The sequence below is a fragment of the Streptomyces sp. NBC_00425 genome (assembly GCF_036030735.1).
GTDB lineage: Bacteria > Actinomycetota > Actinomycetes > Streptomycetales > Streptomycetaceae > Streptomyces.
The window spans coordinates 7,765,087-7,822,757 of record NZ_CP107928.1 but is presented as its reverse complement, the minus strand read 5'-3'; the positions used below and the strand labels follow the sequence as shown (position 1 = coordinate 7,822,757).

Genomic DNA, 57,671 nt, shown 5'->3' with positions numbered 1-57,671 from the left:
GCAGTTGACCATCACCGTCTCGTACCCGGCGTCGGACAGCGCGAAGGAGGCGTGGACGCAGGAGTAGTCGAACTCGATGCCCTGGCCGATGCGGTTCGGGCCGGAGCCCAGGATGATCACCGCGGGCTTCTCGCGGGGCGCGACCTCGTTCTCCTCGTCGTAGGAGGAGTAGAAGTACGGCGTCTTCGCGGCGAACTCGGCGGCGCAGGTGTCCACCGTCTTGTAGACGGGGCGGACGCCCAGTGCGTGCCGGACCTCGCGCACGACGTCCTCGCGCAGTCCGCGGATCTCGGCGATCTGCTGGTCGGAGAAGCCGTGCCGCTTGGCCTCGGCGAGCAGGCCGGCGTCCAGGCGGTCGGCCGCGGCCAGCTCGTCGGCGATCTCCTTGATGAGGAAGAGCTGGTCGACGAACCAGGGGTCGATCTTCGTGAACTCGAAGACCTCCTCGGGCGTCGCGCCCGCGCGGATGGCCTGCATGACGGTGTTGATCCGGCCGTCGGTGGGCCGGACGGACTCCCGCAGCAGCTCGTCCTTGTCGCCGGGCTCTCCGACGAACGTGAACTGGCTGCCCTTCTTCTCCAGCGAGCGCAGCGCCTTCTGGAAGGCCTCGGTGAAGTTGCGGCCGATGGCCATGGCCTCGCCGACCGACTTCATGGTGGTCGTGAGGGTGGAGTCGGCGGACGGGAACTTCTCGAAGGCGAAACGCGGGGCCTTGACGACCACGTAGTCGAGCGTCGGCTCGAAGGAGGCCGGGGTCTCCTGCGTGATGTCGTTGGGGATCTCGTCGAGGGTGTAGCCGACGGCGAGCTTGGCCGCGATCTTGGCGATCGGGAACCCGGTCGCCTTCGAGGCCAGGGCCGACGAGCGCGACACGCGCGGGTTCATCTCGATGACGATGACGCGCCCGTCCTCGGGGTTCACCGCGAACTGGATGTTGCAGCCGCCGGTGTCCACGCCGACCTCGCGGATGATCGCGATGCCGACGTCGCGCAGGACCTGGTACTCGCGGTCGGTCAACGTCATCGCGGGAGCCACGGTGATCGAGTCGCCGGTGTGCACGCCCATGGGGTCGAAGTTCTCGATGGAGCAGACGACCACGACGTTGTCGTGCTTGTCGCGCATCAGCTCCAGCTCGTACTCCTTCCAGCCGAGGATGGACTCCTCCAGGAGCACCTCGGTGGTCGGCGAGAGGGTGAGGCCCTGACCGGCGATGCGGCGCAGCTCCTCCTCGTCGTGGGCGAAGCCGGAGCCGGCGCCGCCCATGGTGAAGGAGGGGCGGACGACGACGGGGTAGCCGCCGAGCGTCTCGACGCCGGCGATGACGTCGTCCATGGAATGGCAGATCACGGACCGGGCGGACTCGCCGTGTCCGATCTTCGCGCGGACGGCTTCGACGACGCCCTTGAAGAGGTCGCGGTCCTCGCCCTTGTTGATCGCCTCGACGTTGGCGCCGATCAGCTCGACACCGTACTTCTCCAGCACACCCTGATCGTGCATGGAGATCGCGGTGTTCAGGGCGGTCTGGCCGCCGAGCGTCGGCAGCAGGGCGTCGGGCCGCTCCTTGGCGATGATCTTCTCGACGAACTCCGGGGTGATCGGCTCGACGTAGGTGGCGTCGGCGATCTCCGGGTCGGTCATGATCGTCGCCGGGTTGGAGTTGACCAGGATCACCCTGAGGCCCTCGGCGCGCAGGATGCGGCACGCCTGGGTGCCGGAGTAGTCGAACTCGGCGGCCTGGCCGATGACGATCGGGCCGGAGCCGATGACCAGGACGGACTGGATATCGGTGCGCTTAGGCACGCTGGCCCTCCATCAGGGATACGAAGCGGTCGAACAGGTAGGCGGCGTCGTGCGGGCCCGCTGCCGCTTCGGGGTGGTACTGGACGGAGAAGGCCGGCTGGTCGAGCAGCTGCAGCCCCTCCACGACGTCGTCGTTGAGGCAGATGTGCGAGACCTCGGCGCGCCCGAACTTCGTCTCGCTGACCTTGTCGAGCGGCGCGTCCACGGCGAAGCCGTGGTTGTGCGCGGTGACCTCGACCTTGCCGGTCGTGCGGTCCTGGACCGGCTGGTTGATGCCGCGGTGGCCGTACTTCAGCTTGTAGGTGCCGAACCCGAGGGCGCGGCCGAGGATCTGGTTGCCGAAGCAGATGCCGAACAGCGGCGTCCTGCGCTCGAGCACCTCGGTCATCAGCGCGACGGGCCCGTCGGCGGTGGCCGGGTCGCCCGGGCCGTTGGAGAAGAACACGCCGTCGGGGTTCACGGCGTACACCTCGTCCGCCGAGGCCGTCGCGGGCAGCACGTGCACCTCGATGCCGCGTTCGGCCATGCGGTGCGGGGTCATGCCCTTGATGCCCAGGTCGATGGCGGCCACGGTGAACCGCTTCTCGCCGACCGCGGGCACCACGTAGGCCTCCTTGGTGGCGACCTCCTCGTAGAGGCTGGCGCCCTTCATGTGCGGCTGGGCCTGCACGCGCGCGAGGAGTTCGGCGTCCGGGGCGATCGACTCGCCGGAGAAGACGCCGGCCCGCATCGAGCCTCCCTCGCGCAGGTGGCGGGTGAGGGCGCGGGTGTCGATGCCGGAGATCCCGACGATCCCCTGGGCGACGAGCTCGTCGTCCAGCGAGCGGCGGGCGCGCCAGTTGGAGGGGACGCGCGCGGGGTCGCGTACGACGTAGCCGGAGACCCAGATGCGGCCGGACTCGTCGTCCTCGTCGTTCCAGCCGGTGTTGCCGATCTGCGGGGCGGTCGCCACGACGATCTGGCGGTCGTAGGACGGGTCGGTCAGGGTCTCCTGGTAGCCGGTCATGCCGGTGGAGAACACCGCTTCGCCGAAGGTCTCCCCCACGGCCCCGTAGGCGCGACCGCGGAAGATGCGGCCGTCCTCCAGGACGAGTACGGCGGGAGCCTTGGCGGCTCCCCTGGTGGAGGTCGTCATCGTGCGCCTTCCGTCGTGTCGTTCTTGATCATGGAGTTGATGGCGTCGACCCATGCGCCGTGCTCGGCCGCGTGGTCCGAGCGGAAGCCGGAGTCGATCAGCCTGTCGCCGTGCGCCCACGTCACCACGAGCAGTCCGCCCTCGGTGAGGACCTTGCCGGCGATGCCCTTGCCGAGCAGGGCCTCGCGCAGCGCTTCGGCCGGGATGAAGAAGTCGCTCGCGCCCGGGCGTACGACGTCGACTCCCGCGTCCGTCAGGGTGAGCTCGACCCGGCTGCGGGCGCCGAGGCCGTGCGCCACGATGCGGTCGAGCCACTGCCCGGCGGTGGTGGAGCCGTGGTAGCGGCCGCTCATGCCCAGTCTCACCGGACCGGGCTCGTCCGGCGCGGTGGGCAGCTCGGGCAGGTCGCTCTGGAGCGTGCCGCGCCACTTCCAGCCCTCGCGCATCAGCCAGTACACGAGCGCGACGAACAGTGCGAGGCCGACCACCCAGCCGGCCCGGGCGGCCCAGTCGGTCACTTGGGCCGATTCCTTCTCGGCCGCGAGCAGTAGTGCAGATGTCACGTGAGCTTCCCGTCGACGAGCGTGGCCTTGCCCCGGAGCCACGTGTGCGTGACACGGCCCGGCAGCTCACGACCCTCGTACGGGGTGTTCCGGCTGCGCGAGGCGAAGCCCGCGGGGTCCACGGACCCACGGTATTCCGTGTCGACGAGCGTGAGGTTGGCGGGCTCACCTGCCGAGACGGGGCGGCCGTGCCCCTTGGCCTGCCCGATGAGGGCGGGCCTGAAGGACATCCGGCTCGCGACTCCGGCCCAGTCCAGCAGGCCCGTCTCCACCATCGTCTCCTGGACCACCGACAACGCGGTCTCCAGGCCGACCATGCCCATGGCGGCCGCGGCCCACTCGCAGTCCTTGTCCTCGTGCGGGTGCGGGGCGTGGTCGGTGGCGACGATGTCGATGGTGCCGTCGGCGAGCGCCTCCCGCAGGGCCAGCACGTCCTTCTCGGTGCGCAGCGGCGGGTTCACCTTGTACACGGGGTTGTACGAGCGGACCAGTTCGTCCGTGAGGAGCAGATGGTGCGGGGTGACCTCGGCGGTGACGTCGATGCCGCGGGACTTGGCCCAGCGGACGATCTCGACCGAGCCGGCGGTGGAGAGGTGGCAGATGTGGACGCGGGAGCCCACGTGCTCGGCGAGCAGGACGTCCCGGGCGATGATCGACTCCTCGGCCACCGCGGGCCAGCCGCCCAGCCCCAGCTCGGCGGAGACGACGCCCTCGTTCATCTGGGCGCCCTCGGTCAGCCGCGGCTCCTGGGCGTGCTGGGCGACCACCCCGCCGAAGGCCTTCACGTACTCCAGGGCCCGGCGCATGATCACGGCGTCGTCGACGCACTTGCCGTCGTCGGAGAAGACGGTGACGCCGGCGGCCGACTCGTGCATGGCGCCGAGCTCGGCGAGCTTGCGGCCTTCCAGGCCGACGGTGACGGCGCCGATGGGCTGCACGTCGCAGTAGCCGTGCTCCTGCCCGAGCCGGTAGACCTGCTCGACCACGCCGGCGGTGTCGGCGACGGGAAAGGTGTTGGCCATGGCGAAGACGGCCGTGTAGCCGCCGGAAGCGGCCGCGCGCGTGCCGGTCAGCACCGTCTCGGAGTCCTCGCGGCCCGGCTCGCGCAGATGGGTGTGCAGGTCGACCAGGCCCGGCAGCAGCACCTTGCCCGCGGCCTCGACGACCTCGGCGCCCTCGGCGGACAGGCCCGCGCCGACGGCCTCGATGACCGCTCCGTCGATCAGGACGTCCTGCGGCTCGCCGCCGAGCACCTTCGCACCACGGATCAGGATCTTGCTCATGGTTCTTACTTCTCCTCGGTGGTGGTGCGGGCGTGGCTGACGGCGGGTTCGTTGCCGCCCAGGAGCAGGTAGAGGACGGCCATCCGGATGGACACGCCGTTGGCGACCTGTTCGACGACGGTGCAGCGCTCGGAGTCGGCGACCTCGGCGGTGATCTCCATGCCGCGGACCATCGGGCCGGGGTGCATCACGATCGCGTGCTCGGGCATCCGCGCCATCCGGTCGCCGTCGAGGCCGTAGCGCCGCGAGTACTCGCGCTCTGTCGGGAAGAACGCGGCGTTCATCCGCTCGCGCTGCACGCGCAGCATCATCACCGCGTCGGACTTGGGCAGCGTGCTGTCGAGGTCGTACGACACCTCGCACGGCCAGGTCTCGATGCCGACCGGCACCAGGGTGGGCGGGGCGACCAGGGTGACCTCGGCGCCGAGCGTGTGCAGCAGGTCGACGTTGGAGCGGGCCACCCGGCTGTGCAGCACGTCGCCGACGATCGTGATGCGCTTGCCGGCGAGGTCCTGGCCGATCCCGGCGTCCCGGCCGACCAGTCGGCGGCGCATGGTGAACGCGTCCAGGAGGGCCTGGGTGGGGTGCTGGTGGGTGCCGTCGCCGGCGTTGACGACGACCGCGTCGATCCAGCCGGAGGTGGCCAGGCGGTACGGCGCCCCGGAGGCACCGTGCCGGATCACGACCGCGTCGACGCCCATGGCCTCCAGCGTCTGCGCGGTGTCCTTCAGGGACTCACCCTTGGACACCGACGACCCCTTGGCGGAGAAGTTGATGACGTCCGCGGAGAGGCGCTTCTCGGCGGCCTCGAAGGAGATTCGCGTGCGCGTGGAGTCCTCGAAGAAGAGGTTGACGATCGTGCGGCCGCGCAGGGTCGGCAGTTTCTTGATGGGCCGGTCGGCGACCCGGGCCATCTCCTCCGCGGTGTCGAGGATCAGGACGGCGTCGTCGCGGGTGAGGTCGGCGGCCGAGATGAGATGACGCTGCATCTGTCAGGCTCCGTAAGGCAGTTCAGGTATGGGGAGAACACGGGCGTGCAGGGGCACGGCTGCGCGACGCACGACGACGGGGCCGCACGCGCGCGTGCTACTGCTGGGCGGTCTGCTTCACACCGAGCAGCACGGTGTCGCGACCGTCCTCCTCGGCGAGCTGGACCTTGACCGTCTCCCGCAACGACGTGGGGAGGTTCTTGCCGACGTAGTCGGCGCGGATGGGCAGTTCCCGGTGGCCGCGGTCGACGAGGACCGCGAGCTGGACCGCGCGCGGGCGTCCGAGGTCGTTCAGGGCGTCGAGGGCGGCGCGGATGGTGCGACCGGAGAAGAGCACGTCGTCGACGAGGACGACCAGTCTGCCGTCCAGGCCGTCACCGGGGATCTCGGTGCGGGCCAGCGCACGCGGCGGGTGCATGCGCAGGTCGTCGCGGTACATGGTGATGTCGAGGGAGCCGACCGGAACCTTGCGGTCGGTGATCTGCTCGAGCTTGTCGGCGAGCCGCCGGGCGAGGAAGACGCCGCGGGTCGGGATGCCGAGCAGCACCACGTCGTCGGCGCCCTTGGCGCGTTCGACGATCTCGTGGGCGATGCGCGTCAGCACGCGCGCGATGTCGGGGCCTTCGAGTACGGGCCGGGCATCGGTTTGCCGGGGATCCTGCTGGGTGTCCTGCTTGTCCATAAGAAACGGACCTCCTTCTCCGCCTCACGGGACGGACCTTAAAGGACGTCGGATTTGCGCCATCCACGGTACCAGGCCCGAGGGGCGCCCCTGATCACCCCCTTGGCCCAATCGGCCATCGATACCACGGAAGAGTCGGTGTGGACCATTCGGCTTGACGCAGAAGAATCACGCTGCGTAACCTCACAGTGAGTTACCAGCACGCGGCTCGTGCCGCGTCGACCCATTGCCGGGAGCTATATGTCCAGCGAATACGCCAAGCAGCTCGGGGCCAAGCTCCGGGCCATCCGCACCCAGCAGGGCCTTTCCCTCCACGGTGTCGAGGAGAAGTCCCAGGGACGCTGGAAGGCGGTCGTGGTCGGTTCGTACGAGCGCGGCGACCGTGCCGTGACCGTGCAGCGTCTTGCCGAGCTGGCGGACTTCTACGGCGTTCCCGTGCAGGAACTGCTGCCGGGCACCACGCCGGGCGGGGCGGCCGAGCCCCCGCCGAAGCTGGTCCTGGACCTGGAGCGACTGGCCCACGTGCCGGTCGAGAAGGCCGGCCCGCTGCAGCGGTACGCGGCCACGATCCAGTCCCAGCGCGGCGACTACAACGGCAAGGTGTTGTCGATCCGCCAGGACGACCTGCGCACCCTCGCCGTCATCTACGACCAGTCGCCGTCGGTCCTGACCGAGCAGCTGATCAACTGGGGCGTGCTGGACGCGGACGCGCGGCGCGCGGTCGCCCACGAGGAGGCCTGAGGCCCCAGCGGGCCCGCAGAGCTCTGCAGAAACGTGCCGCCGGGGTGGCCGGAACCTGATGGTTGCGGCCACCCCGGCTTGGTCCGTACCACGCCGGAGGGCCCACAGCCTGCGCTGTGGGCCCTCCGGCGTGTTCGCGCCCCCGAGGGGGCGCGGGAGCTGCGCGACGAGCCACAGGCGGCCCGCAGGCCCCGTGGGACCCGCGGTTCGCCGGCTCTCCCGTCGACCTACTCGCCGGTTCGGCGCAGCGACGGCTTGAGCTCCTTGAGTCTGCCCAGCAGACCGTTGACGAACGAGGGCGACTCGTCCGTGGAGAACTCCTTCGCCAGCTGCACCATCTCGTCGAGGACGACCGCGTCCGGCGTCCCGTCGGCCCAGATGAGCTCGTAGGCGCCGAGACGCAGCAGGTTGCGGTCGACGACCGGCATCCGGTCGAGCGTCCAGCCGACCGCGTACTGGGCGATCAGCTCGTCGATGCGCCGCGCGTGCTCCGCGTAGCCCTCGACCAGCTGCATGGTGAACTCGCTGACCGGCGGCTGCCGGGTGTCGGCCCGGGAGAGCCGGATCCAGTCCGCGAGAACCGTCAGGACGTCGACTCCGCGCTGGTCGCCCTCGAAGAGGATCTGGAAGGCGCGCTTGCGGGCCGTGTTGCGGGCAGCCACGGTTAGCTGTTCACCCGGCCGAGGTAGTCGCTGGTGCGGGTGTCGACCTTGATCTTCTCACCGGTGGTGATGAAGAGCGGGACCTGGATCTGGTGACCGGTCTCCAGGGTGGCGGGCTTGGTGCCGCCGGTGGAGCGGTCGCCCTGCAGACCCGGCTCGGTCTCCTGCACCACGAGCTCGACGGCGGCCGGCAGCTCCACGAAGAGCACCTCGCCCTCGTGCTGCGCGACGGTGGCCGTGAAGCCCTCGATCAGGAAGTTGGCCGCGTCTCCGACGGCCTTGCGGTCGACCATGAGCTGGTCGTAGGTCTCCATGTCCATGAAGACGAAGTACTCGCCGTCCATGTACGAGAACTGCATGTCGCGCTTGTCGACAGTGGCGGTCTCGACCTTGACGCCGGCGTTGAACGTCTTGTCGACGACCTTGCCGGAAAGCACGTTCTTGAGCTTGGTGCGCACGAATGCGGGGCCCTTGCCGGGCTTGACGTGCTGGAACTCGACGACGGACCAGAGCTGCCCGCCTTCCAGCTTGAGCACCAGGCCGTTCTTGAGGTCGTTCGTGGAAGCCACGGTTGCGGAATCTCCTGGACTGACGACGACCCCGGGGCACGCACTCCTACAGCGCGAGCAGCTCCTTGGTCGTGATGGTGAGTAGCTCGGGTCCGCCGTCCGCCTCGGGGCGCACGACGAGCGTGTCATCGATCCGGACGCCGCCCCGGCCCGGGAGGTGTACCCCGGGTTCGACGGTGACCGGCACGCAAGCGTCCAGTTTACCCATGGCCGCGGGGGTCAACTGCGGGTCCTCTTCGATTTCCAGTCCGACACCGTGCCCGGTGAGCACCGGAAGGCCTTCGGTGTACCCCGCGGAGTCCAGGATCTGGCGTGCCGCCCGGTCCACGTCGCGGCAGGCGACGCCGGGCGCCAGGGCCTCCCGTCCGGCCCGCTGAGCGGCGAAGACGAGGTCGTACAGCTCGATCTGCCAGTCTGCGGGAGACGTGCCGATCACGAACGTGCGGCCGATCTCGCAGCGGTAGCCGCGGTAGGCCGCGCCCAGACAGACGGAGAGGAAGTCGCCCTCCTCGACGCGCCGGTCGGTGGGCCGGTGGCCGCGGCGCCCGGAGTTCGGCCCGGTGGCGACGGAGGTGGTGAAAGCCGGGCCGTCGGCGCCGTGGTCGACGAGTCGCCGCTCCAGTTCCAGGGCGAGGTGCCGCTCGGTGCGCCCGACCAGGATCGACTCCAGCAGCTCCCCCAGCGCCTGGTCGGCGATCTCGGCGCCGATCCGCAGACAGGAGATCTCCTCCTCGTCCTTCACCACTCTGAGCTGTTCGACCGCGCAGCCCAGGTCGGCGAGGCGCAGTCGGGGCGCCACGGAGCGCAGCTCGCGGTGGCGGACCATCGTCAGGTGATGCTCCTCGAGCGCCAGGGAGTCACCGCCCTGGGCCGTGAGCAGGTCGGCGGCGGCGACCGCCGGATCCCCTCCGGCGTGGGGCAGGCTGTGGACCCGCAGGGACTCGTCCGGCCGGCCCTCGCCCGGGCGGTCGTCGGGCGGCCCGGAGCAGACGAGGAGATCCTCGCTCCGGCCGAGCAGCAGGACGGCGCCCTGCGGGGCGGCGCCCGCGAGATACCTCACGTTGGCCGGGCGGGAGACGAGCGCAGCCGCGCTTCCGGCCGCGTTGCAGCGCTCGCGCAGGCGGGTTCGGCGGGACGCGTAGACCTCTGACATGAGTCGAGCCTAGGAGCGTCGGCCGGATCACGCCGGTTGGAGAGGCGTTCGGGGGACGGGCCGGCCCCTCAGCTGTCCTCGGCCCGGTCCGCTACCACTTCGGGGGGCTGGCGATCGCCCGCGCCAGGACGTCGTCCAGGACCCTCGCGGTGGTGGGGACGTCCAGCTGGGAGTTGTCGATGATCGGCAGGCCGGAGCCGTACCAGCCGGCCATGCGGCCGTGGATCCGGGCCACCTCCTCGTCGCTGAGGCGGCGGTTGCCGGCGCGCTCGGCGTTGCGCTCCAGGACGACCTCCAGTCCCGGCAGCAGCACGACGGGCAGCAGGCCGGGGCCCACGTGTCGTTTCCAGCCTCCGAGGCCGACGGCCGGGCGGTCGGGGAAGATCGCGTCGTCCAGGATGCACGAGATGCCGTTGGCCAGGAAGTTGCGCGCGGCGAAGCCGCAGGTGCGGCGGGCCAGGCGGTACTGGGCCTCGGAGTGGTCGTTCCACCCGGACTGCGGGTCGGCGAAGCCCGAGCGGACCCATTCGCGCACGTCGTCGAGGCTGACGTGCGCGGTCGGCACCCTGCGGTGATCGGCCCAGAACTTGGCGACGCTGGTCTTGCCGGCCCCGGCCGGCCCGATCAGCAGCACCGCGAGCGTGGTCGCCGCCGGGTCGGGGACGATCGGGGCGGGCGGCGCGCTGGGCATGGGGACCGGACCGCCCGGGGGCAGCGGCACATGCCCGGTGACGTCGGGGCCCGGCGGGGCCGGAGCGTGCTGCGGGGCCGGGGCGTGCTGCGGAGCGGGCGGGTGCGGCACGGGCGGCACCGGCGGGTGCGGGGCCGGCGGGACCGGGCCCGAGGGCGCCCCGAGACGGCCCGGCTGCGGTGGGGGTGCGCTGCCCGGCTGGTGCGGGCCCGGGTGATGTGCGGCCGGCGGCCAGCCGACGGCCGGACCGTGCCCCGGCTGGTGGGGCGGCGGCAGCGGAGAACCCACTGCGTGCTGCATCCGGTGCCACTCCGTCTCGTACAGGCGATGGGCGCTGGTCGTGGGGCCGCGGCCCCCTTCGGAACTGAACGGTACCGCCCCCGGTCGTCGTTCGGTGAACGGCCGGGGGCGGTCGGAAGTGCCCGATGCGGCAGGCGGATTCCGGCGGCGCGGGACCGGGGGTGCGGGACCGGGGGTGCGGGGCCGCGCTTCCCGTCGGGCTACTCGCCCACCTCGCCGTACGCGGCGAGCAGCACCGCCGGGTCGGGACCCTCGAGGACGGTGGGCCTGGCCAGTCCGTCCAGGACGATGAACCGCAGCAGGTCGCCGCGGGACTTCTTGTCGACCTTCATGGTCTCCAGCAGCTTGGGCCACTGGTCGTGGCGGTAGTGCAGCGGCAGGCCCACCGACTCCAGCACGGTGCGGTGGCGGTCGGCCGTCGCGTCGTCCAGCCGGCCGGCGAGGCGGCCCAGTTCCGCGGCGAAGTGCATGCCGACGGAGACCGCCGCGCCGTGCCGCCACTTGTAGCGCTCGTTCTTCTCGATGGCGTGCGCGAGGGTGTGGCCGTAGTTGAGGATCTCCCGCAGGCCCGACTCCTTCAGATCCGAGGACACCACGTCCGCCTTGACCCTGATGGAGCGTTCGATGAGCTCCGCGGTGTGCGGGCCCGCCGGGGTGCGCGCCGCCTCGGGGTCGGACTCGATCAGCTCGAGGATCACCGGGTCGGCGATGAACCCGGCCTTGATGATCTCGGCGAGCCCGGAGACGTAGTCGTTCACCGGGAGGGAGTCGAGCGCCGCCAGGTCGCACAGCACGCCGGCCGGCGGGTGGAACGAACCGACGAGGTTCTTCCCCTCGGCGGTGTTGATGCCGGTCTTGCCGCCGACGGCCGCGTCGACCATGGCGAGCACGGTCGTCGGGACGGCGATCCAGCGCACCCCCCGCAGCCAGGTCGCGGCGACGAACCCGGCGAGGTCGGTGGTGGAGCCGCCGCCGACGCCCACCACGACGTCCGAGCGGGTGAAGCCGGACTGACCGAGCGCCTTCCAGCAGTAGGCGGCGACCTCCGCGGTCTTGGCCTCCTCCGCGTTCGGCACCTGGATCGCGACGGCCTCGTACCCCTGCCCGGCGAGATCGGCGCGGAGCGCGTCGCCGGTCTCGGCCAGCGCCTCGGGGTGGATCACCGCGACCCGCTTGACCCGGTCGCCGATCAGCCCGGCGAGCTCACCCAGCAGGGCGCGGCCGATCAGGACCTCGTACGGGTCGGTGCCCGCACTGCCGCCGACCTGGATCCGGGTCACTGACTCGCTGCTCATGCTTCCTTCAACTCCAAAGCGTCCAGGGCGATCTGACCGACCTCTTCGGGCGTACGACCGTCCGTCGTGACCACCACCGTGGCCACGCTCTCGTAGAGAGGACGGCGGGCGTCCATCAGCTCGCGCCACTGCTTGCGCGGGTTCACCGCGAGCAGCGGACGGGCCACGCCCAGCCCGGTGCGCCTGACGGCCTCCTCGACGTCCATGGCCAGGTAGACCACGCGCCGCCCGGCCAGCAGGCCGCGGGTGTCGGCGTCCAGGATCGCGCCGCCGCCGAGTGCCAGGACGCCGTCGTGCTCGCCGAGCGCGCGCCGCACGGCGAGCTTCTCGATCGCGCGGAACGCGTCCTCACCCTCGTCGACGAAGATCTCCGCGATGCTGCGGCCCTGCTCGGCGACGATGTCGTCGTCGGTGTCCCGGTAGCCGACACCGACCCGTTCGGCGAGCAGCTGCCCGACGGTGGACTTGCCGACGCCCATCGGGCCGACCAGGACGACCAGCGGCCCGCTCATCGGATGTGCAGGTTGTCGAGGTACGACCGCACGTTGCGGCGGGTCTCGGTGACGCTGTCACCGCCGAACTTCTCCGCCACCGCGTCCGCCAGCACCAGCGCGACCATCGCCTCGGCGACGATCCCGGCGGCCGGGACCGCGCACACGTCGGATCGCTGGTGGTGCGCCTGCGTCGCCTCGCCCGTGGCGACGTCCACCGTCTGCAGGGCCCGCGGCACGGTCGCGATCGGCTTCATCGCCGCGCGCACGCGCAGCAGCTCGCCGGTGGTCAGCCCGCCCTCGGTGCCGCCGGAGCGGCCGGAGGCGCGCCTGATCCCGTCGCCGGTGGCGAGGATCTCGTCGTGGGCCTTCGAACCGGGCACGCGCGCGAGGTCGAAGCCGTCACCGACCTCGACGCCCTTGATCGCCTGAATGCCCATCAGCGCGGCGGCCAGCCGGGCGTCCAGCCGGCGGTCCCAGTGCACGTGCGAGCCGAGGCCGACCGGGACGTCGTACGCCAGCACCTCGACGACCCCGCCGAGGGTGTCGCCGTCCTTGTGGGCCTGGTCGATCTCCGCGACCATCGCCTTCGAGGCGTCCGCGTCCAGGCAGCGCACCGGGTCCGCGTCCAGCTTCTCGACGTCGGCGGGGGTCGGGTACACACCGTAGGGCGCCTTCGCGGCGGCCAGCTCGACGACGTGGGAGACGATCTCGATGCCGGCCGTCTCCTTGAGGTACGACCGGGCCACCGCGCCGAGCGCGACCCGGGCGGCCGTCTCCCGGGCGGAGGCGCGCTCGAGGATCGGCCGGGCCTCGTCGAAGCCGTACTTCTGCATCCCGGCGAGGTCGGCGTGGCCGGGGCGCGGCCGGGTGAGCGGGGCGTTGCGGGCCAGGCCGGCGAGGATCTCGGGGTCGACCGGGTCTGCGGCCATCACCTGCTCCCACTTCGGCCACTCCGTGTTGCCCACCATGACGGCCACCGGGGAGCCCATGGTCAGGCCGTGCCGGACACCGCCGAGGAAGGTGACCTCGTCGCGCTCGAACTTCATACGCGCACCGCGCCCATAGCCGAGCCGCCGCCGCGCGAGGTGGTCGGCGACCATCTCCGTGGTGATCGGCACGCCGGCGGGAAGGCCCTCCAGCGTCGCGACAAGTGCGGGACCGTGGGACTCCCCCGCGGTCAGCCAACGCAGCCTGCTCAACGATGCTCCTCAGTGCTCGCGCCCTGGTACTGCTCTGCGCACGCGCTTACGTCGCGTACGTCGTCGGCGTGACCGGGTGCGCGGCCCTGGCCCGCCGCCTTCGATCCTCCCACGTCCCGGGACCGGACCCGGCCGTCGGTCCACCAACCGGACGGCACGGCGTCACGGGGGCGAAGAGCGCTCCGGACGGGACAGGGGCGACGTGGGCGCGCGGCTCGCCGCGGGAGCGTCACCGGCCCGGACCGCGTGGAGGGGCCGAGCGCCGGTCAGGGCGACTGCCGCCGGGCGCTCAGCGCGTGTTCTCCGGCCGTGCGCATGGCCTCCACGGGGGCCGGGGCCCGGCCGGTCATCTGCTCCACCTGGAGCACCGCCTGGTGCACCAGCAGGTCGAGGCCGCTGACGACGGCGCCGCCGAACATGGACCAGCGGGCGGCCAGCTCGGTCGGCCACGGGTCGTAGAGCACGTCGAAGAGGGTGGCCGGGCGTTCGGGCACCGAGGCCGCCAGCGCGTCGGTGGCCCCGGCCGGGGTGGTCGCGACGACCAGCGGGAAGCGCAGGGCGTCGGCGGCGTCCGCCCAGTCGGCGATCCGCACGTCGACGTCGAGCCGTGCGCCCCACTGCCGCATCTCGGCGGCCCGGGCCTCGCTGCGGACGTAGGCGACGATCTCGCCGGCGCAGACCCGGGACAGAGCGGCCAGCGCCGAGGACGCGGTGGCTCCCGCGCCGAGGATCGCGGCCGACTCGACCTGTTCGACGCCGCGCTCGCGCAGCGCCGCGACCATGCCGGGGATGTCGGTGTTGTCGCCGACCCGGCGGCCGTCCTCGGTGAGGACGAGGGTGTTGACCGCCTCGACGGAGGCCGCCGTCTCGGTGATCTCGTCGAGCAGCGGGATGACCGCGCGCTTCAGCGGCATGGTCAGCGAGAGTCCGGCCCACTCCGCGCCGAGTGCGTCGACGAAGGCGGGCAGCGCCTCCTCGTCCACCTCGAAGCGGTCGTACGTCCAGCCGGTGAGCTCCAGCGCCTCGTACGCGGCGCGGTGCAGCGCCGGGGAGAGGGAGTGGGCGATGGGGCTGCCGAGGACGGCGGCCCTGCGGGCGTCGGTTGCTTCTGCTGCTGCCATGGAAACCAGTCCTTGAGCCTTCACGGCGCACCGCCCGGGGCAGGTGGCGCGGAGCGGCCGACCACCCGCCCGACGCCCGCCGTTGTCCTGTCGTCGAACTCTGCGCACACCCGGACGGACGTCAGTTCTTTCCCTTGCTCGCATTCCACGCGTTGACCAGCTTCTCGTGCTCGGCGAGCGTCTTGGTGAACTTGCTGCTCTTGCCGTCCGTCGAGAGGAAGTAGTACCAGCCGTCGTGCGTCGGGTTGAGCGCGCCCTTCAGCGCGTCGTCGCCGGGATTGTCGATGGGCCCCGGCGGCAGGCCCTTCTCGTGATAGGTGTTGTACGGGTTGTCGTAATTCCGCAGTTCGGCGATGGACAGGTCGATCTTGCTCTGGTTCTTCACGTAGTTGTACGTGGAGTCGAACTCCAACGAGCCGTACGTCTGGGGGTTTCCGGGCTTGAGGCGGTTGTAGACCACCTCGGCCATCTTGCGGAAGTCGTCGTGGCTCGTGCCCTCCGCCTGCACCAGGCTCGCCACGGTCAGCAGTTGCCACGGACCGTCGAGGCCCAGGGCGGAGGCCTTCTTGTCCAGGTCGAACTCCTGGTACTTCTCCGCGGCCCGAGCGACCATCTTCTTCAGGACGGCATCGGGCTTCTGGCCCTTGGAGACGGCGTAGCTGGACGGGTAGAGGAATCCTTCCAGCGGGTCCTTCAGATCGGGCCGGTTGAGCGCCCAGGCGGGCAGGCCGAGCGTCTTGTACGACTTCTTGGCGACCCCCGCGGTGGTTCCCGCCGCCACTTCGAGACGCTTGTCGATCATGGTGTAGACCTTGGAGTTGCGCAGCCCCTCGGCGATGACGAGGTTGCTACGGCTCTTCGGGCTGAGCAGCAGCTCGACCGCACTCGCCGCAGACATACGTTTCTGCAACGTGTAGACGCCGTCCTGAATCGTTTTACCCTTGGGATTTCCTTGCTGCGCCGAGACGAATGCGTCGACGCTCTCGACGACGCCGGCCGCCTTCAGAATGCGGCCGATGTCATATCCGCCCGCGCCTTTGGGAATCTCGACGGTCACCGCCGTGCCGGAGCCGTCGCCCGCGAAGTCCGGGGCCGCGCCGTAACGATTCTGGTAGAACTGGTAGCCGAAGTAGCCCACTCCGCCGAGACCGCCGGTGAACACCAGGACGACGATCAGGCACGCGGTGCCGTTACGGCTCTTCTTGCCTTCGGCCCCTTTGGAACCCTTGCCGCCCTTGGCGCCTTTCCCGCCGCGTCCCCGCCGCTCGCCGCGCCCCTCCGGCTCGTCGCCGTCGTCCTCGTCCTCGCCCTCGTCGTCCTGGCCCCCGCCACCCGCGAAGAACGCGTGCTCGCCCTGGTCGGGACCGGGATCCCAGTCGGTCTTCTGCCCCGGCTCCGGTTCCGGCGCGGCCGCCGCCTCCGGTTCGGGCTCCGGCGCCGACTGCCGCCGGTTGGGCGGCTCCGGCGGCGGATACGCGTCCGGGGTGCCGTAGAAGTCGGGCTGCTGGGCGCCGTAGGCCGCGGCCTGCTGACCGTAGGGGTCGCCGGGATCGGCCGCGTACGGGACGTGGGCATGGGTGCCCGTGCCGTCCCAGCCGCCCTCCTGGTACCCCTGGTGGTAGGGCTGCTGGTTCTGCTGGGCGTACTGCTGCTGCTCCTGGCCCATGTACTGCTGCTGGTCGTAGCCCTGGTACTGCGGGTCGTACTGCTGCGCGTGCCCCTGGCCCCAGTCGCCGTACCCCTGCTGCTGCGGCTGCTGCTGACCCTGTGGCTGCTGACCCTGCGGGTAGTGGTGTTGCTGCTGCTGGCCGCCGTAGGCAGGCTGATGACCCGGGTGGGCCTGCTGCCCTTCCCATCCGCCGTCCCCGTACAACGGGTCCTCCGGATGCCACGGTTCGGAGCCGGGGCCCCGGCCATACTCAGTCATCGATCCCCTAGAGCCGCGAGGCGGTGGACACGAAGCCTTCGCGAGCCCGTCACCGTTCCGCCTCTCTCTGTGCGGCGACTGTTCGAACAGCCCCGCATCGCGCGGAACGTTACCGTATCGCGATCAGATGACCACTTCGACGCCCTCGCCCGGTGCTTTACCTGACACCCGTTCGGATTCCAGCGCCTGCTGAAGGATGATCACAGCGGCTGCCTGGTCGATGACCGATCTGCCCTTCTTCGACTTCACCCCCGATGCCCGCAGTCCCTGACTTGCCGTCACGGTCGTCATCCGCTCGTCCACCAGACGTACGGATACGGGGGCGATTTTGTTCGCCAGTTCCTGTGCGAAACCGCGCACCTTCGCCGCGGCCGGGCCCTCGCCCCCCTTGAGGGAGCGAGGAAGACCCACCACGACCTCGATCGGCTCGTATTCCTCGATCAGCTGTCCGAGCCGCCGGTAGGCCGCCGGCACGTCCCGGCCGGGGACCGTCTCCACCGGGGTGGCGAGGATCCCGTCGGGGTCGCACGAGGCGACCCCGATCCGGGCGTCCCCGACGTCGATCGCGAGTCGACGGCCCTTGCGCATGGGACTGCTCACTTGGCCGTTTCCGCCACGAGCCGCTCGACGGCGTCGACGGCGTCGCCGACCGCGGCCGGGTTCTGGCCGCCGCCCTGGGCCACGTCGGGCTTGCCGCCACCGCCGCCGCCGAGGGTCTTGGCGGCCGTGCGGACCAGTTCGCCGGCCTTGAGTCCGCGCTCGCGGGCGGCCTCGTTGGTGGCGATGACCGTCAGCGGCTTGCCGTTGTTGACCGTGAACAGGGCGACCACCGCGGCCCGTCCACCCTGGATGCGGCCGCGCACGTCGAGGACCAGCCTGCGAAGGTCGTCCGGCGTGGTGCCGTCCGGGACCTGGCCGGTGACCACGGCGACCCCGCGGACGTCCTTGGCGGACTCCACGAGACCGGCGGCGGCCTGGAGGACCTTCTCGGCGCGGAACTTCTCGATCTCCTTCTCGGCATCCTTCAGCTTGCCGAGCATGGCGGAGACCTTCTCCGGGAGCTCCTCCGGACGGCCCTTGATCAGCTCCTGGAGCTGGGCGACGACCGTGTGCTCACGGGCCAGGAAGTTGTAGGCGTCGACGCCGACCAGGGCCTCGATGCGGCGCACGCCCGAGCCGATCGACGACTCGCCGAGCAGCTTCACCAGGCCGAGCTGGGCGGTGTTGTGCACGTGCGTGCCGCCGCACAGCTCCTTGGAGAAGTCGCCGATGGTGACGACCCGGACACGCTCGCCGTACTTCTCGCCGAACTCGGCGATGGCGCCCTGCTTCTTGGCCTCGTCGATGCCCATGACCTCGGCCTGGACGTCCAGGTCGCGGGCGAGCACCTCGTTGATCTTCTGCTCGACGTCGGTCATCACGGCCGTCGGAACGGCGGCCGGGGAGCCGAAGTCGAAGCGGAAGCGGCCGGGCTGGTTCTCGGAGCCGGCCTGGGCGGCCGTCGGGCCGAGGGCGTCGCGCAGCGCCTGGTGGGTGAGGTGGGTGGCCGAGTGGGCGCGGGCGATGGCCGTACGGCGGCGGCCGTCGATCGAGGCGTGGGCCTTGGCTCCGACCGTCACCTCGCCGAACTGGACGACGCCCTTGTGCACGTACACGCCGGGGACGGGCTTCTGGGTGTCGCGGATCTCGACGACGGCGCCGGTGTCGACCTTGATCCGGCCGGTGTCGCCGATCTGGCCGCCGCCCTCGGCGTAGAACGGGGTGCGGTCGAGGACGATCTCGACCTCGTCGCCCTCGGTGGCGGCCGGGGAGGAGGCGCCGTCGACGAGGATGCCGACGATCGTGGACTCGCCCTCGGTGTCGGAGTACCCGATGAAGTCGGTCTCGCCGGCCCTGTCGGCGATCTCGCGGTAGGCGCCCGTGCCGGCGTGGCCGGTCTTCTTGGCCTGGGCGTCGGCCTTGGCCTTGTCCCGCTGTTCCTTCATCAGACGGCGGAAGCCGTCCTCGTCCACGGACAGCCCCTGCTCGGCGGCCATCTCCAGGGTGAGGTCGATCGGGAAGCCCCAGGTGTCGTGGAGCAGGAAGGCCTTGTCGCCGGCGAGGACCCGGCCGCCGGCGGCCTTGGCCTCGGTGATGGCCGTGTCGAGGATGTTGGTGCCGGCCCTGAGCGTCTTGACGAAGGCGTTCTCCTCGGCGAGGGCGACCTTCTCGATGCGCTCGCGGTCGGTGACCAGCTCCGGGTACTGCTGGCCCATCATCTCGATGACCGTGTCGATGAGGTCCTTGACGACGAGGCCGGTGGCGCCGAGGAGGCGCATGTTGCGGATGGCGCGGCGCATGATGCGGCGCAGCACATAGCCGCGGCCCTCGTTGCCCGGAGTGACGCCGTCACCGATGAGCATCACGGAGGTGCGCATGTGGTCGGTGACCACGCGCAGCGAGACGTCCGAGTCGTGGGCCTCGCCGTACGCGACGCCGGTCAGCTCGGTGGCCTTCTTGATGACGGCCATGGAGGTGTCGATCTCGTACATGTTCTGCACGCCCTGCAGAATCATGGCGAGGCGCTCCAGGCCGAGGCCCGTGTCGATGTTCTTGCTGGGCAGCTCGCCGAGGATCTCGAAGTTGTCCTTGCCGATGCCCTCCCCGCGCTCGTACTGCATGAAGACGAGGTTCCAGATCTCCACGTACCGCTCGTCGTTGACGGCGGGGCCGCCCTCGACGCCGAACTCGGGGCCGCGGTCGTAGTTGATCTCGGAACACGGTCCGCACGGGCCGGGGACGCCCATGGACCAGTAGTTGTCCTTCATGCCGAGGCGCTGGATGCGCTCCTTGGGCACGCCGACGACCTCGTGCCAGATGCGCTCGGCCTCGTCGTCGTCCTGGTAGACCGTGATCCAGAGCTTCTCCGGCTCCAGGCCGTAACCGCCCTTGTCCTGGGGGCTGGTGAGCAGCTCCCAGGCGTACTTGACGGCGCCTTCCTTGAAGTAGTCGCCGAAGGAGAAGTTGCCGCACATCTGGAAGAACGTGCCGTGCCGGGTGGTCTTGCCGACCTCTTCGATGTCGGGCGTGCGCACGCACTTCTGCACGCTGGTGGCGCGCGACCACGGCGGCTTCACCTCGCCGAGGAAGTACGGCTTGAACGGGACCATGCCGGCGGGGACCAGGAGCAGAGTCGGGTCGTCCGCGATGAGCGACGCCGAAGGGACGACGGTGTGCCCGCGCTCCTCGTAGAAGCTCAGCCAGCGGCGGCGGATCTCGGCCGACTCCATCAGTGGTCCTCATTCCGGTCGTTCGAGTACGTCGTGTTCTCGATGTACTTCGGGTTGTCGCGGTCGTGCTGTCGGGTGCGGTGCTGCGGGTGGGTGCGGTTCTCGATGGCGGGGTACCGCCTGGGGGCGGGCAGTGCGGGGTCCTCGCGGATCCCCAGCGCCTCCCCCAGCTCGGCCTCCCGCCGGGCCATGTTGTCGCGGACGTCGAGCGCGAAGCCCACCGCGCGGTCCTTGAGGCGTGCTCCCGTCTCGAGGGCCTTGTCGGCCGCGGTCGCGGCGAGGCTCTCGGGGGTCAGCTGCCTGAGCTTGCGGTTGACCTTGGTGGTGGCCCAGACACCGGCGGCGACGCCCGTGCTGAACCAGAAGGTACGGCGGAACATCGCTGGTCTCAGTCCCTCTTTCCACGGGGCTTGCGCTTCTCCCGCCGGGAGACCGTGCGGCCCACGATGACGGTCCGCCGGGGCTCCCTCGCGGGCGCGTCTTCCTTACGGCCGCCGAGGGCCCGGCGGACGCCGTAGCCGAACGCGGCGACCTTCACCAGGGGCCCGCCGAAGGTGGAGGCGACCGTGGTGGAGAGCGCCGACGCGTTCGACGTGACCTCCTGGACATCGCTGGCGATGGCGTCGACCCGGTCGATCTGGGTCTGCGCGGAGCGCACGGCGGCGGAGGCGTCGGCCAGCAGCGGGACGGCCTGTTCGGTCACGTCCGCGACCAGCCGGGTGGTCGCCCTGAGCGTCTGGGCCAGCCTCGCCAGCGCGACGGCGAGGAAGGAGACCAGGATCGCCCAGAACACGGCCACCAGAATGCCGGCCACCTCTCCACCGGACACTGCGCACCCGCTCCCTCGGCCGACGAACACCTATCTCTGGAGGCGAGCCTATCGCGCCGCCACCGGCGTTCCGTACCGGATTAGGGGCGTGCAAAAGCCCGTCGCCCCGCCCGCTCCGAAGGGCGGGGGGACGACGGGCCGGAGTGCGGAGGTGCTACGACCGCCGCGGGCCGATCCGGGCGGGGATCAGCGGGCGTAGTACTCGACGACGAGCTGCTCGTCGCAGATCACCGGGATCTCCTTGCGGTTCGGCTCACGGTCCAGGCGGAACGCCAGGGCCTTGAGGTTCACCTGGAGGTAGCGCGGGGTCTCGCCGTCGGGGGCGAAGCCGCCCTCGCGGGCGATGGAGAAGAGGGTCTTCTCACGGCTGCGCTCGCGGACCATCACGACGTCGTCGGGACGGACACGGAACGAGGGCTTGTCGGTCTTCTGACCGTTGACCTCGATGTGGCCGTGCACGACCATCTGACGGGCCTGGTAGATCGTGCGGGCGATGCCCGAACGCAGGACCAGCGCGTCGAGACGGCGCTCGAGCTCGATGATCAGGGCCTCACCGGTCTTGCCCTGGACCTTGGAGGCACGCTCGTAGGCGCGGACGAGCTGACGCTCGGACACGTCGTACTGCGCGCGCAGACGCTGCTTCTCGAGCAGACGGACCTTGTAGTCCGAGTTCTGCTTGCGGCCGCGGCCGTGCTCGCCCGGCGGGTAGGGGCGGGCCTCGAAGTACTTGACGGCCTTCGGGGTCAGCGCGATGCCGAGGGCACGCGACTTCTTCACCTTGGGGCGGGACTGGTTCGCCACTGTCTCTCGTTTCCTGGTTTCGGCTTGTCAGGGTTGAGGGAGGTCGCAATCCGCAGCCGGGGAAACCCGCCGGGTCCGCTCGGGACCTGTCGGGCAGCCGCTCCCCTGGTCTGGGCACATACGTGCAGCACGCGAGTTGCCCACCGACCGATCCCGGATTCCGGGTGGTGATGGGCTGCCCGCGACACCTTCGACGGTGCGCGACGCTCCTGGAGCCGGTCCGAGGGACCGGTGCTCCGGCTGACTGTCCCGTTCTGACTGCACGGGACGCAGCACTCCGAGGGATTCTACAGGGTGCTCAGGACCCGTTCCGACCGAGGTGCGTTCTGGTCCACTCGACCGCGTCCGCGTAGCGGGCCTCGGCGCCGTGCCGGGTGGGGGTGTAGTACTCCCGGCCGTGGATCGCGTCCGGCGCGTACTGCTGGGCGGCGATGCCCTCGGGCAGGTCGTGCGGGTACACGTACCCCTGGGCGTGCCCGAGTTTGGCGGCCCCCTTGTAGTGGCCGTCCCGCAGATGCGGGGGGACGGGCCCGGCCAGCCCCTTGCGGACGTCGTCCAGGGCGGCGCCGATCGCGGTGGTCGCGGCGTTGGACTTGGGCGCCAGGGCGAGGGCGATGGTGGCGTGGCTGAGGGTGAGGGCGGCCTCGGGGAAGCCGATCATGGCGACGGCCTGGGCGGCGGCGACCGCGATCGGCAGTGCGTTCGGGTCGGCGAGGCCGACGTCCTCGCTGGCGGAGATCATCAGGCGGCGGGCGATGAAGCGGGGGTCCTCGCCCGCCTCGATCATGCGGGCCAGGTAGTGCAGGGCCGCGTCGACGTCCGAGCCGCGGATGGACTTGATGAGGGCGCTGGCGACGTCGTAGTGCTGGTCGCCGTCGCGGTCGTACTTCACGGCCGCGCGGTCGACCGTCTGCTCCAGTGTCCGAAGGCTGATCTCGGTCTCGTCCTGGTCGAGCGCGGCGCCGGCGGCGGCCTCCAGGGCCGTGAGGGCGCGCCGGGCGTCGCCGCCGGCGATGCGCAGGAGATGGGCCTCGGCGTCCGCGGGGAGGGTGACGGCGTCCTTGAGGCCGCGGTCGTCGGACAGGGCGCGCCCGACCAGGTCGCGGAGGTCGCCGTCGGTGAGGGGCTCGAGGGTCAGCAGGAGGGAGCGGGAGAGCAGGGGCGAGATGACCGAGAAGTAGGGGTTCTCGGTGGTCGCCGCGATCAGCGTCACCCAGCGGTTCTCGACGGCCGGCAGGAGGGAGTCCTGCTGGGCCTTGCTGAAGCGGTGGATCTCGTCGAGGAAGAGGACGGTCTCCTTGCCGTAGCCGCCGATGGCGCGGCGGGCGCCGTCGATGACGGCACGGACCTCCTTGACGCCGGCGGTGATGGCGGACAGCTCGACGAACCGCTTGTTGGTGGCCTTGGAGACCACGTACGCGAGGGTCGTCTTCCCCGTGCCCGGCGGTCCCCAGAGGATCACGGAGGAGGGGCCGGCCGGGCCTTTCGCGCCCTCGCCGACCAGGCGGCGCAGGGGCGAGCCGGGCTTCAGCAGATGCTGCTGGCCCACCACCTCGTCGAGGGTGCGCGGACGCATCCGGACCGCCAGGGGGCTCCCGGCGGGGTCCTTCTCCTGGCGGTCTTCCGCTGCGGCGGTGAACAGGTCGGGCTCCACACCTCGGAGCCTACGTCAGGGGTACGACAGTCCCCTCCGGCCGCCCGTGCGGGGCCGCGGTCAGGCCCAGAGGTCGGCGCCCCAGCGGGTCAGGATCAGCATCGCGATGATGCCGGCGTGGGTGACCGGCAGGACCCAGGTGAACTCGCCGAAGAACCGCTTCAGCCCTGCGGGGGCGGGGAGGAAGCCGTTGCGCACGTTGAACGAGGTGACGTACCAGAACATGGTGATCGTCGCGACCCAGGCCAGCGAGCACCACAGGCACAAGGCGTTGATCTTGTACAGCGACTGGTACTGCAGCCAGGTGCAGAAGGCCACGCCGAAGAGCGTGCCGAAGTTGAAGGTCAGCCAGTACCAGCGCGGGAAGCGGGCCCGGGCCAGCAGGCTCATGCCGACGCAGATCACCATGCCGTAGGCGACGAGGCCGAGCATCGGGTTGGGGAAGCCGAAGACGGACGCCTGCTTGCTCTCCATGATGCTGCCGCAGGAGATGACCGGGTTGATGCTGCAGCCGGGCGTGAAGGTCGTGCCCGCGACCTTGGCCTCGAGGATCTTGAACTTGTCGATCGTGATGACCCACGCGGCGAGCAGACCGGCCGCGCCGGTGATCAGCAGCAGGATCGCGAACCCACGGCCGGCGCCCACCGTCCGTGGCTCGACCGCCGCCGCGTGCTCGGGCTCGGACTCCGTGGAGGCGTCTTTCACTGTCGTCTTGCTCATCACGCCGATCCGTCACTTGAGAGTTGGACCATCTTCGGGCAGGGGCCATTGTGCCGCACAAGGCCGACCGTCCACCGTTCGGTGGACATAAGGAACTACGTGCGGCCGCCCCCGGGCGTTCGGTTCCGGCCGACGCTCGAAGCATGACAACACACCCCGAACCCTCACGGCAGACGCACCCGGCCGGCGTGCGGCCGGGCCGCGGAGCGCCGGTGGCGGACCCGGAGGTGAGCACACGCGCGGGACGCTCACGCGTCGCCCTCACCCGGAAGAGGAACCGCGGCCCGTGGAGTTGACGGCGGATGCGGGCGGGGACGCCGGGCGACAGCCCCGGCGTCCCCGTGAACCGCTATCCGAGCCTCGACTCCAGTTCGGCCACGATCTCGTTGACGCCTACCGCCGTCTGCTCGCCGGACTCCATGTCCTTGAGCTGGACGACGCCCTCGGCGAGGTCGCGTTCGCCGGCGACGACGGTGTAGCGCGCCCCGCTGCGGTTGGCGCTCTTCATGGCGCCCTTGAGGCCCTTGCCGCCATAGGCGAAGTCGGCCGCGACGCCGAGCTTGCGCAGTTCGGTGACCTTGGCGAAGAGCACCCGGCGGGCCTCCTCGCCGAGCGGCACCGCGTACACGGAGGTCGAGGCGGGCAGCCTGAGCTCCACACCCTCCGCCTCCAGCGCAAGGACCGTGCGGTCGACGCCCAGCGCCCAGCCCACCGAGGGCAGCGCGGGGCCGCCGATCATCTCCGAGAGGCCGTCGTAACGGCCTCCGCCGCCCACCGCGGACTGCGAGCCCAGTCCGTCGTGGACGAACTCGAAGGTCGTGCGCGTGTAGTAGTCCAGACCGCGGACCAGCTTGGGGTCGTCCTCGAAGGCGACGCCCGCCGCGGTGATCAGCTCGCGCACCTCCTCGTGGTACGCCTTGCAGGCGTCGCAGAGGTAGTCGCGCAGCAGCGGCGCCTCCCCGAGCTGCTTCTGGACCGACTCGCGCTTGTCGTCGAGCACCCGGAGCGGGTTGATCTCCGCGCGGCGCAGCGTGTCCTCGTCGAGGTCGAGGCCGCGCAGGAAGTTCTGGAGCGCCTCCCGGTAGACCGGGCGGCACTCCTTGTCGCCGAGGCTGTTGAGGAGAATGCGGAAGTTGCGCAGCCCCAGGGAGCGGTACGCCTGGTCCGCCAGGATGATCAGCTCGGCGTCCAGCGCCGGGTCCTCCGCGCCGATCGCCTCGGCGCCCACCTGGGAGAAGTGGCGGTAACGGCCCTTCTGAGGACGCTCGTACCGGTAGTACGACCCGGAGTACCAGAGCTTGACCGGCAGGTTGCCCACCTTGTGCAGGTTGGCCTCCAGAGCGGCGCGCAGCACGGACGCGGTGCCCTCGGGACGCAGGGCCAGCCTGTCGCCGCCCTTGGTCTCGAAGGCGTACATCTCCTTGGTGACGATGTCGGTCGACTCACCGACACCGCGCGCGAACAGTTCGACGTTCTCGAAGCCGGGCGTCTCGACGTATCCGTAACCGGAGTTGCGCAGCGGGGCGGCGATGGCCTCGCGGACGGCCAGGTACTGGGCGCTGTCCGGCGGGATCAGGTCGTACGTGCCCTTGGGGGCCTGAAAGGTGCTCACGGAAGTCTCTCGTCACATTCCTCGTCGGGGAGGGGTGGGCGAACCCGCTCCCTGGCCGCCGGCCGCCACCTGCCGCAGATACGGGTTGGCGGCGCGCTCCTGGCCGATGGTCGTCTGGGGGCCGTGGCCGGACAGCACCACGGTCGAGTCGTCGAGCGGCAGGCACACGCGGGCCAGCGAGTCGAGCATCTCGGCCATGTCGCCGCCGGGCAGGTCGGTGCGTCCGATGGAGCCGGCGAACAGCAGGTCCCCGGAGAAGAACACCGACGGGACGTCGGTCGTCTCCGGCATCCGGAAGGTCACCGACCCCCTGGTATGGCCCGGCGCGTGCGCGACGGAGAACTGCAGTCCGGCCAGGTCCAACCCGGCGCCGTCGGTGAGCTCGCGGACGTCGTCCGGCTCCCCCACGGTGAGCTCGCCCATCAGCGGCATCCCGATGGACCGGCCCAGCGCCTTCTCGGGGTCGCTCATCATGTAGCGGTCCTCGGGGTGGATCCAGGCCGGCACGTCGTGCGCGCCGCACACCGGGACGACCGAGGCCACATGGTCGATGTGACCATGGGTGAGGACGACGGCCACGGGCTTCAGCCGATGCTTTCTGATCGCTTCCTCGACGCCGGGGGCCGCCTGGTGGCCCGGGTCGATGATCACGCACTCCTCGCCTGCAGCCGGGGCGACGAGATAACAGTTCGTCCCCCAGGCTCCGGCGGGGAACCCGGCAATGAGCACGATCGTCCTTCGTTTGTGTCGATACGCGTGGGCATCTGGGCCGCTGCGCCAGTGGTCAGAGCCTACCGGCGCTGCCGTTTCCTCAGCGAACCCATATACGGTACGGGACACACGCAGGCGGTCGGCTCACAAGACGCACGCGTCCCAGTCGACGTACGAGACGCATGAGGAGAGAACCCGGTGGTCACCCAGGAACAGCGGAAGCGTCAGCTCGCCCGGGAGAAGTTCTTGCGGCAGCAGCAGCGGCGCACGAGCGCCCGACGCAAGGCCCGTATGCGCAACTCGGTGATCGCGTCGGTGCTCGGCGTGATCGTCATCGGCAGCCTGGCGCTGTACACGACGGGTGTCCTGAAGGACGACGGCAAGGACAAGGCGAACGCGAGTTCGGACACGACGCCGTCCGCCGCGCCCAGCGCCAGTGCCGCCAAGGACCCGTGCGAGAAGCCCGCCGCCGGTGCGGTCAAGACGCAGACCTGGAAGAAGGAGCCGGCGGTCACGATCGACTCGTCGGCCAAGTACACGATGACGCTCGCGACGACCTGCGGTGACATCGGCATAGCGCTCAAGGCGAAGGCCGCGCCGCACACGGTGAACTCGTTCGGCTTCCTCGCCGGCAAGGGCTACTTCGACCACACCAAGTGCCACCGCCTCACCACCAACGGGATCTACGTGCTGCAGTGCGGCGACCCGACGGGCAGCGGCAGCGGCGGTCCCGGCTACACGATTCCCGACGAGAACCTGAAGGACGCCTCCCTGAAGGCGAACGTCTACCCGGCGGGCACGGTCGCGATGGCCAACACGGGGCAGGCGCACACCGGCGGCAGCCAGTTCTTCCTCGTCTACCAGGACAGTCAGCTGCCGCCCAGCTACACGCCGTTCGGCACCGTGTCGCCCGAAGGCATGAAGGTTCTGAAGAAGATCGCCGCCGCGGGCGAGAACACCGGCGCGGGCGACGGCGCCCCGAACGCGACGGTCGTGATCAACAAGGCGACGGTCACGAAGTCCTGACGACGAACCGGTGGCCAGGGCGGTCAACTGCCCAATTTCGGTCGTGCGGGATGCGGACAGGCGGCCTGCCGGTCGCCTATGTTGGCCGTGACGAAACTGTGGACGATGCCCAGGGGCCCTGAGGCCCCTCGGAGGCATCATGTGGAGGAGGCGCTGTGAGCAGCGACCCGTGGGGCCGCGTCGACGAGACGGGGACCGTGTACGTGCGTACCGCCGACGGCGAGCAGGTGGTCGGTTCGTGGCAGGCAGGCTCCCCCGAGGAGGCGCTGGCCTACTTCGAGCGCAAGTACGAGGGCCTGGTTGTCGAGATCGGCCTCCTCGAGAAGCGAGTGCAGACCACCGACCTCTCGGCGAAGGACGCTCAGGTCGCGATCGACCACATCCGCGAGCAGGTGGACGCGCACCACGCCGTCGGTGATCTGCAGGCGCTGCGGGAGCGGCTGGACAAGCTGGTGTCGACCGTCGAGTCGCGGCGCGAGGAGCGCAGGCAGCAGCGGGCGAAGCAGTCCGACCAGGCCCGGCACGCCAAGGAGGACCTGGTCACCGAGGCGGAGCAGCTCGCGCAGTCCGACCAGTGGCGGGCCGCCGGTGAGCGGCTGCGCGCGCTGGTGGACACGTGGAAGGGGCTGCCCCGGCTCGACCGCAAGTCGGACGACGAACTGTGGCACCGCTTCTCGCACGCGCGCTCGGCGTTCTCCAAGCGCCGCAAGGCGCACTTCGCGCAGCTGGACGCACAGCGCGAGGAGGCCCGCCGGATCAAGGAGCGGCTGGTCTCCGAGGCCGAGGGCCTGTCCGGTTCGACGGACTGGGGTCCGACCGCCGCGCGCTACCGCGAGCTGATGGCGGACTGGAAGGCCGCCGGCCGTGCCCAGCGTGAGCACGAGGACGATCTGTGGAACCGCTTCCGCGGCGCCCAGGACGTCTTCTTCGCCGCCCGCAGCTCGGTCTTCGCCGAGCGGGACGCGGAGCAGACGGAGAACCTGAAGCTCAAGGAGGAGCTGGCCGAGGAGGCCGAGAAGCTGCTCCCGATCGGCGAGCTGAAGGCGGCGCGGGCCGCGTTCCGTTCGATCAACGAGCGCTGGGAGGCCATCGGCCACGTCCCGCGGGACGCCCGCCCGAAGGTCGAGGGCCGGATGCACGCCGTGGAGCGGGCGATCCAGGAGTCCGAGGAGGCGGAGTGGCGCCGGACGAACCCGGAGGCACGCGCGCGTGCCGCGGGTCTCACCGGTCAGCTCCAGGGCGCCGTGGACAAGCTGAAGACGCAGATCGAGCAGGCCCGCGCCCAGGGCAACTCGGCGAAGGCCGACAAGCTGGAGCGGGAGCTGGAGGGCCGTCAGGCGCTGCTGGACCAGGCTCTGAAGGGTCTGCACGAGTTCGGCGGCTGAGGCGGGCCGGCGCCCTCCGAGGGCCGGCCGCAGGCAGCGAAGCGGCCCCCGTACCTGGTGTACGGGGGCCGCTTCCGCGTTCTCGCCGCCGTTCTACGGCCGGCGCGCCGACGTCACCCGGTACACGTCGTAGACGCCCTCGACGCCTCGTACGGCCTTCAGGACGTGCCCGAGATGCTTGGGGTCGCCCATCTCGAAGGTGAAGCGGGAGGTGGCCACCCGGTCGCGGGACGTCTGGACGGCCGCGGAGAGGATGTTGACGTGCTGGTCGGACAGGACGCGCGTGACGTCCGAGAGGAGCCGGGAGCGGTCGAGCGCCTCGACCTGGATCGCGACGAGGAAGACCGAGGACTGCGTGGGCGCCCACTCGACCTCGAGGATCCGTTCGGGCTCCCGTGACAGTGACTCCACGTTGACGCAGTCGCTGCGGTGAACCGATACGCCGCTGCCCCGCGTGACGAAGCCGATGATGGGATCGCCGGGCACGGGCGTACAGCAGCGGGCCAGCTTGACCCACACGTCGTCGACGCCCTTGACAACGACACCGGGATCCTGGTTGCTGCGCCGCTTGCGGCCGCGGCTCCGGGACGGCGGGACCGTCTCGTCGATCTCCTCGGAGGCGGCCTCCTCGCCGCCGAGCGCCTGGACGAGCTTCTGCACGATGTTCTGCGCGGAGACATGGCCCTCGCCGATCGCCGCGTACAGCGCGGAGATGTCCGAGTACCGCATCTCGTGCGCGAGCGTCACCAGCGAGTCGCCGGTCAGGATGCGCTGGATCGGCAGGTTCTGCTTGCGCATGGCGCGGACGATGGCGTCCTTGCCCTGCTCGATCGCCTCGTCGCGGCGCTCCTTGGAGAACCAGGCGCGGATCTTGTTGCGGGCGCGCGGTGACTTGACGAAGTTGAGCCAGTCCCTGGACGGCCCCGCCCCGGCCGCCTTGGAGGTGAAGACCTCCACCAGGTCGCCGTTGTCCAGGGTCGACTCCAGCGGCACGAGACGCCCGTTGACCCGGGCTCCTATCGTGCGGTGGCCCACCTCGGTGTGCACCGCGTACGAGAAGTCCACCGGTGTCGCACCGGCCGGGAGCGCTATCACGTCGCCCTTCGGCGTGAAGACGAAGACCTCGTTGCGCGACAGGTCGAAGCGCAGGGACTCCAGGAACTCGCCCGGGTCCTCGGTCTCCTTCTGCCAGTCGAGGAGCTGGCGCAGCCAGGCCATGTCGTTGAGGTGGTCGTCCTTGCCGGTGGTCCTCGGCTGGTCCGAGCGCACCTTCGAGGCGCCGGCGACGGCCTCCTGCTTGTACTTCCAGTGCGCGGCGATGCCGTACTCGGCGCGGCGGTGCATGTCGAACGTACGGATCTGGAGTTCGACCGGCTTGCCGTTCGGGCCGATGACCGTCGTGTGCAGCGACTGGTACATGTTGAACTTGGGCATCGCGATGTAGTCCTTGAACCGGCCGGGGACCGGGTTCCATCGCGCGTGCACGGTGCCGAGCGCCGCGTAGCAGTCGCGGACGGTGTCCACGAGGACGCGGATGCCCACCAGGTCGTAGATCTCCGCGAAGTCGCGGCCGCGGACGATCATCTTCTGGTAGACGCTGTAGTAGTGCTTCGGGCGGCCGGTGACGGTCGCCTTGATGCGGGCGGCCCGCAGGTCGGCCTGCACCTCGTCGGTCACTATGGCCAGGTACTCGTCGCGCTTGGGGGCCCGCTCGGCGACCAGGCGGACGATCTCGTCGTACATCTTGGGGTAGAGGATCGCGAAGGCGAGGTCCTCCAGCTCCCACTTGATGGTGTTCATGCCCAGGCGGTGGGCGAGGGGCGCGTAGATCTCGAGGGTCTCGCGCGCCTTCTTCTCCTGCTTCTCCCGCTTGAGGTAGCGCATGGTCCGCATGTTGTGCAGGCGGTCCGCGAGCTTGATGACCAGCACCCGGGGGTCCTTGGCCATGGCGACGACCATCTTGCGCACGGTCTCGGCCTGCGCGGCCTCGCCGAACTTCACCTTGTCCAGCTTGGTGACGCCGTCGACGAGCAGGGCGACCTGGTCGCCGAAGTCGCGGCGCAGGTCCTCCAGGCCGTACTCGGTGTCCTCGACGGTGTCGTGCAGGAGGCCCGCCATGAGGGTGGCCGGATCCATGCCCAGCTCGGCCAGGATCGTGGTCACCGCGAGGGGGTGGGTGATGTACGGGTCGCCGCTCTTGCGCTTCTGGCCGCGGTGCCAGCGCTCGGCGACCTGGTAGGACTTCTCGATCTGGCGCAGGGTGGCCGTCTCGATCTTCGGGTCGTTGCTGCGCACTATCCGCAGCAGCGGCTCCAGGACCGGGTTGTACGGGTTCTGGCGCTGGACGCCGAGCCGGGCGAGACGGGCGCGGACGCGGTTGGAGGAGCCGGAGCGGGCGGCCTGCTGCGGGGCGGGCGCCTGACGGCCGGCGGGCGCCGCTGTCGTGCCTTCGGGCGGAGCCGGCTTGGGACGGGGCTGCTCGGCCGGCCCGTCGGCGGGCGCGGAACGGTCGTGCTCGGCCGGGCCGCGGCTGTCGTCCGGCGCCTGCGACGCGGGGGTGGCCGCGGGCGCCGAGGCGGACTCGGGCTTGGCGGCTGTCAGGTGCTGGGCCTCGTCTGGCAAGAGGGCTCCTCGTGCGCGATCCGGGTCCCCGGTCAGGCTCCGGAGCACCCATCGTAGCGATCCTGCGCTCCAGGATCGCCTCCAGGCCGGTGTGAGGGCCGTGTACCGGTGAAACGCGAGGGGCGGGCGCCGGATTCCTCCGGGGCCCGCCCGTTCGTGCACGGCGGTGCGCACACCGCGTTCAGATGGTGAGCAGCGCCTCCACGGGCGCCCCGCGCAGGGCCGCCTCCAGACGGGGGCGACCGGCGAGGAAGCCCAGTTCCATCAGGACCGCGACCCCGGCCACATCGGCTCCGGCACGGTGGATCAGCTGGATCGACGCCTCCGCGGTACCGCCGGTGGCGAGCACGTCGTCGACGATGAGCACACGGTCGCCCGCGGTCAGGTCCTCCGCGTGCACCTCGATCTCGGCCGAGCCGTACTCCAGGTCGTAGGCCTGGCTGAGGGTCGCTCCGGGGAGCTTGCCCGCCTTGCGCACGGGGATGAAGCCGAGGCCGGCGCGGACGGCGACCGGAGCGCCCAGGATGAATCCACGGGCTTCCAGGCCGACGACCTTGGTGGCGCCGGTGCGCTCGGCGATCTGCGCGAACGCGTCGGTGAGCGCGGTGAACGCCGCCGGGTCCGCCAGGAGCGGGGTGATGTCCTTGAACATCACGCCCGGCTCCGGGTAGTCGGCCACGTCCCGGATGCGGCTGAGGAGCAGCTCCTCCACGCCGGTCACCGTCGCTTCCCCGACGGACGGCCCCGGCCACGGCCACGGGACGCGGGCTGGTTGCGCGGGCCGACGACCGCCGGCGTCGCGTCCTCCTCGTCGTAACCGTCCGCGGTGCCCGGCACGTCGCGCTCGTCCTCGGCCGGGGACTGGGCCCGCTTGGCGAGGACGCGCTTCTTCAGCGCCTTGTACTGCGGCTCGAGTTCCTTGAGGTCGGCGACGAGCGGCGTGGCGATGAAGATCGAGGAGTAGGCGCCCGCCGCGAGACCGACGAACAGCGACAGCGAGATGTCGTTGAGCGTGCCCGCGCCGAGGAAGCCGCCGCCGATGAACAGCAGGCCCGCCACCGGCAGCAGTGCGACGACCGTGGTGTTGATGGAGCGGACCAGGGTGCCGTTGATCGAGCGGTTGGCGACCTCGCTGTAGGTGAAGCGGGTCTGCTTCGTGAGGTCCTTCGTCTGCTCCTTGAGGGAGTCGAAGACGACGACCGTGTCGTACAGCGAGTAACCGAGGATGGTCAGCAGACCGATCACCGTGCCGGGCGTGACCTCGAAGCCGACGAGGGCGTAGATGCCGACCGTGATGGTGATGTCGTGGATCAGGGCGACGAGGGCGGCGATGGCCATCCGCCACTCGAAGGCGATCGCCAGATAGATCACCACCAGGACCATGAAGATCGCCAGGCCCTGCCAGGCCTTGCCGGCGATCTGGTCGCCCCAGCTGGGACCGACGAGGTCGGCGGCGATGGTCTCCGGGTTGACCTTGAAGTCCTCGGCGAGCTTGTTCTTGATCGCGTCGGACTGCTGGATGTCCATGCCGGCGATCTGGATGCGCACCGTGCCGTTGTCGAGCTTCTGTACGACCGCGTCGTGGCCTGAAGCGGCCTTCGCCGCCTCCTCTGCCTGGGCGACGGAGATACTGCCGCCCTTCGCCGTCGTGAAGACGGCGCCGCCCTGGAAGTCGATGCCCATGTTCAGGCCGCGCACCGCCAGGCCGAGGACGGCCGTGATGGTGATCAGGATCGAGATGCCGTACCAGAGCTTGCGGTGCCCGATGAAGTCGTAGCTGATCTCGCCACGGTGCAGCCGGGCGCCGAGGTTACCGAGTTTGGACATCGCTCAGGCCTCCTTCGTCTCGACGGGACCGGCGACAGGACCGCCGGGACGGCGGGTGCGGCGCAGCGGGGGCTGGGCACCCAGGCTCTTCGGGTCGAGGCCGGACCACTTGTGGCCGTTCGCGAAGAACTTCCGCCGAGCGATGAGCGTCATCAGCGGCTTGGTGAAGAAGAAGACCACGACCACGTCGAGGACGGTGGTCAGGCCGAGGGTGAACGCGAAGCCCTGGACCTTGCCGACCGTGACGATGAACAGCACGGCGGCGGCGAGGAACGACACGAAGTCGGAGACCAGAATGGTGCGCCGGGCCCGCGGCCAGGCCCGTTCGACGGCGGGTCGCAGGGTGCGGCCCTCGCGGATCTCGTCCCGGACCCGTTCGAAGTACACGATGAACGAGTCCGCTGTGATGCCGATGGCGACGATGGCTCCGCAGACGGCCGGCAGGTTCAGCGCGAAGCCGATGGCCGGGCCGAGCAGTGCCATGAGCACGTAGGTGAGGGCCGCCGAGACCAGCAGCGAGGCGAGCGCGACCAGCGCCAGACCGCGGTAGTACGCCACCAGGTAGATGACGACCAGGGCGAGGCCGATGGCGCCCGCGAGCAGACCGGCGTGCAGCTGGTCGGTGCCGAGGGCAGCCGTCACAGTGTTTGTGCTCATCTCCTTGAAGGTGAGCGGGAGCGCGCCGTACGACAGCATGTTGGCGAGGCCCTGGGCCTCCTCCTGCTTGAAGCTGCCGGAGATCTGGGCCTGGCCGCCGGTGATCGCGCTCTGCACGAACGGGCTGGAGACGACCTCGCCGTCGAGCACGATGCCGAACTCGTTCTGCGGCTGCTGGTTCTGCGCGAGCTTGCCCGTGATGTCGGCGAACTTCTTGCCGCCCGACTTGGTGAAGGTCATGTTGACCTGCCAGCCGGCGGCGCCCTGCGTGTCGAAGACAGCTGCGGCCTTCTTGACGTCGGTGCCGTCGACCGCGGCCGGGCCGAGCAGGTACTTGTACCAGACGTTGTCGACCTGACCGCAGGCGACGGTCGTGTCCCCGGGCTTGACGCCGGCGCTGGCTGCGGCGCGGGTCTTCTTGTTCGTGCAGTCCAGGGCCGCGTACTTGGCCTGGAGTGCGGTGACCTCGGGGGAGGCGGTGCCGCCACCGGAGGCCGACGGGCTGGGGGACGCCTTCGCCTTGGCGCCGGCCGCAGCCGACGGGGTGGCGTCGGCCTTGAGCGCATCGGTGACGGCGCGGCCCTGCGCGGTGGCGGAGGCCGAGGGGGACGACGAGGAGGTCGCCTTCTCACCCTTGGCGGAGGCGCTCGCCGAGGGGCTGGGAGACGCGCTCGACGAGCCGCTCGGGGACGCGCTCGGCGAGGGGGCCGCGGAACCGGTGGCCTCCTGGGCCAGGACCGGACGGAAGTACAGCTTGGCGGTGGTGCCGACCTGCTTGCGCGCTTCCGCGGAGTTGGTGCCCTTGGGGATGTTCACGATGATGTTGCGGTCGCCCTGGGTCTGCACCTCCGCCTCGGAGACGCCCAGCCCGTTGACACGGCGGTTCATGATGTCGACCGCGGTGTCCATGTTGGCCTTGTTGATCGCGGATCCCTGGTCGGCCTTCGCCTCCAGCATGATGCTGGTACCGCCGGCGAGGTCGATGCCGAGACGCGGGGTGGTGTGACCGGAGGCGAACATGCCTCCGGTGAGCCCCACGATGGCGATCAGGATCAGGGCCAGCGTGCGCCCTGGCTTGCTCTGGGCACTCGCACTCCGGCCCTTCTTGGGTGCTGCCACCTTCTCGTACTCCCTCTCGGGCCGCCTTGCGCCGGGTCAGCGCGGCGGCGGCCATGACATGGTGTGGGATCCCCTGGCGAGATGCCCGCGCCCCGGCGCCGACAGGTGTGCACCCTGAGCGCCGGGGTCGTGGCTACTTCTTCGCGTCGGAGTCGCCCTCGGTCTTCTTCGGCTCCTCGCCGGCCTCGGCCTGCTCGGCCTCGGCGGCCTTCTCCCGGACCTCGTCGGTCTCGTCCTTCTTGCCGAGGTCGACAACCTTGTCGTCGGAGGCGGCAGCTTCGTCGACGGAGTCGTCGGTCTCGGCGAGGGAGGAGGCGTCGTCCGGGACGACGTCGGAGTCGGACTTCAGGTCGTGCTCGATGCCGTGCACGATGCGGTTGTACTCGTCGTCGGTCAGGACGGCGCCGATCGCGTTCTTCGCGAAGAGGAGTTCCACGCCCGGTCCCGCATCGAGGAGAAGCGTGTCGTCGTTGACCTCCTTGACCGTCGCGTACATGCCCCCGATGGTGCGGACACCACTTCCGGGCTGCAGTTCGTTACGCATGGCGGCCGCTTGCTGCTGCTTCTTCTTGGCCGACCGGGTCATCAGGAACATGGCCCCGATGAGCACGATGAACGGGAGGAGGGTCAAAGGACTCACGGGTCGGAAACTTCCTTCAAACGACCGCGGCGGTTGAGCGGCCTCATGGATGGGGGTTGTGTGCTGCCGACTGGGGCGGCATCGGCGGAGTCTAAGCGAGTCCGCGCGCATGGAACAACGCTCAGCATGGCACCTGGGTTCCTGACCCGGCCAATGTCCTCGCCGAAGCCCCCGGCGTCACGTCCCGAACAGGTCCTGTTGCCCGCTTCCCTGACCGGGGGCCCTGGGCGGGGTGAGGCCGAGGTGCGTCCAGGCGGCCGGGGTCGCCACCCGGCCGCGCGGTGTGCGGGCGAGCAGCCCCTCCCGGACGAGGAAGGGTTCGGCCACCTCCTCCACGGTCTCACGCTCCTCCCCCACGGCGACGGCGAGCGTGGACAGACCGACCGGGCCGCCGCCGAACAGTTTCAGCAGGGCTTCCAGGACCCCCCGGTCCAGGCGGTCCAGCCCCCGCTCGTCCACCTCGTAGACCTTCAGAGCCGCCGCGGCGATCTCGCGGGTGACGCTCCCGTCGGCCTTGACCTGCGCGTAGTCGCGGACGCGGCGCAGCAGACGGTTGGCGATACGGGGCGTGCCGCGGGAGCGGCCGGCGATCTCGGCCGCCCCCTCCGCGTCGATCTCGACGTCGAGGAGGTCGGCCGAGCGGTGGATGACGCGGCGCAGCTCGGCGGGCTCGTAGAACTCCATGTGCGCGGTGAATCCGAAGCGGTCGCGCAGTGGGGGCGGCAGCAGGCCCGCGCGCGTGGTGGCGCCGACGAGGGTGAAGGGAGGCAGTTCGAGGGGGATGGCCGTGGCGCCGGGGCCCTTGCCGACGATGACGTCGACGCGGAAGTCCTCCATCGCCATGTACAGCATCTCCTCGGCGGGCCGGGACATGCGGTGGATCTCGTCGAGGAAGAGGACCTCGCCCTCCTGGAGCGAGGAGAGGATCGCGGCGAGATCGCCGGCGTGCTGGATGGCGGGGCCGGAGGTGATGCGGATCGGGGCGCCCATCTCCGCGGCGATGATCATCGAGAGGGTGGTCTTGCCGAGACCGGGGGCTCCGGAGAGCAGCACGTGGTCGGCGGTCGCGCCACGCGCGCGGGCGGCGCGCAGGACGAGGTCGAGCTGCTCGCGCACCTTCTCCTGACCGATGAACTCACCGAGGTCCTTGGGACGCAGGGCGGCCTCGACGGCCTGGTCCTCCCGGTCGGCGACCGAGCCCACCAGCCGCTCCTCGGCGGTGGTCTCCTCGGTCGTGTCGTCCCAGTTCACTGACGTTCTCCTAGCGGGCGCGGTTCAGGGTCTGCAGGGCGGCCTTCAGCAGCCGGCCCACCTGGGGCGCGCCGTCGGCGGCCTCGGCCTGCGGGGTCACGGCGGCGACCGCCTCGTCGGCCTCGCGGGTGGCGTAGCCGAGGCCGATCAGGGCGGCGTGCAGCTGGTCGCGCCAGCCGCTGGTGACCGGTGCGCCGACCGCGGGAGCGCCGATCGGCTCGCCGAGCCGGTCCTTGAGCTCCAGCAGCAGCTTCTGCGCGCCCCTCTTGCCGATGCCGGGGACGGCGATCAGCGCCTTCTCGTCTCCGGTGGCCACCGCGCGGCGCAGGGCGTCCGGGGCGTGGACCGCCAGCATGGCCTGGGCGAGCCGGGGGCCGACTCCGCTGGCGGTCTGCAGCAGCTCGAAGACCTGGCGTTCGTCGTCGTCCACGAAGCCGTACAGGGTCAGGGAGTCCTCCCGTACGACGAGGGAGGTGGCGAGCTTGGCCGGCTTTCCGAGCCGGAGCGTGGACAGCGTGTTCGGCGAGCACTGGACGGCCATGCCCACACCGCCCACCTCGACCACCGCTGTGTCCGGGGCGAGTGCGGCGACGGTGCCGCTGACGAAGGCGATCATGCCGTACGGCCTTTCGATGTGATCGTTGCGGTCTTGGGGTGCGTGGGCGTCCTGCCGGTGTGCCGGGCGACCGCCTGCTGGAGCCGGTTCTGCGCGGGGGCGCGCCAGATGTGGCAGATGGCGAGGGCGAGGGCGTCGGCGGCGTCGGCCGGCTTCGGGGGTGCGTCGAGTCGCAGCAGACGGGTGACCATCGCCCCGACCTGGGCCTTGTCCGCACGGCCGCTGCCGGTGACGGCGGCCTTGACCTCGCTGGGGGTGTGCAGGGCGACGGGGATGCCGCGGCGTGCCGCGCACAGCATCGCGACGGCGCTGGCCTGGGCGGTGCCCATCACCGTGCGCACGTTGTGCTGGCTGAACACCCGTTCCACGGCGACGCATTCGGGCCGGTGTTCGTCCAGCCACGCTTCGATGCCCTGCTCGACGGCGACGAGGCGTTGCCCCAACTCGGCGTCGGCGGGCGTCCGTACGACTCCGACGCCGAGCATGGTGAGGGGCCGGCCCGCGACCCCCTCGACGACGCCGACACCGCACCGTGTCAGTCCGGGGTCCACCCCTAGTACCCGCACGCCCGCCCTCCCTTCGCTCTCCCGGCCCGGCCGGGGCGCCCCCGGTTCGTGCAGGCTATCGGGTGCCACCGACAACGGCCGCCGGCACACGCCCCGGCACGCGCCCCCGCAACGCGACGGGCCGACGGGGGTGTCCCGTCGGCCCGTTCGAAGACGCAGTCGGAGCGTCGGCTCAGGCGTCGACCTTCTCCATGACCTCGTCGCTGACGTCGAAGTTGGCGAAGACGTTCTGCACGTCGTCGCTGTCCTCGAGCGCGTCGATCAGCTTGAAGATCTTCCGCGCGCCGTCCTCGTCGAGCTCGACCTGCATGGTCGGGACGAAGTTGGCCTCGGCGGAGTCGTAGTCGATGCCGGCCTCCTGGAGCGCGGTGCGCACCGCGACCAGGTCGGTGGCCTCGGAGAGGACCTCGAAGGTCTCACCGAGGTCGTTGACCTCCTCGGCGCCCGCGTCGAGCACGGCGCCGAGGACGTCGTCCTCGGCCAGCTCGCCCTTGGGGACGATGACGACGCCCTTACGGTTGAACAGGTACGACACCGAGCCCGGGTCGGCCATGGAGCCGCCGTTGCGGGTCATGGCGACGCGGACGTCGGAGGCGGCGCGGTTGCGGTTGTCGGTGAGGCACTCGATGAGGACCGCGACGCCGTTCGGGCCATAGCCCTCGTACATGATCGTCTCGTAGTCGGCGCCGCCGGCCTCGAGACCGGCGCCGCGCTTCACCGCGGAGTCGATGTTCTTGTTCGGGACCGAGCTCTTCTTGGCCTTCTGGATGGCGTCGAACAGCGTCGGGTTGCCGGACACGTCCGCGCCACCGGTACGGGCCGCGACCTCGATGTTCTTGATCATCTTCGCGAAGAGCTTGCCGCGCTTGGCGTCGATCACGGCCTTCTTGTGCTTCGTCGTAGCCCATTTAGAGTGGCCGGACATCTGCCTGTCTCCTTCGCGTAACCCAACCTGGACGAACTCCCCGGGCCTGCGGAGCCTGAGGGGACCCCCAGATCCTACAAGGACGCCGCCACCCGGTTCGCGCGCACCATGTCGACGAACAGGGCGTGCACACGGTGGTCGCCGGTCAGTTCCGGGTGGAACGAGGTGGCGAGCGCGTTGCCCTGGCGGACCGCGACGATGTGCCCGCCGTGCTCGGCGAGCACCTCGACGCGGGCGCCCACGGACTCGACCCAGGGGGCACGGATGAAGACCCCCTCCACGGGAGGGCCGGCCACGCCCACGACGTCCACCGTGGCCTCGAATGACTCGTTCTGACGTCCGAAGGCGTTGCGGCGCACGATCATGTCGATGCCGCCGACGGTCTCCTGGCCCGAGCGCGGGTCGAGGATCTTGTCGGCGAGCATGATCATGCCCGCGCAGGTGCCGTAGACGGGCATGCCGGACCGCACGCGCGCGCGAAGGGGCTCCATCACGCCGAACAGGACGGCCAGCTTGGAGATGGTCGTGGACTCGCCGCCCGGTATGACGAGGCCGTCGACCTCGGCGAGTTCCTCGGGGCGCCGCACCGGCCTGGCCACGGCGTCGGCCGCGGCCAGGGCGACGAGGTGCTCCCGTACGTCGCCCTGGAGGGCCAGGACGCCTATGACAGGGGCTGTGTCGGTCATGAGGTGTTACCAGCCGCGGTTGGCGTAGCGCTCGGCCTCGGGGAGGGTGTCGCAGTTGATGCCGACCATGGCCTCGCCCAGGTTGCGGGACGCGTCCGCGATGATCTTCGGGTCGTCGTAGAAGGTGGTGGCCTTCACGATGGCGGCGGCACGCTTGGCCGGGTCGCCGGACTTGAAGATGCCGGAGCCGACGAAGACGCCCTCGGCGCCGAGCTGGCGCATCAGCGCGGCGTCGGCCGGAGTCGCGACGCCGCCCGCGGAGAACAGCACGACCGGGAGCTTGCCGAGCTCGGCGACCTCCTTGACCAGCTCGTAGGGGGCGCGCAGGTCCTTGGCGGCGGCGTACAGCTCGTTGTTGTCGTAGCCGCGCAGACGGGCGATCTCGTTCTTGATCTGGCGCAGGTGACGCACGGCCTCGACGACGTTGCCGGTGCCGGCCTCGCCCTTGGAGCGGATCATCGCGGCGCCCTCGGCGATGCGGCGCAGGGCCTCGCCCAGGTTGGTCGCGCCGCAGACGAACGGGGTCGTGAACGCGAACTTGTCGCTGTGGTTGACCTCGTCGGCCGGGGTGAGGACCTCGGACTCGTCGATGTAGTCGACGCCGAGCGACTGCAGGACCTGGGCCTCGACGAAGTGGCCGATCCGGGACTTGGCCATGACCGGGATGGACACGGCCTCGATGATGCCCTCGATCATGTCGGGGTCGGACATCCGGGCGACGCCGCCGTCCTTGCGGATGTCGGCCGGGACCCGCTCCAGCGCCATGACGGCGACGGCGCCCGCGTCCTCGGCGATCTTCGCCTGCTCCGGCGTGACGACGTCCATGATCACGCCGCCCTTGAGCTGCTCGGCCATGCCGCGCTTCACGCGCGCGGTGCCGGTCTCGGGGGTCTGGTTTTCGGAGATCGTGCTGGACACGGGGTGACCTCACTAGTCGAAAAGAGGATTCTTCGGCACTGAGGAAACGCGAATGGACCAGTCCACAGCAAGGGCCAATGGACAGCCGGTGGATCCTTTTCCCGGACGGGACCGCCGAGGCCCCCCGACGCGCACCGACGCGCCGCCCGGGAGGGCTCGGCCGGTCCCCGGTCAGGCGGCCCGGTCGGCCAGGGCGGACGGGGGTTCGTCGTCCATCTCGAAGGCCATCGGGAAGGGCGCGTGGCCGGCCAGGCGGAACCAGCGGACCTTGCGGTGCTCGCGCAGTCTGCGGACGGCGCCCACCGCGTCGTTGTGGAACCGCCGGGCCATCGGGACCCGGCGGACGGCCTCGGTGAGCTCGCGGGCCGCCTCCTCCCCGCCGGGCGCCTCGCGCACGGCCTCGAGCTGCTGGACGTCCGCGAAGACGGCCCGCAGGGCCTGGCTGAGCTCGCTCTCGGCGACCTCGCGCTGCTCCTCCTCGGCCTGCCTGGCGGCGTGCGCGGCCTCGTACAGGACGATCGAGGCGGCGGGGTCGAGAACCTTGGAGGTGGCCAGTTCCTGGGCCACCGACGCACGGCGCAGCAGCTGCGCGTCGAGCGCGGCGCGGGCTGCGTCGATGCGGGCGTGCAGCCGGTCGAGCCGTCCCGCCGTCCAGCTCAGGTAGAGGCCGATCGCGACGAGGACGACCAGGATCCAGATCAGGGTTGCGGTCACGGGCGGCAAGGCTACCCGTGACCTCCTCGGCGGTGCGGCGGGTCAGTCCCGGGCCAGGCCGAGCCGGGCCCGCAGGCCCGTCGATCCCCGTTCGTCGTCGGCGGCGACCGCCGCCGCTCCCGCCGTCACCGTCTCGTAGACCGACAGGATGTCCGCGCCGACGGTCGACCAGTCGAAGCGCCGCACATGCGCGCTGCCCCGCTCGCTCAGCTGTGCTCTGCGTTCCGGGTCGCCCAGGAGCCGCACCGCCGCGGCGGCCAGCGCGTCCGCGTCCTCGTTGGCGAACAGCTCGCCCGCCGCTCCCTGGTCGAGGACCTGGGCGAAGGCGTCTAGGTCGGAGGCGAGCACGGGAGCTCCCGCCGACATGGCCTCGACGAGGATGATGCCGAAACTCTCGCCGCCGGTGTTGGGCGCGATGTAGAGGTCGACGCTGCGCAGGAAGCGCGCCTTGTCCTCGTCGCTGACCATGCCGAGGAACTCCACGCGCGCGTGCAGCTCCTGCGGCAGGCTCTCCACCGCCTCCTTCTCGTCGCCGCGGCCGGCGACCAGCAGCCGTGCGTCCGGGCGCTCGGCGAAGATCTTCGGCAGGGCCCGCATCAGCACGGGCAGGCCCTTGCGCGGCTCGTCGATGCGTCCGACGAAGCCGAGGGTGGCGCCCTGCCACTCGGGGTTGGGCTCGGCCTTGGCGAAGAAGTCGACGTCGACGCCGTTCGGGATGACGACCGCGTCGCCGCCGAGGTGCTCCACCAGCGTCCGCCGGGCGTACTCGCTGACGGCGATCCGCGCGCTGATCTTCTCCAGGGCGGCCTGGAGGATGGAGTACGCGGCGATCATGGCCCGCGAGCGCGGATTGGACGTGTGGAAGGTCGCCACGATCGGCCCCGAGGCCGCCCAGCAGGTCAGCAGGCCGAGCGAGGGGGAGGTCGGTTCGTGGATGTGGACGACGTCGAACGCGCCGTCGTGCAGCCAGCGTCGTACGCGCGCGGCGGACAGGAACCCGAAGTTGAGCCGGGCGACGGAGCCGTTGTACGGCACGGGGACCGCACGGCCGGCCGAGACGACGTACGGCGGCAGCGGGGTGTCGTCGTCGGCCGGGGCGAGGACGGACACCTCGTGGCCGAGCCGGACGAAGTACTCGGCGAGGTCGCGGATGTGGAACTGCACACCGCCCGGGACGTCCCAGGAGTACGGGCACACGATGCCGATTCTCACGCGGGCGCCCCGTCCGACGGGCCGGGTCGCGACGGGCGGGGTTCCAGGTCCGCGAGCCACAGTCTCTGCAGCATGTGCCAGTCCTCCGGGTGGTCGGCGATGCCGGTGGCGAAGGCGTCCGCCAGCGCCTGTGTCATGACAGACGTCTTGTCGGCCCGGGTGCCTGTCCCGGGCACCTCGATCGGCGGATGAACCCTGCCCTGCATGACGGGCGAGTCGTCGTACCAGAGCGTGACGGGCAGCAGCAGCGCGCCGGTCTGCTGGGCGAGCAGGGCGGGTCCGGCGGGCATCCGGGCGGTGTCCCCGAAGAAGTCGACCTCGACGCCGGAGGCGGACAGGTCGCGCTCGGCGACCAGGCAGACCAGCCCGCCGTCGCGCAGCCGCCGGGCCAGGGTGCCGAAGGCGGAGCCGCCGGTGTGCGGCAGCACCTCCATGCCGAGTCCCTCGCGGTAGGCGACGAACCGGTCGTACAGCGTCTCGGGCTCGAGGCGTTCGGCGACGGTGGTGAACGGCGTGCGCAGCTTCGTGGTGACCCAGGCGCCGGCCAGGTCCCAGTTGCCCATGTGGGGCAGCGCGAGGATGACGCCCCGGTCCGAGGCGATGCCGTCCGTCAGATGGTGCAGGTCCTCGGGGTCGAAGCCGTCCGCGACGCGCTCGGCGCTCCAGGCCGGCAGCCGGAAGGACTCCATCCAGTACCGCAGGTAGGAGCGCATCCCCGCGCGTGAGAGCTCGGCCAGGCGCTCCGGGCTCGCGTCCGGGACCACGCGCGCGTAGTTGCTCTCCAGCCGCAGCACGCCCTTCCCGCGCCGCTTCCACGCGAGGTCGGCGACGGTGCGGCCGAGGCCTACGGCGACGGGCTCGGGGAGCTTCCTGACTGCGCTCCAGCCCAGGCCGTACAGCGCGTCCGTCAGACGCTCCCGGGCGCTCACTTCGCGGCCTCGCTCCCCCGGGCCTCGCTGCCCTGCGCCTCGTCCGCCCGCTCCGCGACGTCCGTGGCGTCGGCTGCGGCGTCGGCCGCGGCCGCCTGCTCCGCCTCGGCGGACTCCCGGCGGACCGTGACGACGCGCTGGATCAGCGTGACGAGGCTGCCGACGGCGACGATCCACAGCGCGATCGGCAGCAGCACCTGGATGCCGGGCACGCCGAACGCGTGCAGACCCGCGAGTCCCGCCGCGACCAGCGAGATCACCAGGCGCTCGGCACGCTCCACCAGCCCGTTGACGGCGACCGGCAGGCCGATCGACTCGCCGCGGGCCTTCGTGTACGACACCACCTGACCGCTGGCCAGACAGAAGATCGAGACGGCGCACAGGGCGTTGTCGGCGCCGTGGCCCGCGTACCAGAGCGCGAAGCCGCCGAAGATCGCGCCGTCGGCGACCCGGTCGAGCGTGGAGTCCAGGAAGGCCCCCCAGCGGCTGCTGCGGCCGAGCTGACGGGCCATGTTGCCGTCGACGAGGTCGGAGAACACGAAGAGCGTGATCACGATCGTGCCCCAGAAGAACTCGCCCCGGGGGTAGAAGACCAGCGCGCCCGCGATCACGCCGGCGGTGCCGAGGAGCGTGACCGTGTCGGGGCTCACGCCCCGGCGGATGAGAAACGCGGCGAACGGTGTGAGGACACGCGTGAAGAATGCACGCGCGTACTTGTTCAGCATGGCCTTCCCGAGGGTCGGTGTGGCCGTGCGGCCCCTGCTGGCCGTCGGCTGGCCCATCGTAGTCACGCGCGTGTGCGTGCGACGGGCGGGCACCCGGCCCCCGCCCCCGTGTCACGGCCGTACGGCGTCCGGGGCACGGCCGGGTCACGTCCGTCGTATGGACGCGCCGTGACGGGAGTGGAAAGCTCGAAGGACCGCGGGCGTCGCCGGAGCCGCCATCGCACGCGGGGCCGTGGTGCCCGCGCCCCCAGTGACCTCACCGTGCACGGGAGGCAAGGAAAATGGGCGACAAGGCGAATGCACACCCCGGAGCCGCCGGCAGGGCTACGGCGGCCGACCAACCCGCGTCCGTACGGAATGTGGTGCTGGTCGGCCACTGCGGATCGGGCAAGACGACGTTGGTGGAAGCTCTCGCGCTGACCGCGGGAGCGGTGAACCGGGCGGGCCGCGTGGAGGACGGCGGCACCGTCTCCGACTACGACGAGATCGAGCACCGGCAGCAGCGCTCGGTGCAGCTCTCGCTGGTGCCCGTCACGTTCGACGGCATCAAGGTCAATCTCCTCGACACCCCCGGATACGCCGACTTCGTCGGGGAGCTCAGGGCCGGTCTGCGCGCCGCGGACGCGGCCCTCTTCGTCGTCTCGGCGGCGGACGGCGTGGACGGGTCGACCCGCATGGTCTGGGAGGAGTGCGCGGCCGTCGGCATGCCCCGCGCGATCGTCGTCACGCACCTGGAGGCGGCCCGCGCGGACTTCGAGGAGATGACGCGGATCTGCGCGGAGGCCTTCGGCGCGGACGACCCGGACGCGGTCCTGCCGCTGTACCTGCCGCTGCGCGGGCCCGAGGGGCCCGACGGGCACGCGCCGGTGACCGGGCTGACCGGTCTGCTGTCCCGGACGCTGTTCGACTACTCCTCCGGCGAGCGCAGGGAGTCCCAGCCGGACGAGGAGCGGCTGCCGGCCATCGAGGAGGCCCGCAACCGGCTGATCGAGGGGATCATCGCCGAGAGCGAGGACGAGACCCTCATGGACCGGTATCTCGGCGGCGAGCAGATCGACGTCAAGACACTGATCGACGACCTGGAGCGGGCCGTCGCGCGCGGCGCCTTCTTCCCCGTCCTGGCGGCCGCCCCCGCAGCCGAGGGCGCCCGGCAGGGCCTCGGCACGGTCGAGCTCCTGGAACTGGTCACCAGGGGCTTCCCCACCCCTCTGGAACGCGAGGCGCCGCGCGTGACGACGGTCGACGGCCGGCCACGGGAGCTGAAGCCGTGCGATCCGGACGGTCCGCTGGTCGCCGAGGTCGTGAAGACCTCCTCCGACCCCTACGTCGGCCGGGTCTCGCTGGTCCGCGTGTTCTCCGGGACCCTGCACCCCGACGAGACCGTCCACGTCTCCGGGCACGGCCTCGCCGACCGCGGTCACGAGGACCACGACGTCGACGAGCGCATCGGCGCCCTGTCCGCGCCGTTCGGCAAACAGCAGCGGACCCTGACCCACTGCATCGCCGGCGACCTCGCGTGCGTGGCGAAACTCGGCCGCGCGGAAACCGGCGACACCCTCTCCGCGAAGGACGACCCGCTCCTCATGGAGCCCTGGCAGATGCCGGACCCGCTGCTCCCGCTGGCCATCCGGGCCCACAGCAAGGCCGACGAGGACAAGCTGTCGCAGGGCCTGGGCCGACTGGTCGCCGAGGACCCCACGATGCGCCTGGAGCACAACCAGCACACCCACCAGGTGGTGCTGTGGTGTCTGGGCGAGGCGCACTCGGACGTCGCGCTGGAGCGGCTGCGCTCCCGTTACGGCGTCCAGGTCGACGTCGTCGCGCACCGGGTCTCCCTCAGGGAGACGTTCGCGGCGAAGTCCGCCGGGCGCGGACGGCATGTGAAACAGTCCGGCGGGCACGGCCAGTACGCCGTCTGCGAGATCGCGGTGGAGCCGCTGCCGGGCGGCTCGGGCATCGAGTTCGTGGACCGGGTCGTCGGCGGTTCCGTGCCGAGGCAGTTCATCCCCTCCGTCGAGAAGGGCGTCCGGGCGCAGGCGGCCAAGGGGGTGGCGGCCGGACATCCGCTGGTGGACGTGCGGATCACGCTGCTGGACGGCAAGGCGCACTCGGTGGACTCCTCCGACGCCGCGTTCCAGACGGCCGGCGCGCTGGCGCTGCGGGAGGCGGCGGCCGACGCGAGGATCCATCTGCTGGAGCCGGTGGCCGAGGTGTCCGTGCTGGTGGGCGACGAGTACGTGGGCACCGTGATGAGCGATCTGTCGGGGCGGCGCGGACGCGTGCTGGGCACCGAGCAGACCAGCGGAAGCCGCACGCTCGTGCGGGCCGAGGTGCCGGAGATCGAGATCGGCCGGTACGCGATCGATCTGCGCTCCCTCTCACACGGCACGGCCCGCTTCCACCGCGCGTACGCCCGGCACGAGCCGATGCCGCCTCAGGTCGCCGAGAAGGTGCGCCAACAGGCGGAGGCAGGCTGACGGTTGGTGCCGCACCGGTCCCAAGTGGCCGGTGCGGCACCACGCGGAGGACTTTCTTCCGGTTCGGCGGGCGGCTTCGGTCGTCCGCCGACGCATGTCGGCGCCTGCCGATACGCTGATGACCTGATCAACAGGTGTGCGGAGCACGGAAGTCGGGAAAGCCGCAGAAGCGAGAGCAGCGGCGATCGGGGGCGGGAATGACCGTTGGCAGCGGTTACGCGGACATGTTCGGGCCGCAGGTGCCGCAACAGGGCGACGGAGGGCAGACACCGACGTTCGGCCTGGCGTCGGCGGCCTACCGGGACAACCCGGTGGAGGACATCAAGAGCGCCGACAACGAGTGGCACCAGACGGCGGTGAACGCCGGCCGCAGCTGGGCCCGGATCTTCCGGCCCAACCTCGGCGAGGCGTTCTCGCAGGCGGTGATCGACCGCATGCTGGGCGTCGGCCGCAAGCCGCTCATCCAGTCGTTCGGCAGCGACCCGCAGGCGGTCGTCGAGCACTGCCTCGCCGCCAACCGCATCCGCCGGGAACGCGACCAGAAGCTGACCGGCGTCATGGTGCTGTGCGGCCTGCTGTTCCTGCCCGGCCTGCTGGTGTGGCTGCTGGTCTTCCAGCTTCGGGCGAGCATGGGAAAGCTGGACGACAAGCGGGTCTCCGGCCTCGGCACCGGCCTGCTGGTCGCCATGGGCGCGCTCGCCGTGCTGTTCCTGGTCAAGATGCCGTTCAGCGGCGTCGTGGGGTGGTACGCGCGCGGGTGCGTCGTGGCGCCCGTGGTCGGCTGGTTCCTGGCCAAGCGGATCTGCGAGGGCACCGCGGTCGACCTCCGGCAACGCTGGGACAGTCTGCTGTCCGGCGGAAGCGTCGGTGCCAAGGTCCCCGAGGCCGTGCCGACCAGCCCGAACCAGACGGCGGCGGAGCAGCTGCGCCAGTCCCTGGCCCGGCTCAGCGCGGAGCAGCAGTCCAACTCGGTCTTCTACGCGGGCCCCAAGGGCATACTCGGCATGGGCACGCGCTGGGGGGCCTGGCACCTCGCCGAGGAACTGGTGCCGAGCGACCCGAACAAGGGCGTCCACGAGTTCCGCAGCTGGACCGTCGTACGCGCCATCCACGACCAGCTTTCGGTGCTCAACCGGCAGAGCCTGAAGACCGGCGGTTTCCCGCCGCCCACGGTCCGGCACTGGGTCGTCACCCCGGTCGGCGAGAACGCCAAGGCGGTGGCGCGGCCGGAGGGCACCGACGTCGAGGCGTACCAGGTCAAGCCGCGGGCCATAGAGGACATCTGCAACAACCAGCAGTTCGGCGGCGGCGACCGGCACTACCTGGGCGTCCAGTGGCCGCTGTGGGACGGCCAGTTGATCATCACGATGCTGATCACGGTGACGGTGCTGCACGAGACGCTGCGGATCGAGGTCACCGGGCACGCACTGGGCCCGGTGAACGGTCTGTTCACCACCAAGCCCGAGGCCCCGACCAAGGAGGTCGCCAAGAGCGTCCGGTTCTGGGAGACCCGGACGATCAAGCTGCCGTTGGTCACCGCCGACGAGGTGGTGCGGGTGGCCGCACGCGCCACGATCAGCTGGTACCCGCCGCTGCTGAAGTGGCTCGGCGGCTCGATAGGCCTGCCCGAGCCCTTCGGCCTGCGGCACGCCTGGGCGGACCAGCCCTGGCGCCATCGCTTCATGGCGGACGACGCCCTGCGGGCGGCCACGCCGGTGCTGCGCGTGGTGCACTCGGCCGCGCTCAAGGTGCTCAAGGAGCACGACGTGAACATCGACAAGTTCACGTCGCGGTCGTCGATCCTGAGCGGTGCGGTCCAGGACGTGGCGCCGAGGAAGGCGGACAGCTACGACGCGTAGGCCTGCGGCGGTCGGCCGGATTCGGGCGGGCGGTGGGCTGGGCGCCCCCGGAGGCGCCCCCGGACCCCCGCTGTCGGCCCTGAAGCGGCCTCGTCCTCAAACGCCGGACGGGCTGACACAGTCACCTGTGTCAGGCCGTCGGCCAGGCCTCCGCCAGCATCTTCCTCGTGTCCGCCAGCAGCTGCGGCAGTACGCGCGTGTGCCCGACCACCGGCATGAAGTTCGTGTCGCCGCCCCAGCGGGGCACGATGTGCTGGTGCAGGTGGGCCGCGATCCCGGCGCCCGCGACGGCGCCCTGGTTCATGCCGATGTTGAAGCCCTGCGCGCCGGACGCGAGGCGCAGGGCCGTCATCGCCTGCTTGGTCAGCTCACCCAGCTCGACGGTCTCCGGACCGGTCAGATCGGTGTAGTCGGCCACATGACGGTAGGGCACGGTCATCAGGTGGCCGCCGTTGTACGGGTACAGGTTCAGCACCGCGTACACGTGCTCACCGCGCCGGACGACCAGCCCGTCCTCGTCGGACTTCGCCGGGATCGCGCAGAACGGACAGCCGTCGCCGGCACCGGGGCCGGTCGGCTTGTTCTCGCCCTGGATGTAGGCCATCCGGTGGGGCGTCCACAGGCGCTGGAACGCGTCCTGCGTCCCCACTCCGATCTGCTGCTCGGGCTCACTCGTCATGCAAGGCAGCATATGGCTTCGCCCGTTCGCGGCGTGTCGCCGGGGTTCGCGGGCGAGCGGTGCGAGCCAAGCTGGGCCGATGGACGAAGACCGCCGCCTCGCCCGCTGGGAACAGCGCACCGAGGTGCCCCTCGCACTGGCCTCCCTGGCCTTCCTCGTCGGGTACGCCGTCCACGTCCTCGCCCAGGCCGTCGCGGACGGCTGGCGGGACCTCTGCTTCGCGGTGATGCTGACGGCGTGGGCGATGTTCGCCGCGGACTACGGGGTGCGCTGGAGACTCAGCGGACAGCGCCTGCGCTTCGTCCGCTCCCACTGGCTGGACGGGCTGGTCGTCGTGCTCCCCCTCCTGCGGCCGCTGCGGATCGTCAAGCTCTACGAGGCCGTGCAGCGCCGGCACGGGCAGCCCCGGTTCTCGCTGCACGCACGCGTGATCGCCTATGCCGGGCTGTCCACGGGACTGCTCGGCCTCGCCGGCGCGCTCGCCGTGTACAGCCAGGAACGCGGAGCGCCGGGCGCGAACATGAAGACCTTCGGCGACGCCCTCTGGTGGACCTGCGAGACGCTCACCACCGTGGGCTACGGCGACATCACCCCCGTCACCTCGTGGGGACGGCTGATCGCGGTCGGGATGATGGCGTGCGGGCTGGCCCTGCTGGGCGCGGTCACCGGGTCGTTCTCGTCCTGGCTGATCCAGGTGTTCTCCCGGGAGGACGACAGGGCGAGCGGCCAGAGCCCGCCGGGACCCCGCAACGGCGACGGGCCCCCGGGGTGAACTCCCCGGGGGCCCGCGCACCACGACATCAGACCTGCGTACGCTCCTCGACGACCTTCGCGATCTTCGCGATGGCCTCGTCGAACGGGATGCCGTTCTCCTGGGAGCCGTCGCGGTAGCGGAAGGACACCGAACCGCCCGCCATGTCCTCGTCGCCCGCGATGACCATGAAGGGCACCTTCTGCTTCTGGGCGTTGCGGATCTTCTTCTGCATCCGGTCGGAGGAGGAGTCGACGTCGACCCGCAGCCCCTGCTTCCTGGCCGCCGCGGCGAACCTCTCCAGGTAGTCGACGTGCGTGTCGCCGATCGGGATGCCGATCGCCTGCACCGGGGCCAGCCACGCCGGGAACGCGCCCGCGTAGTGCTCCAGGAGCACCGCGAAGAACCGCTCGATCGACCCGAACAGGGCCCGGTGGATCATGACCGGGCGCTGCTTGGAGCCGTCGGGCGAGGTGTACTCGAGCGCGAAGCGCTCCGGCAGGTTGAAGTCGAGCTGGATGGTCGACATCTGCCAGGTGCGGCCGATGGCGTCCTTCGTCTGGACGGAGATCTTGGGGCCGTAGAAGGCGGCGCCGCCCGGGTCCGGGACCAGGGGCAGGCCCTGCTTCTCGGCGACCTGGCGGAGCGTCTCGGTCGCCTCCTCCCAGACGTCGTCCGAGCCGACGAACTTCTCCGGGTCCTTGGTCGACAGCTCCAGGTAGAAGTCGGTCAGGCCGTAGTCCCGCAGCAGGCCGAGGACGAACGTGAGCGTCTTGTCGAGCTCCTCCGCCATCTGCTCGCGGGTGCAGTAGATGTGCGCGTCGTCCTGGGTGAAACCGCGCGCGCGGGTCAGGCCGTGCACGACGCCCGACTTCTCGTACCGGTACACGGTCCCGAACTCGAAGAGGCGCAGCGGCAGTTCACGGTAGGAGCGACCGCGCGCGTCGAAGATCAGGTTGTGCATAGGGCAGTTCATGGGCTTGAGGTAGTAGTCCACGCCCTCGTCGAGCTGCATGGGCGGGTACATGCCGTCGGCGTACCAGTCCAGGTGCCCGGACTGCTCGAAGAGCTTCCCCTTCGTCGCGTGCGGGGTGTAGACGAACTCGTAGCCCTCCTCCTCGTGACGGCGGCGCGAGTAGTCCTCCATGACCCGGCGGACGACGCCGCCCTTGGGGTGGAAGACCGCCAGGCCGGAGCCGATCTGCTCCGGGATGGAGAACAGGTCGAGCTCGGAGCCCAGCTTGCGGTGGTCGCGCTTCTCGGCCTCGGCGAGGAAGTCGAGGTGCGCCTTCAGCTCTTCCCTGGTCGGCCACGCGGTGCCGTAGATGCGCTGGAGCATGGGGTTCTTCTCGCTGCCGCGCCAGTAGGCGGCCGCGTTGCGCATCAGCTTGAACGCCGGGATGGTGCGGGTGGTGGGCAGGTGGGGACCGCGGCAGAGGTCCTTCCAGCACAGGTCGCCGGTCTTCGCGTCGAGGTTGTCGTAGATCGTCAGCTCGCCGGCGCCGACCTCGACGTCCGCGCCGTCGTCGGAGGAGGCCGAGCCCTTGAGGCCGATCAGCTCCAGCTTGTAGGGCTCGTCGGCGAGCTCCTCGCGGGCCGCTTCGTCGGTGACCACGCGGCGGGAGAAACGCTGACCCCGCTTCTGGATCTCCTGCATCTTCTTCTCGACGGCCTTGAGGTCCTCGGGCGTGAACGGCTTCTCGACGTCGAAGTCGTAGTAGAAGCCGTCCTTGACCGGCGGGCCGATGCCCAGCTTGGCCTCCGGGAAGAGCTCCTGCACGGCCTGGGCCATCACGTGCGCGGTGGAGTGGCGCAGGATGTTCAGACCGTCCTCGGAGGAGATCTCGACGCCCTCGACCTCTTCGCCGTCCCGCAGCACGTACGCCAGGTCCCTGAGCTCGCCGGCCACGCGCGCGGCGACGATCGAGCGCTCGCCGGCGAAGAGGTCGGCGGCCGTGGTGCCCGTCGTCACCGTGCGCTCTTCCCGCTCGGAATCGCGTTGGATGATCACACGGACGTCTGACACCGGTCTCTCCTGACTGCAGGCGGATGCGGGCGCCGTACCGTGGGCGCGCGCAATAGGGGATCGTACCGACCCGCACCCGCCGACCGCGAAATCAGCCCCCGCCGTCCCGGCCGGTGACTAGTCGCCTCCGCAGGCCTCCTCGAAGAAGTCGACGTTCTCCTGGAGGGACTTCAGCAGGCGGTCCCGCTCCTCCTCGTCCACCTGCACGGGGACGACCCCGCACGCGCCGGTGACCCTGCGGAACCCGCCCCGGCTCTCCAGCCGGCCGCGCACCCGCACCGGCAGCCCCACCAGGTGGGCCTGTCCGGCGATGCGGTAGTCCTCCTCGTCGAGGGTCAGCCGGACGTGCGGGATCTCGGCGCCGGCCAGCACCCGCAGCCGTACACTGCCCTCGCCGCGCGGCCCCGACCTGCGCATCCGGACCACCGTGCCGGTGATCCGCACCGGCACGGAGGGCTCCTCGCGCAGAAAGCGGGCCCCCGCCTCGCGCAGCACGGGCAGGTCGCCGGGCGAGAACTCGACCGGCTCGCCGCCGGGGGCGCAGTCTTCGGGGACCCCGGCCGCGGGCGCCCATTCGACGGCGATCCGAGCACCCTGGGTCCCCCGCACGAGGGCGATGAGCGCCTCGGTCAGCTCGCGGCTGGCCCCCGCCTCCACGGCGCCGTCGAAGGCGTCCATGGCACCGGCCGCCCGCTGGTAGTCGATGGCCTCGCGCACGGCGTACAGGGCCTGGTGCAGCCGGACGGCGAGCGGACGGGCGGCGGCGACCGGTGCGAAGGCCGTCAGACGACGGCCGCCGTCCGCGGAGCCCACGAGGACGCCGTCCAGGGTCGCGAGGGCCGCGCGCCGGTGCCGGGCCCCGTAGTAGCCGGCACGCGCGCGTGTGGCGAGGGCGCCGGCCAGCAGCATCTGGCGGGCCGCGCCGCGCAGCTGTTCCTCGACGGCCCAGGAGGCGGCCCCGGCGGGTCCGGCCGGCGCGTCCCGCCACCAGCGGATCTCGTCGCTGGGCACGGCGAGCCCGAGAAGCACCTCGCGGGCGGAGGACGTGCCGCTGCGGGCGAGCGCCAGGAGCGCCTCGCCCAGCAGGTCGTCGCTGTCGGGGAAGGCCCGGCTCTCCGGCACGAGCAGGCTCGTTCCCGCGCCGCCGGGGCCGGGCGGGGTCCAGCGGCCGTAGCGTCCGGCGGCTCCGCCGCGCCGCTGCCAGCCGTGCCGCCGCAGCAGGGCGCCGAGGACGGCCGGGTCGACCTCGGCGGTCTCGGGGTGCCGGTCCCAGTGGGCCTCGGGGTGCGGCCGCACCGGCCGCAGGCGCTCGTCCAGGGGGCGGTGGGTCACGGTCTGCCTCCCGTCCCGGCTCGCGTCATGATCTCGCACAGCGCCCGGTCGTCGAAGATGCGTGCGGTCGGTATCCGCACGGTGGTGCGGGTCCGGCCGGTGATCGGGTGGCCGGCGAGATTGACCCAGTAGCAGCAGTGCCGCAGGTCGAGGCGGTCGTGGCCGGCGAGCAGCCACTGGTCCCGCACCCGGGGAACGATCATCACGACCAGGATCTTGTGCACGGTCACGGGAGTGCGGGCGAGCTTGCGCAGGTGGTCGTTGTCGAGGGTGAAGGAGAAGGAGTGGCCGGGCGGATCGGGCCGCACCTGGTAGGTGGCCTTCAGCTGCACCTTGATGGTGACCTCGTCGTCGACGGTGTGCCCGGGAGCGCTGTGGCTGACGTGCCAGTCGATGCCGTTGTCGGGGAAGGGCTGGGACAGCGAGCATCCCGCGGCGGCCGCGACGGCGTGCAGATAGCCCACCTGCAGTGTCTCCATGCAGGCGGTGGTGGCGAGCGTGCCGCGTTGTACGCCCGCGCGCTCGGGCAGCAGCCCGCTCCGCTCGGGCTGCGCTATCGCCATGACCAACAGCCTTCCCCGCAGAGCCGTTCCCCGTGACGGGCCGCTGAACTGCAAAGACCCGTACTCGTGTTGTGTCCTTCCGGCGTACGGCGCAAACAGCCCGGGTATCACCAAACTGGCAGAAGACGGTGCGTCAGCTGCCGTGGGTGAACGAGGGGTTGGATTGGTATGACGTACTGGTACGAGGGCCCTCTGGCCGCTTTTGACACGGAGACGACGGGTGTCGACGTGGAGACCGACCGGATCGTGTCGGCCGCCCTCGTCGTCCAGGACGCGCCGGCGGCGCGGCCGAGGGTCAGCCGATGGCTGGTGAACCCGGGCGTGCCGGTGCCCGCGGGGGCGACGGAGGTGCACGGACTGACGGACGACCATCTGCAGCGCAACGGCCGCTGGCCGGCGCCGGTGATGTTCGAGATAGCCCAGCTGCTCACCGAACAGGCTGCCGCGGGACGCCCGTTGGTGGTGATGAACGCGCCGTTCGACCTGACGCTGCTCGACCGGGAGCTGCGCAGGCACCGGGCCTCGTCGCTGGGCCACTGGCTGGACGCGACGCCGCTGCGGGTGCTGGACCCGCGGGTCCTGGACAAGCAGCTGGACCGCTACCGCAAGGGGCGTCGCACGCTCACCGACCTGTGCGCGCACTACGACGTGACACTGGCGGAGGCGCACGACGCGGCGGCCGACGCGCTGGCCGCCCTGGAGGTCGTCCGCGCGGTGGGGCGCCGTTTCGCCGCACGCCTGGAGCGCCTGTCCCCGGCCGAACTGCACGCCCTGCAGACGTCCTGGCACGCCGCTCAGGCACGGGGGCTCCAGGCGTGGTTCGCGCGCAGCGGCTCGCCGGAGACGGTGGACACGTCGTGGCCCCTGCGGCCCGAGATGCCGGCGGCGGCCTAGAGGCCTGCCCCGACGCGTGCGGCGACTCGTCCGGCCTGTGTCCGGACACGAAAAAGCCGGTCCGCTTGACGCGGACCGGCCTCTCCCGGTGGGCGATACTGGGTTCGAACCAGTGACCTCTTCGGTGTGAACGAAGCGCTCTCCCACTGAGCTAATCGCCCGGGAACGCACCGAACAATACAGGTCCCCGCACGCTTCCTTCAAACCGCTTCCAGGTACGCGGTCAGGCCGCGCCGCCCGGCCCGCATCATCAGCCGGTGGTTCAGGCGGAACACCGGCCGTCCCGGCACGGCGAGCCGTCTCAGCAGGGGCTTGTTCACCTCGACGGCCTGGTCGTAGCGGGCGAGGCTGCCAGAGCCGTCGGCGGTGACCGTCCAGCGCGCCCAGCCGTCGATGTCGCCCGACAGCGCGGTCTCCAGGATCCCGGCCGCGGGATCTCGCCGCACCTCACGCGCGGTGAAGGTCATGTCGTACGGCAGGAGGGAGCGGATGCGGACGAGACCGGTCGTGTCGTCGATCCGTTCCACCTCGCGGACCTGGGGCCACCAGCGCGGGTAGTCCTCGGCTCGCTCCAGCACCTCGTACACGCGCGTGGGGGGCGCGTCCAGCGGCCAGAGGCTGCGGAAGCGGTAGTGGGTCCAGTCCATGGACCGAGTGTGCCCGCCCGCGGAGCGGCCGACCGTATCTGAGTACGCCCTGAGTACGTGCGCTCATGCCCGCGCACGTGACGCGAGCCACACTCCCAGGCATGACGCATATTCCGCCCCCGGCCGACGAGCTGCGGCTGCTCGACGCGGAGCTCTGGCAACTGGACGCCCGCCGGGCTCAGTTGCTGACCCGCCGCGCCTGGCTGGTCACCGCCCTGCAGCACGCGGCGGCGGGCCCGGTTCAGCCGACCGCCCCGGTCCTGCCGGGCCCGTCGGCGCCTCGGGTTCCGGCCGCACCGCCCGAGGCCACCGCCCCGGGCGTGCAGAACGTCCTCCTCCTGCTCGGCGGCATCCTGCTCACCGTCGCGGCGATGGTGTTCACCCTGGTCAGCTGGGGTCATCTCGGGATCGTCGGCCGCTCCGCGGTGCTGGGCGCGGTCACCCTGGCGGTTCTGGGAGCGCCCGTGCCGCTGCTGCGGCGACGGCTGCGTTCGACCGCGGAGGCGGTCGCCGGCCTGGGCCTGGCGCTGACGTCGCTGGACGCGTACGCCCTGCACGAGGCCGCGTTCCCGGCGGCGGACGGGACGACGTACGCGGCGCTCGCCTTCACCGTGCTCGCGGTGGTGTGGGCGGTGTACGGCACGGCCCTCGCCACGTTGCCGGACTCGGCCGCGCTGCGACTCCCCCGTCCGGCCGCTCTGACGGCGGCTCAGCTCGTGCTGCCGCTCTGGGCGGTGAGCGCCGACGGCGGGCCGCACACGATCACGGTCGCGGTGCTGCTGACGGCCGCCTTCGACGCGGCGGTCGCGCTGCGGACGTCCGAGCGGGCGGTGCGTGTCGTCGCCGTGGTGTGCGCGGCCGGGACGGGTGGCTGGGGCGCGCTGACGGCAGGCCTGCTCTCGGTGGACGCGGCAGGTCCTGGCGCCGCGGCACGGGCCGCCGCGCTCCTCGCCCTCGCGGCGGCGATCGCCCTCGGGGTGTCCCGGTTCGCCCCGGGGACCGGCCCGGCGACGGGCACGGCGGCGGCGGGCGCCCTGTGCGCGGTCGTCGGCCTGGGCGGCGTGCTGCGGGTGTCGCTGCCCGGCGACTGGGCCGTCCCGGCGTATCTGGCCTGCGCGATCGCGCTGTCGGCAGGCGCCCGGGGCCCGGAGGCGGTGCGCCGGGGCTTCGCCTGGGCCTCCGGTGTCGTGCAGGCCGGCGCGGTGCTGTGGTCGGCGCCGGCCGTCGGCGTGGCGTTGCTGGGGCCGACGGCGTGGCTCGGGCGCGTGTGGTCCGGCGTTCCCGCCGACGCCCGGGCCGCGGCGGCGACGGACGCCTTCTGGCCGCCGCACGCTGTCACGGTCCCCCTCGTCCTCCTCGCGGTCGCCGCGGTCACGGCGACCTCGGTCCGCGGTGACGAGTGGCGGCCCCGGGCACTGACCGCCGCGCTGACGCTGACGTGGGCCGCCGTGCTCGTGACGCCGGCTGCCCTCCAACTCCCTTACACCGTCGGCCTGTCGGTACAGGGGCTGCTGACCCTGGCCCTGCTGGCGCCGGCGTCGCGGACAGCCACCGGGCTCGCCCTGGGTTCGTCTCTCGGCCTCGTCCTCCTCTCGCTGGCCGCCGAACCCGCCACGCTCACCGTGCTCGGCTCGCTCACCGTGGTGTGCGCGGCAGCCGCACGGCGTGGGCGCGCGACGCCGGCGACCGCGTCCGCGGCCCTCGGCTACGCCACGGCCCTGGCCTGCGCGGCGGGCGCCGCCGCCGACTGGCGGCCGGAGCACATCGCGCTGCTGGTGCTTGTGGTCCCGGCCGCCGCGGCCCTGGTCGCGGCCCGGACCGGCGATTCGGCCACCACTCTCGCGGTCGAGGCGACGGGCGCCGTCGCGGGCCTCGTCGCCATCGGCCTCGCGGTGTTCGACCTGCCCCTGCTCGCCCTGGTGCTGTCGCTGTGCGCGGTGATCGCCGCGGGCACGGCCGTCCGGCCGGACCGCCGCTTCGCCGCTCACGCGGCGGCGGTGCTCTTCGTCCTGGCGTCGTGGGTGCGGCTGGCCGACTGGCGGGTGGACACGCCGGAGGCGTACACGCTGCCGGTGACGGTCCTGGCGCTCCTCGTGGGCGTCCTGCGCCGGCGCAAGGACCCGCGGACGTCGTCCTGGGCGGCGTACGGCCCCGGGCTCGCCGCCACCCTTCTGCCCAGCCTCGCCGCCACCTGGTACGACCCGGCGTGGACCCGCCCCCTGCTGCTGGGCGCGGCAGCGCTGGCGCTCACCCTGCTGGGCGCCCGGCACCGGCTCCAGGCGCCGCTGGTGCTGGGCGGCTCGGTGCTCACCCTGGACGGCCTGCACCAACTCGCCCCGTATCTCGCCCAGGTGAGCGACGCGCTGCCCCGCTGGGTGCCTCCCGCCCTCGCCGGACTGCTGCTGCTCGCCCTCGGTGCGACGTA

General features: G+C 71.2%; 52 protein-coding genes and 1 tRNA gene (2 of these 53 only partly in view). 8 read left to right on the top strand and 45 right to left on the bottom strand.

Annotation, left to right across the window (positions count from 1 at the left end; genetic code table 11):
- The 6 genes from carB to pyrR form a co-directional block, all read right to left on the bottom strand.
- Window positions 1–1,800 carry the 5' portion of a carbamoyl-phosphate synthase large subunit gene (gene carB / locus OHS82_RS34465; protein WP_057580333.1) on the bottom strand. The gene continues 1,509 nt to the left of window position 1, outside the view, so 1,800 of the gene's 3,309 nt are visible here — the first part of the coding sequence; the start codon lies at window positions 1,798–1,800; its stop codon lies beyond the left edge, outside the window.
- Window positions 1,793–2,935, bottom strand: a complete 1,143-nt coding sequence (carA, locus tag OHS82_RS34460) for a glutamine-hydrolyzing carbamoyl-phosphate synthase small subunit (protein WP_057580334.1) — start codon at window positions 2,933–2,935, stop codon at window positions 1,793–1,795. Before carA ends, carB begins: the two co-directional genes overlap by 8 nt.
- Window positions 2,932–3,498, bottom strand: a complete 567-nt coding sequence (locus tag OHS82_RS34455) for a PH-like domain-containing protein (RefSeq protein WP_079041350.1) — start codon at window positions 3,496–3,498, stop codon at window positions 2,932–2,934. Before OHS82_RS34455 ends, carA begins: the two co-directional genes overlap by 4 nt.
- Window positions 3,495–4,781, bottom strand: a complete 1,287-nt coding sequence (locus OHS82_RS34450) for a dihydroorotase (RefSeq protein WP_057580336.1) — start codon at window positions 4,779–4,781, stop codon at window positions 3,495–3,497. Before OHS82_RS34450 ends, OHS82_RS34455 begins: the two co-directional genes overlap by 4 nt.
- A 5-nt stretch (window positions 4,782–4,786) precedes the next feature.
- A complete protein-coding gene (locus OHS82_RS34445) occupies window positions 4,787–5,770 on the bottom strand; it encodes an aspartate carbamoyltransferase catalytic subunit (protein ID WP_328435175.1) in 984 nt (327 codons plus the stop codon).
- Between the two features lie 97 nt (window positions 5,771–5,867).
- Window positions 5,868–6,452 (bottom strand): bifunctional pyr operon transcriptional regulator/uracil phosphoribosyltransferase PyrR, encoded by a 585-nt coding sequence (pyrR, locus tag OHS82_RS34440; protein WP_057580338.1) that lies wholly within the window; start codon window positions 6,450–6,452, stop codon window positions 5,868–5,870.
- 240 nt (window positions 6,453–6,692) lie between these two features.
- Between pyrR and bldD the strand changes: the two genes are divergently transcribed.
- Window positions 6,693–7,193, top strand: a complete 501-nt coding sequence (gene bldD, locus OHS82_RS34435; protein ID WP_057580339.1) for a transcriptional regulator BldD — start codon at window positions 6,693–6,695, stop codon at window positions 7,191–7,193.
- A gap of 227 nt (window positions 7,194–7,420) precedes the next feature.
- Here the strand turns inward: bldD and nusB are convergent, their stop codons facing one another.
- From nusB to OHS82_RS34345, 18 genes are all read right to left on the bottom strand, one after another.
- Entirely contained in the window at window positions 7,421–7,855 is a 435-nt protein-coding gene (gene nusB, locus OHS82_RS34430; RefSeq protein ID WP_057580340.1) for a transcription antitermination factor NusB, read from the bottom strand.
- Window positions 7,856–7,857: 2 nt separating this feature from the next.
- Window positions 7,858–8,424, bottom strand: coding sequence for an elongation factor P (gene efp, locus OHS82_RS34425; protein WP_020117452.1), 567 nt, complete (start codon window positions 8,422–8,424; stop codon window positions 7,858–7,860).
- A gap of 46 nt (window positions 8,425–8,470) precedes the next feature.
- A complete protein-coding gene (locus OHS82_RS34420) occupies window positions 8,471–9,577 on the bottom strand; it encodes an aminopeptidase P family protein (RefSeq protein ID WP_057580341.1) in 1,107 nt (368 codons plus the stop codon).
- A gap of 91 nt (window positions 9,578–9,668) precedes the next feature.
- Window positions 9,669–10,568, bottom strand: a complete 900-nt coding sequence (locus OHS82_RS34415; RefSeq protein WP_079041351.1) for a Pro-rich N-terminal domain-containing protein — start codon at window positions 10,566–10,568, stop codon at window positions 9,669–9,671.
- A gap of 200 nt (window positions 10,569–10,768) precedes the next feature.
- Window positions 10,769–11,863 (bottom strand): 3-dehydroquinate synthase, encoded by a 1,095-nt coding sequence (aroB, locus tag OHS82_RS34410; RefSeq protein ID WP_307041146.1) that lies wholly within the window; start codon window positions 11,861–11,863, stop codon window positions 10,769–10,771.
- On the bottom strand, window positions 11,860–12,375 hold the full coding sequence (locus tag OHS82_RS34405; RefSeq protein ID WP_057580343.1) for a shikimate kinase: 516 nt from the start codon (window positions 12,373–12,375) through the stop codon (window positions 11,860–11,862). Before OHS82_RS34405 ends, aroB begins: the two co-directional genes overlap by 4 nt.
- On the bottom strand, window positions 12,372–13,556 hold the full coding sequence (gene aroC / locus OHS82_RS34400) for a chorismate synthase (RefSeq protein ID WP_057580344.1): 1,185 nt from the start codon (window positions 13,554–13,556) through the stop codon (window positions 12,372–12,374). Before aroC ends, OHS82_RS34405 begins: the two co-directional genes overlap by 4 nt.
- A gap of 266 nt (window positions 13,557–13,822) precedes the next feature.
- Window positions 13,823–14,677, bottom strand: coding sequence for a shikimate dehydrogenase (locus OHS82_RS34395; protein WP_057580345.1), 855 nt, complete (start codon window positions 14,675–14,677; stop codon window positions 13,823–13,825).
- A 121-nt stretch (window positions 14,678–14,798) separates the two neighbouring features.
- The gene (gene mltG, locus OHS82_RS34390; protein ID WP_328435174.1) at window positions 14,799–16,604 is read right to left on the bottom strand and encodes an endolytic transglycosylase MltG; all 1,806 of its coding nucleotides are present in this window, start codon (window positions 16,602–16,604) and stop codon (window positions 14,799–14,801) included.
- A gap of 123 nt (window positions 16,605–16,727) precedes the next feature.
- Complete coding sequence (gene ruvX, locus OHS82_RS34385) at window positions 16,728–17,192, bottom strand: Holliday junction resolvase RuvX (RefSeq protein ID WP_057580347.1); 465 nt, start codon at window positions 17,190–17,192, stop codon at window positions 16,728–16,730.
- Between the two features lie 8 nt (window positions 17,193–17,200).
- The gene (gene alaS / locus OHS82_RS34380; RefSeq protein ID WP_057580348.1) at window positions 17,201–19,873 is read right to left on the bottom strand and encodes an alanine--tRNA ligase; all 2,673 of its coding nucleotides are present in this window, start codon (window positions 19,871–19,873) and stop codon (window positions 17,201–17,203) included.
- On the bottom strand, window positions 19,873–20,253 hold the full coding sequence (locus OHS82_RS34375) for a hypothetical protein (protein ID WP_057580349.1): 381 nt from the start codon (window positions 20,251–20,253) through the stop codon (window positions 19,873–19,875). The genes alaS and OHS82_RS34375 overlap by 1 nt, the downstream gene beginning before the upstream one ends.
- An 8-nt stretch (window positions 20,254–20,261) precedes the next feature.
- Complete coding sequence (locus OHS82_RS34370) at window positions 20,262–20,702, bottom strand: DUF948 domain-containing protein (protein WP_057580350.1); 441 nt, start codon at window positions 20,700–20,702, stop codon at window positions 20,262–20,264.
- A 186-nt stretch (window positions 20,703–20,888) separates the two neighbouring features.
- Window positions 20,889–21,503, bottom strand: a complete 615-nt coding sequence (rpsD, locus tag OHS82_RS34365; protein WP_007491489.1) for a 30S ribosomal protein S4 — start codon at window positions 21,501–21,503, stop codon at window positions 20,889–20,891.
- A 298-nt stretch (window positions 21,504–21,801) separates the two neighbouring features.
- Entirely contained in the window at window positions 21,802–23,157 is a 1,356-nt protein-coding gene (locus OHS82_RS34360) for a replication-associated recombination protein A (RefSeq protein WP_057580351.1), read from the bottom strand.
- Between the two features lie 60 nt (window positions 23,158–23,217).
- Window positions 23,218–23,877, bottom strand: a complete 660-nt coding sequence (locus tag OHS82_RS34355; RefSeq protein WP_057580352.1) for a vitamin K epoxide reductase family protein — start codon at window positions 23,875–23,877, stop codon at window positions 23,218–23,220.
- Window positions 23,878–24,226: 349 nt separating this feature from the next.
- Window positions 24,227–25,489 (bottom strand): histidine--tRNA ligase, encoded by a 1,263-nt coding sequence (gene hisS / locus OHS82_RS34350; protein WP_057580353.1) that lies wholly within the window; start codon window positions 25,487–25,489, stop codon window positions 24,227–24,229.
- Between the two features lie 12 nt (window positions 25,490–25,501).
- Window positions 25,502–26,218: an MBL fold metallo-hydrolase gene (locus tag OHS82_RS34345; RefSeq protein WP_057580354.1), complete on the bottom strand. Its 717-nt coding sequence runs from the start codon at window positions 26,216–26,218 to the stop codon at window positions 25,502–25,504.
- Window positions 26,219–26,398: 180 nt separating this feature from the next.
- On the opposite strand from OHS82_RS34345, the gene OHS82_RS34340 reads away from it, so the two are divergent.
- Both OHS82_RS34340 and OHS82_RS34335 read left to right on the top strand, forming a co-directional pair.
- Window positions 26,399–27,226 carry a peptidylprolyl isomerase gene (locus OHS82_RS34340; protein WP_057580355.1) on the top strand — a complete coding sequence of 276 codons (828 nt, stop codon included), beginning with the start codon at window positions 26,399–26,401 and terminating at the stop codon, window positions 27,224–27,226.
- Window positions 27,227–27,381: 155 nt separating this feature from the next.
- The gene (locus OHS82_RS34335) at window positions 27,382–28,611 is read left to right on the top strand and encodes a DUF349 domain-containing protein (protein WP_328435173.1); all 1,230 of its coding nucleotides are present in this window, start codon (window positions 27,382–27,384) and stop codon (window positions 28,609–28,611) included.
- Window positions 28,612–28,704: 93 nt separating this feature from the next.
- Here OHS82_RS34335 and OHS82_RS34330 read toward each other — a convergent pair whose 3' ends face one another.
- The 15 genes from OHS82_RS34330 to pgsA all read right to left on the bottom strand — a co-directional run bounded on the left by OHS82_RS34330 (window position 28,705) and on the right by pgsA (window position 44,075).
- The gene (locus OHS82_RS34330) at window positions 28,705–31,233 is read right to left on the bottom strand and encodes a RelA/SpoT family protein (RefSeq protein ID WP_328435172.1); all 2,529 of its coding nucleotides are present in this window, start codon (window positions 31,231–31,233) and stop codon (window positions 28,705–28,707) included.
- A gap of 181 nt (window positions 31,234–31,414) precedes the next feature.
- Window positions 31,415–31,954, bottom strand: coding sequence for an adenine phosphoribosyltransferase (locus OHS82_RS34325; protein WP_057580358.1), 540 nt, complete (start codon window positions 31,952–31,954; stop codon window positions 31,415–31,417).
- Window positions 31,951–33,060: a protein translocase subunit SecF gene (secF, locus tag OHS82_RS34320; protein ID WP_328435171.1), complete on the bottom strand. Its 1,110-nt coding sequence runs from the start codon at window positions 33,058–33,060 to the stop codon at window positions 31,951–31,953. The genes OHS82_RS34325 and secF overlap by 4 nt, the downstream gene beginning before the upstream one ends.
- A gap of 3 nt (window positions 33,061–33,063) precedes the next feature.
- On the bottom strand, window positions 33,064–34,836 hold the full coding sequence (secD, locus tag OHS82_RS34315; RefSeq protein ID WP_328435170.1) for a protein translocase subunit SecD: 1,773 nt from the start codon (window positions 34,834–34,836) through the stop codon (window positions 33,064–33,066).
- Window positions 34,837–34,969: 133 nt separating this feature from the next.
- Window positions 34,970–35,476, bottom strand: a complete 507-nt coding sequence (gene yajC, locus OHS82_RS34310) for a preprotein translocase subunit YajC (protein ID WP_057580360.1) — start codon at window positions 35,474–35,476, stop codon at window positions 34,970–34,972.
- Between the two features lie 177 nt (window positions 35,477–35,653).
- Window positions 35,654–36,727 carry a Holliday junction branch migration DNA helicase RuvB gene (ruvB, locus tag OHS82_RS34305; protein ID WP_057580361.1) on the bottom strand — a complete coding sequence of 358 codons (1,074 nt, stop codon included), beginning with the start codon at window positions 36,725–36,727 and terminating at the stop codon, window positions 35,654–35,656.
- Window positions 36,728–36,737: 10 nt separating this feature from the next.
- The gene (gene ruvA / locus OHS82_RS34300) at window positions 36,738–37,343 is read right to left on the bottom strand and encodes a Holliday junction branch migration protein RuvA (protein ID WP_057580362.1); all 606 of its coding nucleotides are present in this window, start codon (window positions 37,341–37,343) and stop codon (window positions 36,738–36,740) included.
- Window positions 37,340–37,909, bottom strand: a complete 570-nt coding sequence (ruvC, locus tag OHS82_RS34295) for a crossover junction endodeoxyribonuclease RuvC (RefSeq protein WP_057580363.1) — start codon at window positions 37,907–37,909, stop codon at window positions 37,340–37,342. Before ruvC ends, ruvA begins: the two co-directional genes overlap by 4 nt.
- Window positions 37,910–38,081: 172 nt before the next feature.
- A complete protein-coding gene (locus OHS82_RS34290) occupies window positions 38,082–38,834 on the bottom strand; it encodes a YebC/PmpR family DNA-binding transcriptional regulator (protein ID WP_028806682.1) in 753 nt (250 codons plus the stop codon).
- A gap of 74 nt (window positions 38,835–38,908) precedes the next feature.
- A complete protein-coding gene (pdxT, locus tag OHS82_RS34285) occupies window positions 38,909–39,520 on the bottom strand; it encodes a pyridoxal 5'-phosphate synthase glutaminase subunit PdxT (RefSeq protein ID WP_057580364.1) in 612 nt (203 codons plus the stop codon).
- A 6-nt stretch (window positions 39,521–39,526) separates the two neighbouring features.
- Window positions 39,527–40,438: a pyridoxal 5'-phosphate synthase lyase subunit PdxS gene (gene pdxS / locus OHS82_RS34280; protein ID WP_057580365.1), complete on the bottom strand. Its 912-nt coding sequence runs from the start codon at window positions 40,436–40,438 to the stop codon at window positions 39,527–39,529.
- A gap of 171 nt (window positions 40,439–40,609) precedes the next feature.
- Entirely contained in the window at window positions 40,610–41,152 is a 543-nt protein-coding gene (locus tag OHS82_RS34275) for a hypothetical protein (RefSeq protein WP_057580366.1), read from the bottom strand.
- Between the two features lie 42 nt (window positions 41,153–41,194).
- The gene (locus OHS82_RS34270; protein WP_328435169.1) at window positions 41,195–42,364 is read right to left on the bottom strand and encodes a glycosyltransferase family 4 protein; all 1,170 of its coding nucleotides are present in this window, start codon (window positions 42,362–42,364) and stop codon (window positions 41,195–41,197) included.
- Window positions 42,361–43,293 (bottom strand): phosphatidylinositol mannoside acyltransferase, encoded by a 933-nt coding sequence (locus OHS82_RS34265; RefSeq protein ID WP_328435168.1) that lies wholly within the window; start codon window positions 43,291–43,293, stop codon window positions 42,361–42,363. The genes OHS82_RS34270 and OHS82_RS34265 overlap by 4 nt, the downstream gene beginning before the upstream one ends.
- Complete coding sequence (pgsA, locus tag OHS82_RS34260) at window positions 43,290–44,075, bottom strand: phosphatidylinositol phosphate synthase (RefSeq protein ID WP_079041353.1); 786 nt, start codon at window positions 44,073–44,075, stop codon at window positions 43,290–43,292. The genes OHS82_RS34265 and pgsA overlap by 4 nt, the downstream gene beginning before the upstream one ends.
- 224 nt (window positions 44,076–44,299) lie before the next feature.
- On the opposite strand from pgsA, the gene OHS82_RS34255 reads away from it, so the two are divergent.
- Both OHS82_RS34255 and OHS82_RS34250 read left to right on the top strand, forming a co-directional pair.
- A complete protein-coding gene (locus tag OHS82_RS34255) occupies window positions 44,300–46,495 on the top strand; it encodes an elongation factor G-like protein EF-G2 (RefSeq protein ID WP_328435167.1) in 2,196 nt (731 codons plus the stop codon).
- A 197-nt stretch (window positions 46,496–46,692) separates the two neighbouring features.
- The gene (locus OHS82_RS34250; protein ID WP_057580370.1) at window positions 46,693–48,354 is read left to right on the top strand and encodes a hypothetical protein; all 1,662 of its coding nucleotides are present in this window, start codon (window positions 46,693–46,695) and stop codon (window positions 48,352–48,354) included.
- A 130-nt stretch (window positions 48,355–48,484) separates the two neighbouring features.
- Here the strand turns inward: OHS82_RS34250 and OHS82_RS34245 are convergent, their stop codons facing one another.
- Window positions 48,485–49,045, bottom strand: a complete 561-nt coding sequence (locus tag OHS82_RS34245) for an HIT family protein (protein WP_057580371.1) — start codon at window positions 49,043–49,045, stop codon at window positions 48,485–48,487.
- Window positions 49,046–49,112: 67 nt separating this feature from the next.
- On the opposite strand from OHS82_RS34245, the gene OHS82_RS34240 reads away from it, so the two are divergent.
- Window positions 49,113–49,805, top strand: a complete 693-nt coding sequence (locus tag OHS82_RS34240; RefSeq protein WP_057580372.1) for a potassium channel family protein — start codon at window positions 49,113–49,115, stop codon at window positions 49,803–49,805.
- A gap of 28 nt (window positions 49,806–49,833) precedes the next feature.
- On the opposite strand, the gene thrS is transcribed toward OHS82_RS34240, so the two are convergent.
- The 3 genes from thrS to OHS82_RS34225 form a co-directional block, all read right to left on the bottom strand.
- Window positions 49,834–51,810, bottom strand: coding sequence for a threonine--tRNA ligase (gene thrS / locus OHS82_RS34235; protein ID WP_057580373.1), 1,977 nt, complete (start codon window positions 51,808–51,810; stop codon window positions 49,834–49,836).
- 117 nt (window positions 51,811–51,927) lie between these two features.
- On the bottom strand, window positions 51,928–53,142 hold the full coding sequence (locus OHS82_RS34230) for a hypothetical protein (RefSeq protein ID WP_057580374.1): 1,215 nt from the start codon (window positions 53,140–53,142) through the stop codon (window positions 51,928–51,930).
- Window positions 53,139–53,705: a DUF4365 domain-containing protein gene (locus OHS82_RS34225; protein ID WP_057580375.1), complete on the bottom strand. Its 567-nt coding sequence runs from the start codon at window positions 53,703–53,705 to the stop codon at window positions 53,139–53,141. The genes OHS82_RS34230 and OHS82_RS34225 overlap by 4 nt, the downstream gene beginning before the upstream one ends.
- A gap of 168 nt (window positions 53,706–53,873) precedes the next feature.
- Between OHS82_RS34225 and OHS82_RS34220 the strand changes: the two genes are divergently transcribed.
- Entirely contained in the window at window positions 53,874–54,599 is a 726-nt protein-coding gene (locus tag OHS82_RS34220; protein ID WP_057580376.1) for a 3'-5' exonuclease, read from the top strand.
- Between the two features lie 89 nt (window positions 54,600–54,688).
- Here the strand turns inward: OHS82_RS34220 and OHS82_RS34215 are convergent.
- Window positions 54,689–54,760: transfer RNA gene (locus OHS82_RS34215), tRNA-Val, on the bottom strand.
- Window positions 54,761–54,799: 39 nt separating this feature from the next.
- A complete protein-coding gene (locus OHS82_RS34210) occupies window positions 54,800–55,246 on the bottom strand; it encodes an SRPBCC family protein (RefSeq protein ID WP_057580377.1) in 447 nt (148 codons plus the stop codon).
- Window positions 55,247–55,347: 101 nt separating this feature from the next.
- Here OHS82_RS34210 and OHS82_RS34205 point away from each other — a divergent pair, with 101 nt between their 5' ends.
- A protein-coding gene (locus OHS82_RS34205) for an SCO7613 C-terminal domain-containing membrane protein (protein WP_370444153.1) crosses the window boundary here: on the top strand, window positions 55,348–57,671 show its 5' portion. It continues 58 nt past the right edge of the window; the window shows 2,324 of its 2,382 coding nt (coding positions 1–2,324); it begins with the start codon at window positions 55,348–55,350; its stop codon lies off the right edge, out of view.

Coding starts and splice junctions, on each gene's coding strand:
- OHS82_RS34245 (WP_057580371.1), bottom strand. CDS start 49,045: ATGCTGCCTTGCATGACGAGTGAGCCCGAGCAGCAGATCGGAGTGGGG.
- mltG (WP_328435174.1), bottom strand. CDS start 16,604: ATGACTGAGTATGGCCGGGGCCCCGGCTCCGAACCGTGGCATCCGGAG.
- ruvX (WP_057580347.1), bottom strand. CDS start 17,192: ATGCGCAAGGGCCGTCGACTCGCGATCGACGTCGGGGACGCCCGGATC.
- OHS82_RS34420 (WP_057580341.1), bottom strand. CDS start 9,577: ATGTCAGAGGTCTACGCGTCCCGCCGAACCCGCCTGCGCGAGCGCTGC.
- OHS82_RS34210 (WP_057580377.1), bottom strand. CDS start 55,246: ATGGACTGGACCCACTACCGCTTCCGCAGCCTCTGGCCGCTGGACGCG.
- carA (WP_057580334.1), bottom strand. CDS start 2,935: ATGACGACCTCCACCAGGGGAGCCGCCAAGGCTCCCGCCGTACTCGTC.
- secF (WP_328435171.1), bottom strand. CDS start 33,060: ATGTCCAAACTCGGTAACCTCGGCGCCCGGCTGCACCGTGGCGAGATC.
- OHS82_RS34450 (WP_057580336.1), bottom strand. CDS start 4,781: ATGAGCAAGATCCTGATCCGTGGTGCGAAGGTGCTCGGCGGCGAGCCG.
- OHS82_RS34375 (WP_057580349.1), bottom strand. CDS start 20,253: ATGTTCCGCCGTACCTTCTGGTTCAGCACGGGCGTCGCCGCCGGTGTC.
- alaS (WP_057580348.1), bottom strand. CDS start 19,873: ATGGAGTCGGCCGAGATCCGCCGCCGCTGGCTGAGCTTCTACGAGGAG.
- pdxT (WP_057580364.1), bottom strand. CDS start 39,520: ATGACCGACACAGCCCCTGTCATAGGCGTCCTGGCCCTCCAGGGCGAC.
- OHS82_RS34220 (WP_057580376.1), top strand. CDS start 53,874: ATGACGTACTGGTACGAGGGCCCTCTGGCCGCTTTTGACACGGAGACG.
- OHS82_RS34290 (WP_028806682.1), bottom strand. CDS start 38,834: ATGTCCGGCCACTCTAAATGGGCTACGACGAAGCACAAGAAGGCCGTG.
- OHS82_RS34445 (WP_328435175.1), bottom strand. CDS start 5,770: ATGCAGCGTCATCTCATCTCGGCCGCCGACCTCACCCGCGACGACGCC.
- OHS82_RS34355 (WP_057580352.1), bottom strand. CDS start 23,877: ATGAGCAAGACGACAGTGAAAGACGCCTCCACGGAGTCCGAGCCCGAG.
- OHS82_RS34415 (WP_079041351.1), bottom strand. CDS start 10,568: ATGCAGCACGCAGTGGGTTCTCCGCTGCCGCCGCCCCACCAGCCGGGG.
- OHS82_RS34395 (WP_057580345.1), bottom strand. CDS start 14,677: ATGGCAGCAGCAGAAGCAACCGACGCCCGCAGGGCCGCCGTCCTCGGC.
- OHS82_RS34225 (WP_057580375.1), bottom strand. CDS start 53,705: ATGGCGATAGCGCAGCCCGAGCGGAGCGGGCTGCTGCCCGAGCGCGCG.
- OHS82_RS34250 (WP_057580370.1), top strand. CDS start 46,693: ATGACCGTTGGCAGCGGTTACGCGGACATGTTCGGGCCGCAGGTGCCG.
- OHS82_RS34240 (WP_057580372.1), top strand. CDS start 49,113: ATGGACGAAGACCGCCGCCTCGCCCGCTGGGAACAGCGCACCGAGGTG.
- ruvA (WP_057580362.1), bottom strand. CDS start 37,343: ATGATCGCCTTCGTCAGCGGCACCGTCGCCGCACTCGCCCCGGACACA.
- aroB (WP_307041146.1), bottom strand. CDS start 11,863: ATGAGCAGCGAGTCAGTGACCCGGATCCAGGTCGGCGGCAGTGCGGGC.
- pyrR (WP_057580338.1), bottom strand. CDS start 6,452: ATGGACAAGCAGGACACCCAGCAGGATCCCCGGCAAACCGATGCCCGG.
- OHS82_RS34405 (WP_057580343.1), bottom strand. CDS start 12,375: ATGAGCGGGCCGCTGGTCGTCCTGGTCGGCCCGATGGGCGTCGGCAAG.
- OHS82_RS34255 (WP_328435167.1), top strand. CDS start 44,300: ATGGGCGACAAGGCGAATGCACACCCCGGAGCCGCCGGCAGGGCTACG.
- bldD (WP_057580339.1), top strand. CDS start 6,693: ATGTCCAGCGAATACGCCAAGCAGCTCGGGGCCAAGCTCCGGGCCATC.
- pgsA (WP_079041353.1), bottom strand. CDS start 44,075: ATGGGCCAGCCGACGGCCAGCAGGGGCCGCACGGCCACACCGACCCTC.